The sequence below is a fragment of the Pseudomonas sp. SWRI18 genome (genome assembly GCF_014268345.1).
Lineage (GTDB): Bacteria > Pseudomonadota > Gammaproteobacteria > Pseudomonadales > Pseudomonadaceae > Aquipseudomonas > Aquipseudomonas cedrina.
The window spans coordinates 114,182-170,553 of record NZ_JACCQQ010000001.1; the positions used below are offsets into that span (position 1 = coordinate 114,182).

Annotated in this window: 53 protein-coding genes (2 of these 53 running past the window's edge); 32 read left to right on the forward strand and 21 right to left on the reverse strand. The window is 61.2% G+C overall.

What is annotated here, in order from left to right; genetic code table 11:
* Both H0Z09_RS00535 and H0Z09_RS00540 read right to left on the reverse strand, forming a co-directional pair.
* Positions 1–286, reverse strand: partial view of a FecR domain-containing protein gene (locus H0Z09_RS00535; RefSeq protein ID WP_186685967.1) — the start only. The gene continues 659 nt to the left of window position 1, outside the view; 286 of the gene's 945 nt are visible here — the first part of the coding sequence; its start codon is at positions 284–286; its stop codon lies beyond the left edge, outside the window.
* Positions 286–792 carry a sigma-70 family RNA polymerase sigma factor gene (locus H0Z09_RS00540; RefSeq protein WP_076952158.1) on the reverse strand — a complete coding sequence of 169 codons (507 nt, stop codon included), beginning with the start codon at positions 790–792 and terminating at the stop codon, positions 286–288. Before H0Z09_RS00540 ends, H0Z09_RS00535 begins: the two co-directional genes overlap by 1 nt.
* 564 nt (positions 793–1,356) lie before the next feature.
* Here H0Z09_RS00540 and mnmG point away from each other — a divergent pair.
* The 17 genes from mnmG (at position 1,357) to H0Z09_RS00625 (ending at position 17,601) form a co-directional block, all read left to right on the forward strand.
* Positions 1,357–3,249, forward strand: a complete 1,893-nt coding sequence (gene mnmG, locus H0Z09_RS00545; protein WP_186685969.1) for a tRNA uridine-5-carboxymethylaminomethyl(34) synthesis enzyme MnmG — start codon at positions 1,357–1,359, stop codon at positions 3,247–3,249.
* Complete coding sequence (gene rsmG, locus H0Z09_RS00550) at positions 3,246–3,890, forward strand: 16S rRNA (guanine(527)-N(7))-methyltransferase RsmG (protein WP_186685971.1); 645 nt, start codon at positions 3,246–3,248, stop codon at positions 3,888–3,890. The genes mnmG and rsmG overlap by 4 nt, the downstream gene beginning before the upstream one ends.
* An 18-nt stretch (positions 3,891–3,908) precedes the next feature.
* Positions 3,909–4,706 carry a ParA family protein gene (locus tag H0Z09_RS00555; protein WP_169375274.1) on the forward strand — a complete coding sequence of 266 codons (798 nt, stop codon included), beginning with the start codon at positions 3,909–3,911 and terminating at the stop codon, positions 4,704–4,706.
* A gap of 9 nt (positions 4,707–4,715) precedes the next feature.
* Positions 4,716–5,588, forward strand: coding sequence for a ParB/RepB/Spo0J family partition protein (locus H0Z09_RS00560; RefSeq protein WP_186685973.1), 873 nt, complete (start codon positions 4,716–4,718; stop codon positions 5,586–5,588).
* Between the two features lie 148 nt (positions 5,589–5,736).
* A complete protein-coding gene (locus H0Z09_RS00565) occupies positions 5,737–6,144 on the forward strand; it encodes a F0F1 ATP synthase subunit I (protein WP_003177069.1) in 408 nt (135 codons plus the stop codon).
* Between the two features lie 16 nt (positions 6,145–6,160).
* A complete protein-coding gene (atpB, locus tag H0Z09_RS00570; protein WP_057725770.1) occupies positions 6,161–7,030 on the forward strand; it encodes a F0F1 ATP synthase subunit A in 870 nt (289 codons plus the stop codon).
* A gap of 134 nt (positions 7,031–7,164) precedes the next feature.
* A complete protein-coding gene (atpE, locus tag H0Z09_RS00575) occupies positions 7,165–7,422 on the forward strand; it encodes a F0F1 ATP synthase subunit C (protein WP_002555987.1) in 258 nt (85 codons plus the stop codon).
* A 57-nt stretch (positions 7,423–7,479) separates the two neighbouring features.
* On the forward strand, positions 7,480–7,950 hold the full coding sequence (locus H0Z09_RS00580) for a F0F1 ATP synthase subunit B (RefSeq protein ID WP_015886647.1): 471 nt from the start codon (positions 7,480–7,482) through the stop codon (positions 7,948–7,950).
* A 12-nt stretch (positions 7,951–7,962) separates the two neighbouring features.
* On the forward strand, positions 7,963–8,499 hold the full coding sequence (locus H0Z09_RS00585) for a F0F1 ATP synthase subunit delta (protein ID WP_186685975.1): 537 nt from the start codon (positions 7,963–7,965) through the stop codon (positions 8,497–8,499).
* A 21-nt stretch (positions 8,500–8,520) separates the two neighbouring features.
* Positions 8,521–10,065 carry a F0F1 ATP synthase subunit alpha gene (gene atpA, locus H0Z09_RS00590; RefSeq protein ID WP_186685977.1) on the forward strand — a complete coding sequence of 515 codons (1,545 nt, stop codon included), beginning with the start codon at positions 8,521–8,523 and terminating at the stop codon, positions 10,063–10,065.
* 50 nt (positions 10,066–10,115) lie between these two features.
* Entirely contained in the window at positions 10,116–10,976 is an 861-nt protein-coding gene (atpG, locus tag H0Z09_RS00595; RefSeq protein ID WP_003195829.1) for a F0F1 ATP synthase subunit gamma, read from the forward strand.
* A gap of 27 nt (positions 10,977–11,003) precedes the next feature.
* A complete protein-coding gene (gene atpD / locus H0Z09_RS00600) occupies positions 11,004–12,380 on the forward strand; it encodes a F0F1 ATP synthase subunit beta (protein WP_057725772.1) in 1,377 nt (458 codons plus the stop codon).
* A 44-nt stretch (positions 12,381–12,424) separates the two neighbouring features.
* Entirely contained in the window at positions 12,425–12,841 is a 417-nt protein-coding gene (locus H0Z09_RS00605) for a F0F1 ATP synthase subunit epsilon (protein WP_003195825.1), read from the forward strand.
* A gap of 123 nt (positions 12,842–12,964) precedes the next feature.
* A complete protein-coding gene (gene glmU, locus H0Z09_RS00610) occupies positions 12,965–14,332 on the forward strand; it encodes a bifunctional UDP-N-acetylglucosamine diphosphorylase/glucosamine-1-phosphate N-acetyltransferase GlmU (protein WP_186685980.1) in 1,368 nt (455 codons plus the stop codon).
* 229 nt (positions 14,333–14,561) lie between these two features.
* A complete protein-coding gene (locus H0Z09_RS00615) occupies positions 14,562–15,329 on the forward strand; it encodes a DeoR family transcriptional regulator (RefSeq protein ID WP_076952153.1) in 768 nt (255 codons plus the stop codon).
* A gap of 10 nt (positions 15,330–15,339) precedes the next feature.
* A complete protein-coding gene (gene glmS / locus H0Z09_RS00620) occupies positions 15,340–17,172 on the forward strand; it encodes a glutamine--fructose-6-phosphate transaminase (isomerizing) (protein ID WP_186685983.1) in 1,833 nt (610 codons plus the stop codon).
* Positions 17,173–17,235: 63 nt separating this feature from the next.
* Positions 17,236–17,601, forward strand: a complete 366-nt coding sequence (locus H0Z09_RS00625; RefSeq protein ID WP_186685985.1) for a hypothetical protein — start codon at positions 17,236–17,238, stop codon at positions 17,599–17,601.
* Positions 17,602–17,604: 3 nt separating this feature from the next.
* On the opposite strand, the gene pbpC is transcribed toward H0Z09_RS00625, so the two are convergent.
* The 3 genes from pbpC to H0Z09_RS00640 all read right to left on the reverse strand — a co-directional run bounded on the left by pbpC (position 17,605) and on the right by H0Z09_RS00640 (position 26,394).
* Positions 17,605–19,902, reverse strand: a complete 2,298-nt coding sequence (gene pbpC / locus H0Z09_RS00630) for a penicillin-binding protein 1C (protein ID WP_186685987.1) — start codon at positions 19,900–19,902, stop codon at positions 17,605–17,607.
* Complete coding sequence (locus H0Z09_RS00635) at positions 19,883–25,687, reverse strand: alpha-2-macroglobulin (protein ID WP_186685989.1); 5,805 nt, start codon at positions 25,685–25,687, stop codon at positions 19,883–19,885. Before H0Z09_RS00635 ends, pbpC begins: the two co-directional genes overlap by 20 nt.
* Positions 25,688–25,764: 77 nt before the next feature.
* Positions 25,765–26,394: a LysE family transporter gene (locus tag H0Z09_RS00640; protein WP_186685991.1), complete on the reverse strand. Its 630-nt coding sequence runs from the start codon at positions 26,392–26,394 to the stop codon at positions 25,765–25,767.
* Positions 26,395–26,520: 126 nt separating this feature from the next.
* Between H0Z09_RS00640 and H0Z09_RS00645 the strand changes: the two genes are divergently transcribed.
* The gene (locus H0Z09_RS00645; protein ID WP_186685993.1) at positions 26,521–27,003 is read left to right on the forward strand and encodes an Lrp/AsnC family transcriptional regulator; all 483 of its coding nucleotides are present in this window, start codon (positions 26,521–26,523) and stop codon (positions 27,001–27,003) included.
* A gap of 158 nt (positions 27,004–27,161) precedes the next feature.
* Here H0Z09_RS00645 and H0Z09_RS00650 read toward each other — a convergent pair whose 3' ends face one another.
* From H0Z09_RS00650 to H0Z09_RS00680, 7 genes are all read right to left on the reverse strand, one after another.
* Positions 27,162–27,362 carry a DUF3077 domain-containing protein gene (locus tag H0Z09_RS00650; RefSeq protein ID WP_186685995.1) on the reverse strand — a complete coding sequence of 67 codons (201 nt, stop codon included), beginning with the start codon at positions 27,360–27,362 and terminating at the stop codon, positions 27,162–27,164.
* A gap of 498 nt (positions 27,363–27,860) precedes the next feature.
* On the reverse strand, positions 27,861–28,793 hold the full coding sequence (locus tag H0Z09_RS00655) for a phosphatidate cytidylyltransferase (RefSeq protein WP_076952145.1): 933 nt from the start codon (positions 28,791–28,793) through the stop codon (positions 27,861–27,863).
* Position 28,794: 1 nt separating this feature from the next.
* Positions 28,795–29,415 carry a lysophospholipid acyltransferase family protein gene (locus tag H0Z09_RS00660; protein ID WP_186685997.1) on the reverse strand — a complete coding sequence of 207 codons (621 nt, stop codon included), beginning with the start codon at positions 29,413–29,415 and terminating at the stop codon, positions 28,795–28,797.
* Positions 29,416–29,424: 9 nt separating this feature from the next.
* Entirely contained in the window at positions 29,425–29,868 is a 444-nt protein-coding gene (locus tag H0Z09_RS00665; protein ID WP_186686000.1) for a hypothetical protein, read from the reverse strand.
* Entirely contained in the window at positions 29,858–31,156 is a 1,299-nt protein-coding gene (locus H0Z09_RS00670; protein ID WP_186686003.1) for a phosphatase PAP2/dual specificity phosphatase family protein, read from the reverse strand. Before H0Z09_RS00670 ends, H0Z09_RS00665 begins: the two co-directional genes overlap by 11 nt.
* A 2-nt stretch (positions 31,157–31,158) precedes the next feature.
* The gene (locus H0Z09_RS00675; RefSeq protein ID WP_186686006.1) at positions 31,159–32,913 is read right to left on the reverse strand and encodes a bifunctional alpha/beta hydrolase/class I SAM-dependent methyltransferase; all 1,755 of its coding nucleotides are present in this window, start codon (positions 32,911–32,913) and stop codon (positions 31,159–31,161) included.
* A 10-nt stretch (positions 32,914–32,923) separates the two neighbouring features.
* Entirely contained in the window at positions 32,924–33,547 is a 624-nt protein-coding gene (locus tag H0Z09_RS00680; protein ID WP_186686009.1) for a CDP-alcohol phosphatidyltransferase family protein, read from the reverse strand.
* Between the two features lie 320 nt (positions 33,548–33,867).
* Here H0Z09_RS00680 and H0Z09_RS00685 point away from each other — a divergent pair, with 320 nt between their 5' ends.
* The 8 genes from H0Z09_RS00685 (at position 33,868) to cfaB (ending at position 43,009) form a co-directional block, all read left to right on the forward strand.
* Positions 33,868–35,772 carry a protease modulator HflK gene (locus H0Z09_RS00685; RefSeq protein ID WP_186686011.1) on the forward strand — a complete coding sequence of 635 codons (1,905 nt, stop codon included), beginning with the start codon at positions 33,868–33,870 and terminating at the stop codon, positions 35,770–35,772.
* 12 nt (positions 35,773–35,784) lie between these two features.
* Positions 35,785–36,765 (forward strand): protease modulator HflC, encoded by a 981-nt coding sequence (locus tag H0Z09_RS00690; RefSeq protein WP_186686013.1) that lies wholly within the window; start codon positions 35,785–35,787, stop codon positions 36,763–36,765.
* Entirely contained in the window at positions 36,762–37,796 is a 1,035-nt protein-coding gene (locus H0Z09_RS00695; RefSeq protein WP_186686016.1) for a protease modulator HflK, read from the forward strand. The genes H0Z09_RS00690 and H0Z09_RS00695 overlap by 4 nt, the downstream gene beginning before the upstream one ends.
* Complete coding sequence (locus H0Z09_RS00700) at positions 37,793–39,679, forward strand: cation-translocating P-type ATPase (RefSeq protein WP_186686019.1); 1,887 nt, start codon at positions 37,793–37,795, stop codon at positions 39,677–39,679. The genes H0Z09_RS00695 and H0Z09_RS00700 overlap by 4 nt, the downstream gene beginning before the upstream one ends.
* A 116-nt stretch (positions 39,680–39,795) precedes the next feature.
* Positions 39,796–40,047: a hypothetical protein gene (locus H0Z09_RS00705; RefSeq protein WP_071490868.1), complete on the forward strand. Its 252-nt coding sequence runs from the start codon at positions 39,796–39,798 to the stop codon at positions 40,045–40,047.
* A gap of 65 nt (positions 40,048–40,112) precedes the next feature.
* Positions 40,113–40,958, forward strand: a complete 846-nt coding sequence (locus H0Z09_RS00710) for a DUF692 domain-containing protein (protein WP_186686022.1) — start codon at positions 40,113–40,115, stop codon at positions 40,956–40,958.
* The gene (locus H0Z09_RS00715) at positions 40,949–41,737 is read left to right on the forward strand and encodes a DNA-binding domain-containing protein (RefSeq protein WP_186686035.1); all 789 of its coding nucleotides are present in this window, start codon (positions 40,949–40,951) and stop codon (positions 41,735–41,737) included. Before H0Z09_RS00710 ends, H0Z09_RS00715 begins: the two co-directional genes overlap by 10 nt.
* Positions 41,738–41,824: 87 nt before the next feature.
* On the forward strand, positions 41,825–43,009 hold the full coding sequence (cfaB, locus tag H0Z09_RS00720) for a C17 cyclopropane fatty acid synthase CfaB (protein ID WP_186686037.1): 1,185 nt from the start codon (positions 41,825–41,827) through the stop codon (positions 43,007–43,009).
* Between the two features lie 138 nt (positions 43,010–43,147).
* Here the strand turns inward: cfaB and cls are convergent, their stop codons facing one another.
* Entirely contained in the window at positions 43,148–44,587 is a 1,440-nt protein-coding gene (gene cls, locus H0Z09_RS00725) for a cardiolipin synthase (RefSeq protein ID WP_186686038.1), read from the reverse strand.
* Between the two features lie 131 nt (positions 44,588–44,718).
* On the opposite strand from cls, the gene H0Z09_RS00730 reads away from it, so the two are divergent.
* Positions 44,719–45,240: a DUF3617 domain-containing protein gene (locus H0Z09_RS00730; protein ID WP_076952131.1), complete on the forward strand. Its 522-nt coding sequence runs from the start codon at positions 44,719–44,721 to the stop codon at positions 45,238–45,240.
* Here H0Z09_RS00730 and H0Z09_RS00735 read toward each other — a convergent pair.
* Genes H0Z09_RS00735 through folE2 form a run of 6 tightly spaced genes read right to left on the reverse strand, consistent with a single transcriptional unit; the run spans position 45,237 to position 50,446 of the window.
* Positions 45,237–46,574: a dihydroorotase gene (locus H0Z09_RS00735; RefSeq protein ID WP_186686039.1), complete on the reverse strand. Its 1,338-nt coding sequence runs from the start codon at positions 46,572–46,574 to the stop codon at positions 45,237–45,239. The two genes, H0Z09_RS00730 and H0Z09_RS00735, sit on opposite strands and share 4 nt — an antisense overlap.
* 3 nt (positions 46,575–46,577) lie before the next feature.
* A complete protein-coding gene (locus H0Z09_RS00740) occupies positions 46,578–47,138 on the reverse strand; it encodes a DapH/DapD/GlmU-related protein (RefSeq protein ID WP_186686041.1) in 561 nt (186 codons plus the stop codon).
* On the reverse strand, positions 47,135–48,013 hold the full coding sequence (locus H0Z09_RS00745) for a metal ABC transporter substrate-binding protein (RefSeq protein ID WP_186686043.1): 879 nt from the start codon (positions 48,011–48,013) through the stop codon (positions 47,135–47,137). Before H0Z09_RS00745 ends, H0Z09_RS00740 begins: the two co-directional genes overlap by 4 nt.
* Before the next feature lie 11 nt (positions 48,014–48,024).
* A complete protein-coding gene (locus H0Z09_RS00750; protein ID WP_186686046.1) occupies positions 48,025–48,891 on the reverse strand; it encodes a metal ABC transporter permease in 867 nt (288 codons plus the stop codon).
* On the reverse strand, positions 48,891–49,559 hold the full coding sequence (locus tag H0Z09_RS00755; protein ID WP_186686058.1) for an ATP-binding cassette domain-containing protein: 669 nt from the start codon (positions 49,557–49,559) through the stop codon (positions 48,891–48,893). Before H0Z09_RS00755 ends, H0Z09_RS00750 begins: the two co-directional genes overlap by 1 nt.
* Complete coding sequence (gene folE2, locus H0Z09_RS00760; RefSeq protein ID WP_186686060.1) at positions 49,556–50,446, reverse strand: GTP cyclohydrolase FolE2; 891 nt, start codon at positions 50,444–50,446, stop codon at positions 49,556–49,558. The genes H0Z09_RS00755 and folE2 overlap by 4 nt, the downstream gene beginning before the upstream one ends.
* Before the next feature lie 128 nt (positions 50,447–50,574).
* Here folE2 and H0Z09_RS00765 point away from each other — a divergent pair, with 128 nt between their 5' ends.
* Entirely contained in the window at positions 50,575–51,777 is a 1,203-nt protein-coding gene (locus tag H0Z09_RS00765) for an N-acetylmuramoyl-L-alanine amidase (RefSeq protein ID WP_186686075.1), read from the forward strand.
* Here H0Z09_RS00765 and H0Z09_RS00770 read toward each other — a convergent pair.
* Entirely contained in the window at positions 51,774–52,145 is a 372-nt protein-coding gene (locus tag H0Z09_RS00770) for a glutamine synthetase (protein ID WP_186686973.1), read from the reverse strand. The genes H0Z09_RS00765 and H0Z09_RS00770 overlap by 4 nt on opposite strands.
* A 139-nt stretch (positions 52,146–52,284) precedes the next feature.
* On the opposite strand from H0Z09_RS00770, the gene zigA reads away from it, so the two are divergent.
* From zigA to H0Z09_RS00785, 3 genes are read left to right on the forward strand one after another with little or no spacing between them, the layout of a single operon-like run.
* Positions 52,285–53,490, forward strand: a complete 1,206-nt coding sequence (gene zigA, locus H0Z09_RS00775) for a zinc metallochaperone GTPase ZigA (protein ID WP_186686078.1) — start codon at positions 52,285–52,287, stop codon at positions 53,488–53,490.
* Positions 53,490–54,134, forward strand: a complete 645-nt coding sequence (locus H0Z09_RS00780; protein ID WP_186686081.1) for a DUF1826 domain-containing protein — start codon at positions 53,490–53,492, stop codon at positions 54,132–54,134. The genes zigA and H0Z09_RS00780 overlap by 1 nt, the downstream gene beginning before the upstream one ends.
* Positions 54,135–54,178: 44 nt before the next feature.
* A complete protein-coding gene (locus H0Z09_RS00785; protein ID WP_186686097.1) occupies positions 54,179–55,141 on the forward strand; it encodes a CobW family GTP-binding protein in 963 nt (320 codons plus the stop codon).
* On the opposite strand, the gene H0Z09_RS00790 is transcribed toward H0Z09_RS00785, so the two are convergent.
* The gene (locus tag H0Z09_RS00790) at positions 55,135–55,530 is read right to left on the reverse strand and encodes a DUF3301 domain-containing protein (RefSeq protein ID WP_076952119.1); all 396 of its coding nucleotides are present in this window, start codon (positions 55,528–55,530) and stop codon (positions 55,135–55,137) included. The two genes, H0Z09_RS00785 and H0Z09_RS00790, sit on opposite strands and share 7 nt — an antisense overlap.
* A gap of 118 nt (positions 55,531–55,648) precedes the next feature.
* Here H0Z09_RS00790 and pdxY point away from each other — a divergent pair, with 118 nt between their 5' ends.
* Positions 55,649–56,372: the 5' portion of a pyridoxal kinase PdxY gene (gene pdxY / locus H0Z09_RS00795; protein WP_186686100.1), read on the forward strand. Its footprint extends 149 nt past the window's final position; the window shows 724 of its 873 coding nt (coding positions 1–724); the start codon lies at positions 55,649–55,651; its stop codon lies beyond the right edge, outside the window.

Below are 56,372 nucleotides of genomic sequence, written 5' to 3' on the forward strand. Positions count from 1 at the left end.
GTTGAGCATTCCAACCCAGATACCCGGTACCGCCCAGCACCAGCATCCACTTCAGTACCTGCCGCCGTTGCTGCGTGGTCGATAACGCGCGGCGGGACAAATCCGGCGGCAGCGCACCGAGATTACGCTGCAACTGCTCCATCTGGTTCCATGCCGCCTGGTGCAAGGGATCACCATTGAGCCATTGCTGCCAGGCCTGACGTTCGGCCGCTGAGGGTGCCTGGGATTGAAACTGCACATACCAACTGGCGGCGGCTTCGAAGGTCTTGCGGTCAGGAATAGCCATTACAGGCTGGCCATGATCAGTGCGCACTCAGTCAATGCACGAATCATGTGCTTCTTCACCGTGGTCAGTGAAACCTGCAGTTGATCGGCGATCTGTTGATAAGTCAGCCCTTCGAGCTGCGACAGCATGAAGATGCGCCGGGCTCGCTCACCAAGCCCGCACAGGGCTTTATCCACAGCCACCAGCGTCTCGATAATGATGGCTTTGTCTTCTTCACTGATGGCGGTGGCTTCAGGACGTTCGGCCAAGGTCTGCGTATATGCCCGCTCAATGGCATGTCGGCGGTAACGATCAATCACCAAGCCTCTGGCGATTGTCGCCAGGTAATCCCTTGGCTCGATGATCTGCGCTGCATGCCGCCCACCCAGAATTCGCACGAACGTATCGTGCGCCACATCGGCCGCATCGCAGGCGTTATGCAGCTTTCCTTTGAGCCACCCATGCAACCAGGAATGATGTTGCTCGTAGATGTACTGGACCGCAGCTGTGTGTGAAGGAGGGGACATAAGGGCTGACAATGCGGGTTAATGATAATGGCTATTATTAACTGCGCCGGCCTTTTCTCACAATAGATCTCTTTTTGCCGCAGACACCGCAGAGTTTTTGGCCTCGGTCGGCCGTGCGATGGGAGAAATTTGCTCAGTTTCGGTGATTTCTGTGGAGTAAGCCCTGTGAATAACCGCCCCTGTGCCCAGTTGATAACAGGGCCTGAAACCCGAGTAAAAACCCGCCTGTGGATAACCACCTGTTTAATCCACAGGCTTAAAGCACTTATCCAAGGGCCTCATTGACACATGACCACAGACTTTTGAATCGCTGTACACATTGTAAATAGAGGCTTGTAGAGATCTATCCACAGAAATGATGCTCAGTAGAAATAAACATAAAAACAAAGATTTAATAAATTTCTCTCTTTTAATTTCTATTGTCTGTGATTCATCCACAGCTGGTTAAATTTTGTGCAAAGGGTTCTTTAGGAAGGCCTAAGTCCCTATACTTGCCGCCATTGCTCCAAAACTCTTTCAACAGACAATTCCTGATTACCTACATAAGCAGGCACGAGGTGCGTGGTGGATTTCCCTTCCCGTTTTGAAGTGATCGTCATCGGCGGCGGTCATGCCGGTACCGAGGCAGCACTGGCGTCAGCACGCATGGGCGTAAAAACCCTATTGCTGACGCACAACGTGGAAACCCTCGGTGCCATGAGTTGCAACCCCGCCATCGGTGGCATCGGCAAAAGCCATCTGGTCAAGGAAATCGATGCCCTGGGCGGTGTGATGGCCATGGCTACCGACAAAGGTGGTATCCAATTTCGCGTGCTCAACAGCCGTAAAGGCCCGGCGGTACGTGCTACACGGGCACAGGCCGACCGCATCCTGTACAAGGCCGCGGTACGCGAAACCTTGGAAAACCAGCCGAACCTGTGGATATTCCAACAAGCTGCGGATGATCTGATCGTCGAGCAGGACCAGGTACGCGGTGTTGTCACGCAAATGGGCCTGCGGTTCCACGCAGAGTCCGTGGTCTTGACCACCGGTACGTTCCTCGGCGGACTTATCCACATCGGTATGCAGAACTATTCCGGTGGCCGCGCCGGTGATCCGCCATCGATTGCCCTGGCAAAACGCCTGCGTGAACTGCCGCTGCGCGTTGGCCGCTTGAAAACCGGGACTCCGCCGCGTATCGACGGGCGTTCCGTGGATTTCTCGGTGATGACCGAACAGGCCGGCGATACGCCAATTCCGGTCATGTCGTTCATGGGGTCCAAAGCGCAGCACCCGAAACAGGTCAGTTGCTGGATCACCCATACCAATGCGCGCACTCACGAAATCATCGCAGCCAACCTCGACCGTTCACCGATGTATTCCGGTGTGATCGAAGGCATCGGCCCGCGTTATTGCCCGTCGATCGAAGACAAGATCCACCGCTTTGCCGACAAGGAAAGCCACCAGGTCTTCATCGAGCCCGAAGGCCTGACCACCCACGAGCTGTACCCGAACGGTATTTCCACTTCCCTGCCGTTCGACGTACAGATCCAGATCGTGCAATCGATTCGCGGCATGGAAAACGCGCACATCGTGCGTCCGGGTTACGCCATCGAGTACGACTACTTCGATCCACGTGACTTGAAATACAGCCTGGAAACCAAAGTGATCGGCGGTCTTTTCTTCGCCGGGCAAATCAACGGCACCACTGGTTACGAAGAAGCCGGCGCCCAAGGTTTGCTGGCCGGAACCAACGCCGCACTGCGTGCGCAGGGCAAAGACAGCTGGTGCCCGCGTCGCGACGAGGCGTATATCGGCGTATTGGTCGACGATCTGATTACCCTGGGCACCCAGGAACCGTACCGCATGTTCACGTCCCGGGCGGAATATCGCCTGATCCTGCGTGAAGACAACGCCGACTTGCGCCTGACCGAAAAAGGCCGCGAGCTGGGCCTGGTCGATGACGCGCGTTGGGAAGCCTTCTGCAAAAAACGCGAAAGCATTGCGTTGGAAGAACAGCGTCTGAAAAGCACGTGGGTTCGCCCAGGCACCCAGCAGGGCGATGCGATTGCCGAAAAATTCGGTACGCCGCTGACCCACGAATACAACTTGCTGAACCTGTTGTCGCGGCCGGAAATCGATTACGCCGGCCTGATCGAAGTGACCGGCCACGGCGCTGAAAACCCACAGGTCGCCGAGCAGGTCGAGATCAAGACCAAATACGCCGGATACATTGACCGTCAGCAGGACGAAATCGCCCGCCTGCGCGCCAGTGAAGACACCAGGCTGCCTGTGGATATCGACTACACCGGGATTTCCGGGTTGTCGAAAGAGATTCAAAGCAAGCTGGGGATAACCCGGCCGGAAACCCTGGGCCAGGCTTCACGTATCCCTGGCGTTACCCCGGCAGCGATTTCGCTGCTGATGATTCACTTAAAAAAACGCGGCGCGGGCCGTCAGTTGGAGCAAAGCGCTTGAGTTCGTTGGTTACCTCGCAACATGCCGAAGAGTTATCCACAGGGGCGCGCCAGCTGGGCGTTGAACTGACCGATGCCCAGCAGCAATTGCTGCTGGGTTACCTGGCCCTGTTGATCAAATGGAACAAGGCCTACAACCTGACGGCGGTGCGTGATCCAAACGAAATGGTTTCCCGGCACTTGCTCGACAGCCTGAGCGTCATGCCGTTCATCGAGAACGGCCGCTGGTTGGACGTCGGCAGCGGCGGCGGTATGCCCGGTATTCCTTTGGCCATCCTGTTTCCCGAGTCGCAAGTGACTTGCCTGGACAGCAATGGCAAGAAAACCCGCTTCCTGACCCAGGTCAAACTCGAACTCAAGTTGGACAACCTTCAGGTTATCCACAGCCGCGTTGAAACCTTCACGCCTGAACAGTCGTTCAACGGAATTGTTTCCCGAGCGTTCAGCAGCATGGAGAACTTCAGCAATTGGACTCGCCACCTGGGCGACCTCGACACCCGCTGGCTGGCAATGAAGGGCGTCCATCCAAGCGATGAGCTGTTAGCATTGCCGCCGGACTTCCACCTCGATAGCGAACACGCCTTGGCCGTACCCGGTTGCCAAGGCCAACGCCATCTGCTGATACTGCGCCGCACGGCATGATTGGGAACACAAGCAAGAATGGCTAAGGTATTCGCGATAGCGAACCAGAAGGGTGGCGTGGGCAAAACCACCACCTGCATCAACCTCGCAGCATCCCTGGTCGCGACCAAGCGTCGGGTGCTGCTGATCGATCTCGATCCACAGGGCAACGCCACCATGGGGAGCGGTGTGGATAAACACGGCCTGGAAAACTCGGTCTACGACTTGCTGATTGGCGAGTGCGACCTGGGCCAGGCCATGCATTTCTCCGAGCACGGCGGTTATCAACTGCTGCCGGCCAACCGCGATCTGACCGCGGCGGAAGTGGTGCTGCTGGAAATGCAGATGAAAGAGAGTCGTCTGCGCAGCGCCTTGGCGCCGATCCGTGACAACTACGATTACATTTTGATCGACTGCCCGCCGTCGCTGTCGATGCTTACGCTCAACGCCCTGGTGGCAGCCGATGGGGTGATCATCCCCATGCAGTGCGAGTATTTTGCCCTGGAAGGTTTGAGCGACCTTGTGGATAACATCAAGCGTATCGCCGAGCTGCTCAACCCGAACCTGCAGATCGAGGGCCTGCTGCGGACCATGTACGATCCGCGCCTGAGCCTGATGAACGATGTGTCGGCGCAGCTCAAGGAGCACTTCGGCGATCAGCTCTACGACACGGTGATTCCACGTAACATCCGCTTGGCCGAAGCGCCGAGCTACGGCATGCCCGCGCTGGCGTACGACAAGACTTCGCGCGGTGCCATCGCCTACCTGGCGCTGGCCGGCGAGATGGTCCGTCGTCAACGCCGCAATTCACGCACCCCAGCCGCCCAGCCAACTTAAGGAATCCCCATGGCCGTCAAGAAACGAGGTCTCGGACGTGGACTGGATGCACTGTTGAGTGGTCCGACCGTCACATCGCTTGAAGAACAAGCGGTGCAGGCCGATGAGCGCGAGCTGCAACACCTGCCGTTGGACCTGATCCAACGCGGCAAATACCAGCCGCGCCGGGACATGGATCCCCAGGCGCTGGAAGAACTGGCCAATTCGATCAAGGCCCAGGGCGTGATGCAGCCGATCGTGGTGCGCCCCATCGGGGACGGCCGCTTTGAAATCATCGCCGGCGAACGCCGCTGGCGCGCGAGCCAGCAGGCCGGCAAGGAAACCATCCCGGCCATGGTGCGCGATGTGCCGGATGAAACCGCCATCGCCATGGCACTGATCGAGAACATCCAGCGCGAAGACCTCAACCCTGTCGAAGAAGCGATCGCCTTGCAGCGTTTGCAGCAGGAATTCCAACTGACGCAGCAACAAGTGGCCGACGCCGTGGGTAAGTCCCGCGTGACGGTATCGAACCTGCTGCGCCTGATCGCACTGCCGGAAGTCATCAAGACCATGTTGTCCCATGGCGACCTGGAGATGGGCCACGCTCGAGCCTTGCTCGGTTTGCCGGAAAATCAACAGGTTGAAGGGGCGCGACACGTTGTCGCACGCGGTCTGACCGTTCGTCAGACAGAGGCCTTGGTTCGCCAGTGGCTGAGCGGTAAACCGGCTGCGGTCGAAGCCGCCAAACCTGATCCGGATATCGCCCGCCTCGAGCAGCGACTGGCCGAGCGCCTGGGCTCTGCGGTGCAAATTCGCCATGGCAAGAAAGGCAAAGGGCAATTGGTCATCGGGTATAACTCCCTCGATGAGCTTCAGGGCGTCCTTGCCCACATCCGCTGAAACATTTGCTTATGTAGCGCGTGATCGGAAATCACTACCCGGCAGTTGAATAGGGGCTGAACCGCCCCTATACTCTGCGCGCATTTTGTCGGCACAAATTATGCCAAGTTATTGATTTCCGGCAGCCGACCATTGAGGAGCAAGAGTGATGGAAACCCGCACGCCAAACACGTTGCCGTTCCATCGCTTGGCCGTTTTCCCGGTATTGCTGGCTCAGTTTGTCATCTTGCTGATCGCCGCTTTGGCGCTTTGGTACGGGCATGGAGTCGTAGCCGGGTATTCAGGACTTTGCGGAGGCCTGATAGCCTTGCTGCCCAATATGTATTTTGCTCACAGGGCCTTTCGGTTTTCCGGCGCCCGAGCAGCCCAGGCTATCGTCCGGTCTTTTTATGCCGGCGAGGCGGGGAAACTGATTTTGACGGCAGTGCTGTTTGCACTGACCTTTGCAGGTGTGAAGCCATTGGCGCCGCTGGCTGTATTCGGCGTCTTCGTGTTGACCCAACTGGTCAGCTGGTTCGCTCCCCTGCTGATGAAAACAAGACTTTCGAAACCTTAGGGCGTTTGAGGCAACCATGGCAGAAACAACCGCTTCGGGCTATATCCAGCACCACTTGCAGAACCTGACTTTCGGTCAGCTTCCCAACGGCGGCTGGGGCTTTGCCCACACCGCAGCAGAAGCCAAGGAAATGGGTTTCTGGGCTTTCCACCTGGATACTCTGGGTTGGTCGGTCGCATTGGGTCTGATCTTCGTCCTGATTTTCCGCATGGCGGCGAAGAAGGCGACTTCCGGTCAGCCAGGTGCGTTGCAGAACTTCGTTGAAGTACTGGTCGAATTCGTCGATGGCAGCGTGAAAGACAGCTTCCATGGCCGTAGCCCGGTCATCGCACCGCTGGCGCTGACCATCTTCGTCTGGGTGTTCCTGATGAACGCCGTCGACCTGATCCCGGTCGACTGGATTCCTCAGCTGGCCATCCTGATCTCCGGCGACGCGCACATTCCATTCCGTGCCGTATCGACCACTGACCCGAACGCTACCCTGGGCATGGCCCTGTCGGTGTTCGCGCTGATCATTTTCTACAGCATCAAGGTCAAGGGCATCGGCGGCTTCATCGGCGAACTGACCCTGCACCCGTTCGGCAGCAAGAACATCTTCGTTCAAGCCCTGCTGATCCCGGTCAACTTCCTGCTGGAATTCGTGACCCTGGTCGCCAAGCCTATTTCCCTGGCCCTGCGACTGTTCGGCAACATGTATGCCGGCGAGCTGGTGTTCATTCTGATCGCTGTGATGTTCGGCAGCGGCCTGCTCTGGCTTAGCGGCCTGGGCATTGTTCTGCAGTGGGCGTGGGCTGTGTTCCACATCCTGATCATCACCCTGCAGGCCTTTATCTTCATGATGCTGACCATCGTCTACCTGTCGATGGCGCACGAAGAGAACCATTAAGACCAGTCTCGACTAGTCTGATGTCCTTCCCGGTGAAACGGGAAGGTGGGCCCTACCGGGCTATGAAACGATTTGTTTTACCGCTTTAAAATCTAAAAAACCTAAACCATACGACGTAAAAGTCGGGAGGAAAGATGGAAACTGTAGTTGGTCTAACCGCTATCGCTGTTGCACTGTTGATCGGCCTGGGCGCCCTGGGTACTGCCATTGGTTTCGGCCTGCTGGGCGGCAAGTTCCTGGAAGGCGCAGCGCGTCAGCCAGAAATGGTCCCAATGCTGCAAGTTAAAATGTTCATCGTCGCCGGCCTGCTCGACGCCGTGACCATGATCGGCGTTGGTATCGCTCTGTTCTTCACCTTCGCGAACCCCTTCGTTGGTCAACTCGCTGGCTGATCACTCGAATTTTCGAGTTGATTGGGGTGATGGACAACGAATGAGCGAGGTGTTGGCGTGAACATTAATGCAACCCTGATTGGCCAATCCGTTGCGTTCTTCATTTTTGTAGTGTTTTGCATGAAGTTCGTGTGGCCTCCGGTCATCGCGGCTTTGCACGAACGTCAGAAGAAGATCGCGGATGGTTTGGACGCTGCCAGCCGTGCAGCTCGCGACCTGGAGTTGGCCCAAGAGAAAGTGGGTCATCAACTGCGCGATGCTAAAGCACAGGCAGCTGAAATCATTGAGCAAGCCAAGAAGCGCGGCAACCAGATCGTCGAAGAGGCTGTTGAAAAAGCCCGCGTCGAAGCTGACCGTGTGAAGGCTTCGGCTCATGCCGAGATCGAACAGGAACTGAACGGCGTCAAAGACGCGCTGCGTGCCCAACTGGGTGCTCTGGCGGTCGGCGGTGCCGAGAAGATCCTCGGTGCCACAATCGATCAAAACGCGCACGCGGAGCTGGTTAACAAACTGGCTGCTGAAATTTAAGCGAGGGCGATCATGGCAGAACTGACCACGTTGGCCCGACCTTACGCTAAGGCAGCCTTCGAGCACGCCCAGGCCCACCAGCAGCTGGCCTCTTGGTCAGCCATGCTCGGCCTGGCTGCAGCAGTGTCGCAAGACGACACCATGCAGCGCGTGCTCAAGGCCCCGCGCCTGACGAGCGCAGACAAGGCCGCCACTTTTATTGAAGTGTGCGGCGACAAGTTTGATGTAAAAGTGCAGAACTTCATCAATGTCGTTGCCGAAAACGACCGTCTCCCGCTTCTGCCGGAGATTGCCGCTCTGTTCGACCTGTACAAGGCCGAAGCAGAGAAATCGGTAGACGTTGAAGTGACCAGTGCTTTTGCATTGAACCAAGAACAGCAAGACAAACTCGCCAAGGTTCTCAGTGCACGACTCAATCGGGAAGTGCGCCTGCAAGCTACGGAGGACGCATCCCTGATTGGTGGTGTCGTTATCCGCGCCGGCGACCTGGTTATCGATGGCTCGATTCGCGGCAAAATCGCGAAACTTGCCGAAGCATTGAAATCTTGAGTTTGAAGGGGCAGCAGAGCAATGCAGCAACTCAATCCTTCCGAAATAAGTGAAATTATCAAGGGCCGCATCGACAAGCTCGATGTGACCTCCCAAGCCCGTAACGAAGGCACTGTCGTCAGCGTATCTGACGGCATCGTGCGGATTCACGGTCTGGCCGACGTCATGTACGGCGAGATGATCGAGTTTCCGGGCGGCGTCTACGGTATGGCCCTCAACCTGGAGCAAGACTCCGTGGGTGCCGTTGTATTGGGCGCGTACACCAGTCTGGCTGAAGGCATGAGCGCCAAGTGCACTGGCCGCATCCTGGAGGTTCCGGTTGGTAAGGAACTGCTGGGTCGCGTTGTCGATGCACTGGGTAACCCTGTTGACGGCAAAGGTCCACTGGGCAACACCGAGACCGACGCGGTCGAGAAAGTTGCTCCAGGCGTGATCTGGCGTAAGTCGGTAGACCAGCCTGTACAGACTGGCTACAAGGCTGTCGATGCCATGATTCCTGTCGGCCGTGGCCAGCGTGAGCTGATCATCGGTGACCGTCAGATCGGTAAAACCGCTCTGGCCATCGACGCGATCATCAACCAGAAGAACAGCGGCATTTTCTGCGTCTACGTAGCCATTGGTCAGAAGCAATCGACCATCGCCAACGTGGTTCGCAAGCTGGAAGAAAACGGCGCCCTGGCCAACACGATCATCGTGGCTGCCAGCGCTTCGGAATCTCCTGCGCTGCAATTCCTGGCACCGTACTCCGGTTGCACCATGGGTGAATTCTTCCGCGACCGCGGTGAAGACGCACTGATCGTTTATGACGATCTGTCCAAGCAAGCAGTGGCTTACCGCCAGATTTCCCTGCTGCTGCGCCGTCCACCAGGCCGTGAAGCTTACCCAGGCGACGTGTTCTATCTCCACTCCCGTCTGCTGGAGCGCGCATCCCGCGTTTCGGAAGAATACGTAGAGAAGTTCACCAACGGCGCAGTGACCGGCAAAACCGGTTCCCTGACCGCACTGCCGATCATCGAAACCCAGGCTGGCGACGTTTCCGCGTTCGTTCCGACCAACGTGATTTCCATCACCGACGGTCAGATCTTCCTGGAATCGGCCATGTTCAACTCAGGCATCCGCCCTGCAGTGAACGCCGGTGTTTCGGTATCCCGTGTGGGTGGTGCCGCTCAGACCAAGATCATCAAGAAGCTCTCCGGTGGTATCCGTACCGCTCTGGCTCAGTACCGTGAACTGGCGGCATTCGCCCAGTTCGCTTCTGACCTGGACGAAGCGACCCGTAAGCAACTTGAGCATGGTCAGCGCGTTACCGAGCTGATGAAGCAGAAGCAATACGCCCCTATGTCGATCGCTGACATGGCGTTGTCGCTGTATGCCGCTGAGCGTGGGTTCCTGACCGACGTTGAAATCGCCAAGGTCGGCAGCTTTGAACAAGCGCTGATTGCTTACTTCAACCGCGATCACGCCGAATTGATGGCGAAGATCAACGTGAAGGGTGACTTCAATGACGATATCGACACTGGCATGAAAGCCGGTATCGAGAAGTTCAAGGCCACCCAAACCTGGTAAGCCGCAGCGGGAGCCGCAAGGCTCCCGCTTGCTAACCTGATAGGTGTTACATGGCAGGCGCAAAAGAGATTCGCAGTAAGATTGCGAGCATCAAAAGCACGCAAAAGATTACCAGCGCCATGGAAAAAGTGGCGGTCAGCAAAATGCGCAAGGCACAAATGCGCATGGCTGCTAGCCGTCCTTATGCGGAGCGTATCCGTCAGGTAATTGGGCATCTGGCCAACGCCAACCCGGAATACCGCCACCCGTTCATGATCGAGCGCGCCGTCAAGCGCGTGGGTTATGTGGTAGTGAGCAGTGACCGTGGTTTGTGCGGTGGCCTGAATACCAACCTGTTCAAGGCCCTGGTCAAGGACATGGCGGTAAACCGCGAAAACGGCGTCGAGATCGATCTGTGTGTTGTGGGTAGCAAGGGTGCGGCCTTTTTCCGCAACTTCGGCGGTAACGTCGTTGCAGCTATCAGCCACCTGGGTGAAGAGCCGTCGATCAATGATTTGATCGGCAGTGTGAAGGTGATGCTGGATGCGTACCTGGAAGGCCGGATTGACCGCCTGTCCGTGGTATCCAACAAATTCATCAACACCATGACCCAGCAGCCAACCGTGGAGCAATTGATCCCACTGGTGGCGACTCCGGATCAGGAACTCAAGCACCACTGGGACTACCTCTACGAACCAGACGCCAAAGAGCTGCTTGACGGCTTGATGGTGCGCTACGTGGAATCGCAGGTGTACCAGGCGGTGGTCGAGAACAACGCAGCTGAACAAGCGGCGCGGATGATCGCGATGAAAAACGCTACCGATAACGCCGGTGATCTGATCAGCGATTTGCAGCTGATCTACAACAAGGCGCGTCAGGCTGCGATCACCCAAGAGATCTCGGAAATCGTCGGCGGCGCTGCCGCGGTTTAACGGTTCAAATATTCAGAGGATCCAGCTATGAGTAGCGGACGTATCGTTCAAATCATCGGCGCCGTTATCGACGTGGAATTCCCACGCGACAGCGTACCGAGCATCTACAACGCGCTGAAAGTACAAGGCGCGGACACTACTCTGGAAGTTCAGCAGCAGCTGGGCGACGGCGTAGTTCGTACCATTGCGATGGGTTCGACCGAAGGCTTGAAGCGCGGTCTGGACGTTATCGACTCTGGCGCAGCCATCTCCGTACCGGTCGGTAAAGCGACCCTGGGCCGGATCATGGACGTACTGGGCAACCCGATTGACGAAGCCGGTCCGATCGACACCGAAGAGCGTTGGGGCATTCACCGTCCAGCACCTTCGTTCGCCGAACAAGCGGGCGGCAACGACCTGCTGGAAACCGGCATCAAGGTTATCGACCTGGTCTGCCCGTTCGCCAAAGGCGGTAAAGTCGGTCTGTTCGGTGGTGCCGGTGTAGGCAAGACCGTAAACATGATGGAACTGATCCGTAACATCGCCATCGAGCACAGCGGTTATTCCGTGTTCGCCGGTGTGGGTGAGCGTACCCGTGAGGGTAACGACTTCTACCACGAGATGAAGGACTCCAACGTTCTGGACAAAGTGGCACTGGTTTACGGTCAGATGAACGAGCCGCCGGGCAACCGTCTGCGCGTGGCACTGACCGGCCTGACCATGGCCGAGAAGTTCCGTGACGAAGGTAACGACGTTCTGCTGTTCGTCGACAACATCTATCGTTACACCCTGGCCGGTACTGAAGTGTCCGCACTGCTGGGCCGTATGCCTTCGGCAGTAGGTTACCAGCCGACCCTGGCTGAAGAGATGGGCGTTCTGCAAGAACGTATCACTTCGACCAAGGAAGGTTCGATCACCTCGATCCAAGCGGTATACGTACCTGCGGATGACTTGACCGACCCGTCGCCAGCCACCACCTTCGCCCACTTGGACGCCACCGTCGTACTGTCCCGTGACATCGCATCCCTGGGTATCTACCCAGCGGTCGATCCACTCGACTCGACTTCGCGCCAGCTGGACCCGAACGTGATCGGCCAGGAGCACTACGACACCGCTCGCGGCGTTCAGTACGTGCTGCAGCGTTACAAAGAACTGAAGGACATCATTGCGATCCTGGGTATGGACGAGCTGTCGGAAGCCGACAAGCAGTTGGTAAACCGTGCTCGTAAGATCCAGCGTTTCTTGTCGCAGCCGTTCTTCGTGGCTGAAGTCTTCACCGGTGCCTCGGGTAAATACGTTTCCCTGAAAGACACCATTGCTGGCTTCAAAGGCATCCTCAACGGTGACTACGACCACCTGCCAGAACAAGCGTTCTACATGGTCGGCGGCATCGAAGAAGCGATCGAGAAAGCCAAGAAACTGTAATCCTGGCGCCCGGAAACGGGCGCTCATCAGGTTGAGGCAATCAGATGGCTATGACAGTCCATTGCGATATCGTCAGCGCGGAAGGGGAAATCTTCTCCGGTCTGGTCGAGTTTGTAACAGCGCACGGCGACCTGGGTGATCTTGGTATCGCCATGGGTCACGCCCCGCTGATTACCAGCTTGAAACCAGGTCCGATCACTCTGACCAAGCAAGGCGGGGAACGTGAGGTGTTTTACATCTCCGGTGGTTTCCTCGAGGTTCAGCCGAACATGGTCAAGGTACTTGCCGACACCGTGCAACGTGCTGGCGACCTGGATGAAGCCTCCGCTCAGGAAGCCGTCAAGGCTGCCGAGAAGGCCCTGAACGAAAAGGGTGCGGACTTCGACTACAGCGCTGCTGCTGTACGTCTGGCCGAGGCTGCAGCTCAGCTGCGCACGCTCCAGCAGATCCGCAAGAAGTAAACGGCGATGCCGCCATGCTTAATGCGCGATTGATTAAAAAGGGTAGCCTCGGCTACCCTTTTTCTTTTTTTGCAAAACACTTCTCTGGTCTGAAGCCGGACCGCCCAGGATTGGTAGCCATTCATGTCTCTTGAAATCGTTATTCTCGCCGCAGGCCAGGGCACCCGCATGCGTTCGGCCCTGCCCAAGGTGCTGCACCCGGTTGCCGGCAATTCCATGCTGGGTCACGTTATCCACAGCGCCCGGCAACTCGACCCACAACGCATCCATGTGGTGATCGGCCACGGTGCCGATGTGGTTCGTGAGCGCCTGGCCGCTGACGACCTGAATTTCGTTTTGCAGGACAAACAACTCGGTACCGGCCATGCCACCGCGCAGGCCGTGCCGTTCATTACCGCCGACACCGTGCTGATCCTCTACGGCGACGTACCGCTGATCGAAGTAGAAACCCTGCAACGCCTGCTCAAGCACGTGGTGCCTGGCCAGATGGGCCTGCTCACCGTCGAACTGGATGACCCTACCGGCTACGGACGTATCGTGCGTAACGCCGACGGCAAGGTCGCAGCCATTGTTGAGCACAAGGATGCAAGCGAAGCCCAGCGCGCGATCACCGAAGGCAACACCGGGATTCTGGCGGTGCCGGCCAATAAGCTCGCCGATTGGATGAGCCGCCTGTCCAACAACAACGCCCAGGGCGAGTACTACCTCACTGATGTCATCGAGATGGCTGTCAGCGATGGCCTGTTGGTCGCCACCGAGCAACCTCACGACCCGATGGAAGTGCAGGGCGCCAATGACCGCAAGCAGCTCGCGGAACTTGAACGCCATTACCAACTGCGCGAAGGTCGCCGCCTGATGGCCCAGGGCGTGACCCTGCGTGACCCGGCCCGCTTCGATGTGCGCGGTGAGGTCAGCGTTGGCCGCGACGTGCTGATCGACATCAACGTGATCCTCGAAGGCCGCGTGATCATCGAAGACGACGTGGTGATTGGCCCTAACTGCGTGATCAAGGACAGCACCTTGCGCAAAGGCGTAGTGGTCAAAGCCAATAGCCACATCGACGGTGCCGTGATGGGCGAGGGCAGTGATGCCGGCCCGTTCGCGCGGTTGCGTCCTGGCAGCGTGCTAGGGGCCAACGCGCACGTGGGCAATTTTGTTGAAATGAAAAACGCCAGGTTGGGTGACGAGGCCAAGGTCGGCCACCTGACTTACCTCGGCGATGCGACTGTGGGTGCGCGTACCAACATTGGTGCCGGCACCATCACGTGCAACTACGATGGCGCGAATAAGCACCACACCACCATTGGTGCGGACGTGTTCATCGGCTCCAATAATTCGCTGGTGGCCCCGGTCACCCTCGACGATGGCGCCAGCACCGCGGCAGGCTCGACCATCAACCAGCATGTGGATAAGTCACAACTGGCTGTGGCCCGCGCGCGCCAGCGCAACATCGACGGCTGGAAGCGCCCGGTCAAAATCAAGAAGACCTGAGTTATCCACAGTCTCCCTGGCAACAAATAATCAATGTGGGAGCGGGCTTGCTCGCGAAGGCGGTGTGTCAGTCGACAGATTCATTGACTGATCCACCACCTTCGCGAGCAAGCCCGCTCCCACATTTGATTTGTGGTGGCTTTAAAATTTAACACGCCCCGCTTGACGATCTTTCGCCAATAGGTTTTGATTGCCTTCGTTATCTTTCGAAACGAAACTTATCATCACCATGTCGAAACGAAATACACCCCAACGGCGCCACAACATCCTGACCTTGCTCAATGAACAGGGCGAAGTCAGCGTGGACGAATTGGCCAAGCGTTTCGAAACATCGGAAGTGACGATCCGCAAGGACCTGGCCGCCCTGGAAAGCAACGGCCTGTTGCTGCGTCGCTACGGCGGCGCAATCACCATGCCTCAGGAACTGGTGGGCGATGCCGCCCAACCCATCTCCGCCTATAAGCGCGCGATCGCCCGTGCCGCCGTGACGCGTCTTCGCGAGCACGCCCGCATCATCATCGACAGCGGCAGCACCACCGCCGCCATGATCCCCGAGCTGGGCCACCAGCCTGGCCTGGTGGTGATGACCAACTCCCTGAACGTCGCCCGTGCGTTGAGCGAGCTGGAACACGAGCCGGTGCTGTTGATGACCGGCGGTACCTGGGACCCGCATTCGGACTCGTTCCAGGGCCAGGTCGCCGAGCAAGTACTGCGCTCCTACGACTTTGATCAACTGTTCATAGGCGCCGACGGCATCGATCTGCAGCGCGGTACCACCACCTTCAACGAACTGCTGGGGCTCAGCCGAGTCATGGCCGAGGTCGCCCGTGAAGTGGTGGTGATGGTCGAATCCGACAAGATCGGCCGCAAGATTCCCAACCTGGAACTGCCCTGGAGCAGCGTCCATACCCTAATCACCGATGATCGCCTGCCGCTTGAGGCCCGCGACCAGATCCAAGCCCGCGGCATTACGCTGATATGCGCGGCAATCATCTAGGAGAAACACCATGTGTGGCATCGTAGGCGCAGTCGCTGAACGCAACATCACTCCCATCCTGCTCGAAGGCCTCAAGCGCCTGGAATATCGTGGTTACGACAGCGCCGGCGTGGCTGTCTTCAGCAATGCCGGCAAGCTCGAGCGCATGCGCCGTCCGGGCAAAGTCAGCGAATTGGAGCAGGCCCTGGCCGGTGAACCACTGGTAGGCCGTCTCGGTATCGCCCACACCCGCTGGGCCACCCACGGTGCGCCGTGCGAGCGCAACGCCCACCCGCATTTCTCCGGTGACCTGGCCGTGGTGCACAACGGCATCATCGAAAACCACGAAGTATTGCGTGAACAACTCAAGGGCCTTGGCTACGTCTTCACGTCGGACACCGACACCGAAGTCATCGCGCACCTGCTCAACCACAAGGTCAAGGACCACAACGACCTGACCACCGCCCTCAAGGCCACGGTCAAGGAACTGCATGGCGCCTATGGCCTGGCCGTGGTCAGCGCCAGCCAGCCCGACCGTGTGGTTGCCGCCCGCAGTGGTAGCCCATTGGTGATCGGCCTGGGCCTGGGTGAAAACTTCCTCGCCTCCGACCAACTGGCCCTGCGCCAGGTCACCGACCGCTTCATGTACCTGGAAGAAGGCGATATTGCCGACATCCGCCGTGAAAGCGTGGCGATCTGGGATGTGAACGGCAACTCCGTCGAGCGCGAAGCCGTGCAATACCGCGATGGTGCCGAAGCCGCCGACAAGGGCGAGTTCCGCCACTTCATGCTCAAGGAAATCCACGAGCAACCGTCCGTGGTACAACGCACTCTGGAAGGCCGCCTGAGCCAGCACCAAGTGCTGGTCAACGCGTTCGGCCCACAAGCGGCCGAACTGTTTGCCAAAGTGCGTAACGTGCAGATCGTCGCCTGTGGCACCAGCTACCACGCCGGCATGGTTGCCCGTTACTGGCTGGAAGAACTGGCCGGCATCCCGTGCCAGGTCGAAGTGGCCAGCGAGTTCCGCTACCGCAAAGTGGTGGTGCAACCCGACACCCTGTTCGTGACCATCTCACAGTCCGGCGAAACCGCCGACACCCTGGCCGCCCTGCGCAACGCCAAAGAGCTGGGTTTCCTGGCCAGCCTGGCCATCTGCAACGTCAGCATCAGCTCGTTGGTGCGTGAGTCCGACCTGACCCTGCTGACCCAGGCCGGTCGCGAAATCGGCGTGGCGTCCACCAAGGCCTTCACCACCCAGCTGGTTGGCTTGTTGTTGCTCACCCTGTCCCTCGGCCAGGTTCGCGGCACCCTCGCTGAAGGCGTCGAAGCGACACTGGTCGAAGAACTGCGTCGCCTGCCGACCCGCCTGGGTGAAGCCTTGGCGATGGACAGCGTCGTAGAAAAAGTCGCCGAACTGTTCGCCGACAAAAACCACACCCTGTTCCTCGGCCGCGGCGCCCAATACCCGGTCGCGATGGAAGGCGCGCTGAAGCTCAAGGAAATCTCCTACATCCACGCCGAAGCCTACCCGGCCGGCGAGCTCAAGCACGGCCCATTGGCCCTGGTGGATGACGACATGCCGGTCGTTACCGTAGCGCCGAACAACGAACTGCTGGAGAAGCTCAAATCCAACCTGCAGGAAGTCCGCGCCCGTGGCGGCCAACTGGTGGTATTCGCTGACGAAAAAGCCGGCATGACCAACGGTGAAGGCACCCACGTCATCAACATGCCGCACATCCACGACACCCTGTCGCCGATCCTCTACACCATCCCACTGCAGTTGCTGTCGTATTACGTGGCGGTGCTTAAGGGTACTGACGTCGACCAGCCGCGCAATTTGGCGAAGTCGGTGACGGTGGAGTAAACGCGCCGCATCCTGGAGGCCCGCCGGGTCTCCAGGAACGGTTCAACGCAAGGAAGCGCCCCCATGCAATCTCCCTCCTTCCAGATCAGCGAAAGATTGAACAACCGTCGGTTTGCGGTCGCGAACAATACTCAAGGCCTCTCTGGTGTGGACACGGTGTTTCATTACCAGGTCGATGGCGATGCCATCACCAGTACCTACCAAGGCGGTCGGATTCGCTTGGGTACGCAAGTCGGTCGTGTGACGGGTCCCGATAATATCGAGCTGCTTTTTCAATGCCTGACGCAAGACGGTGAGCTGCTCGCCGGCTGGTCGCGGGGCGTGGTAGGCGTCGATCAGGCCGGACGAATCACGCTCAGCTTTGTATGGGGTTGGACGTTGGGCGCATCCGGAGGTGGGGAATCCAGCTATGTTGAGATTGCCGCCTGATATTCACGGCACAAACTCCACCCTCAACCCCCGACTCGCACTGCGCCCCTGATCATCACTGACCCGCAACCGATACTCCCCCGACTTTCCCGGCCGCCAGTTCAGCGTGCTTTGCGGTGATCCCTGGCCGATCAAGGTTTGATCGGCAAACCAGTACAGCGTCGTCGCATCGCTGGCGGCGTTGGCGTTCAGCGGGATGCTTTCCTGTGGCTGGGACAGACGCAGTTGGTAGCTCACCTGGGTCAGCGGCGAGCGGATCTGCGGCGCTTCGCTCTGGTCGCTGATGCGGTTGGGCTGGCAGTTTTTCATCACGTTGGGCGGCGTGCGTCGGGGCAGGCCGGCGGCGCGGTAGAGGCGTTGCACGTCGCTGGGCCAGAATTCGAAGACTTCTTCGCGGGTGTACTGTGGGTCGAACGGCGGGCACGCGCCCTTGCCGGTGCGGGTGTCGATCAGTACCGGGCGGTGCAGGTTGGACACGCGAATCGGCGAAACGCCGGGGATGTACCAGGTCTTGCGGGTTTGCGGGCACCAGCGGTTGGGCAACTCGCCGGAGGCGGCGCAGACGTCGATGCGCACCAGACCGGCGGGAGGCTTATCCGGCTTGATCACCACATTGGGCAAGGCCAGGGGCAGTGCGTCGGCGATGCGGAAGAACAACGGCGCGGCGGTCTTGGCGCCGATAAATGCCGGGTTCGGCCGGCCATCGAAATTGCCTACCCACACCACCAGCACGTACGGACCGACCAGGCCGGCGCTCCAGGCATCGTGAAAACCCCAGGATGTGCCGGTTTTCCAGGCGGTGCGCCAGTGGCGGCTTGGCAGGCCATCCGGTCGTGGGTTGCGGCGCAGCATGTCGCGCACCATGAACGCGGCCTGAGGCGTCAGCAGTTGGGCGCCGGTGGTTTGGGGCTGTTCCTGCAAATAGCGCAAGGGTCGCAGATGCCCGTCGCCGGCGAGCATCACATACAGCCGCGCCAGTTCTTCCGGGGTCATCTCGCCGCCACCGAGGGCCAAGGCCAGGCCATAGTGGCTTTCATCGCGCAGGCCTTTGATCCCGGCGCGTTGCAGCAGCCCATACAAGGAAGGCGATTTGAGTTGGCTGGCCAGCCATACCGCCGGGATGTTGCGGCTACGGATCAACGCATCACGCGCGGTCAGCGGCCCGACAAAACTGCCGTCGAAATTTTCCGGCTGGAAGTAGCCGAAGTTACTCGGCAAATCCTTGAGGATACTCATGGGGTGGATCACCCCTTGGTCCAGCGCGAGCCCGTACAGGAAGGGCTTGAGCGTCGATCCTGGCGAGCGCCTCGACAGCACGCCATTGACCTGACCGTGAATGCCTGTGGATAAGTAGTCTGCCGAACCCACCAGCGCTTTGACGCTCTGGTCGCGGCTGTCCACCAGAATCGCCGTGGTGTTTTCCACGCCCGTGCTGCGCCGCTCGGCGATGAAACCGCTGATCAAGCGTTCAAGCAATTGCTGCAACGGCAGGTTAAGCGTGCTGTTCAACTCGTTGCCCGCCTGGGATGCCAGCAACTGCTCGCTCAGGTGCGGCGCCAGGAACGGGATCTGCTGACGGTTGCGTGCTTCCAGGGGCAAGTCCAGCAAACTGTCGTTGCGCGGGTCCTGTGGATAAGTCTTGCGCCAGTCAGCCATCAACCGCAGCCGCGCATTTTGCAGCGACGGCCCGAAGCGCGCACGCCGTCCCGGCTGTTGCGGAATCACCGCCAACGCCAGTGCCTCGGACAACGACACCTGCGCCGCCGACTTGCCGAAGTAGATGCGGCTTGCCGCTTCGGCACCTTCGATATTGCCGCCCATGGGCGCCAGGTTCAGGTAGGCCTCAAGGATGTCGTGCTTGCTGTAACGCGCCTCCAGCCACAGCGCCAAGGCCATCTGCTGCAACTTGCCCGGCACCTGGCGGGTGTTCAAATCCCACAAGCGCCGCGCCAATTGCATGCTCAAGGTCGAGCCGCCCTGGCGCAAGCCACCGCTGTAGGTGGCCATGGCCGCGCGCAGCAACGCCGGAGGATTGATCCCCGGGTGCCAGTAGAAATTGCGGTCCTCCTTGAGCAGTAAGGCTTCGACCAGTGATGGCGACATGCGCTCAAGTGGCAACCACAGGCGGTATTGGCCGTCAGCCGCCAATGTCATGCGTAGCAGCGAGCCGTCGTCGGCCAATACCACGCGCGACGAGGTCACTGCCTGTTCCAGCGGGGCATGGGGCCAAAGCCTCAGCCCAACCAGTACCGCTGCCGCTGCGAACAGCGGCGTGAGGCGTTTAAGGCTTGGTAATTTCAAGCTGGCCTACTTTGCCGCGCCCTTGCAGGGTGGTTTCGTACATGCCCTCGGCGTAGGCCGGTGGCGTATTGAAGGTCCCCGCGTTGGTAGCCCGTACGCGGTAGACGAACGTGCCTACATCACGCAGCGCGGTGCCATACAACACCACCCGATCATCACGTACGTCCACGTAGTCCGGCTGCCAGTCGCTCAGCTCGGTTTCGCCGATCGGTGCTTGCCAGGCCTGTTCTTCCTGGCTGTCCTCTTCCACATACTCCGACTCTTCGCCCTCGCTTTCCTCGCTGCTGGCGGCTTCCGGCTCCGGCGGCAAGTTATACACAGGCTCGACGCCGCCCGGCAGCAGGTCGACCACGGCCACTTGCTGCACCTGGTCGCGGTCGGTGGCACGCAGTCGCAGGCGCACCAGGAACTCGTCACCCACGGCCACTGTTTTTACCGGCTCGCCTTTGAGGTCGAGGTATTCGTGGATGATTTCCAGGCCATTGTTGATCGGCTTGAGCTTGGCGCCCTTGTCGAAACCGGCTTCGCTGAGCATGTAGAACGCGGCCGGGCCGTCGGATTTTTCCATCACCAGCTTTTGCGTGGTGCCTGGCACGGCGGCGCGCGGCGGCTGACCGGCCATCTCCAACAATTGCTGCTGCTTGTCACCCAGCCAGGCGGTCGCCTTGAGGGTCATGTCGGTTTGCGCACGCTGGCCATAGTTGTCCAGGGCGCGCAGCAGCAGGGCGGCTGACAACGAGTTGTAACGCTGCTCGTTGAGGCGCTTGCCAAGTTTATCCAACAGAGCGGCGGGCACGTCGTCCAGCAGCTCGGGGAAGTGGCGCGCCAGCAGGTGCAGGTGTTCGGCATCATGGACCAGCGGGTCGTAGTACAGCCCGTCGCTGTCCCACTTATCCACAAGGGCGCGCCACGGGATTTTGCGGAACAGCGTATCGGCCTGGCGATCTTGCTTGAGCAGTTTGTAGCTGGCCGCCAGGTAGGCAGCGCCCAGGTCGTTCTGCCAGGTGTCCTTGAAGTAGCGCTCGTAGCGCTCGCGGATATCGCTCAACGCGCCGCTCACCAGAATCCCCTGACGGCTCAGCAGGTAACTGGCGTAGGCACGGTTGCGCAATTCCGACAGGCCTTCGCTAGGACCGTTGGCCAGGTCTGTCAGATAGGCATTGGAGCGCACCAGCAGGTCTTCCGGCACCGGCAGTCCGCGCTCCTTGGCTTCGATCAGGAAATCGGTCGCGTACAGGCTGGCGTACGGTGCCACGTCGGGGTTGGCCGCCCACAATCCAAAGCCGCCGGCCTGGTTCTGGCGTTGGCGCAGCATGCGCACGGCGCTGCCGAAGGCTTGTTCGGCTTCAGGTGCGTTGCCGCCCCAGATCAAGGCCGGCATGGCTTTGGACACCAACTGCTCGGTGCAGGCGTAGCCGTAGTCATCCAGGTAATGCTTGAGGCCGTTGGCCCACACCAGCGGCGAGGCCGCTACGCCCAGTTGAACATCGCGCAACTGGCTGAACAGCTCGCGGGTGGGCTTGAGCTCTTTGCTGGCGCTGTCGAAGCGGCCCAGGCTCAAGGCCACGCGGTGTTCGCTGAGAGGGCGGATCGAGGTGGTTTCCGCCACCTGGATACGTTTGCCGTTGGGCAGCACCGCGACAAAACGCAGGTCCGCCGAACCGAGGGTTTCGCCGACCTTGATCTTGAATTCGGCGGTGCCCTCTTTGCGCGGTTGCAGCGACAGGGTGCTGCCCTTGTCGCCCTGCACCTTGAGGCCATCGCTGGTCTGCAGTTCAAACTTCACGTCTGCCGCTGCGTCGAGGTTGCTGAATACCCCGGCGCTGACATTGAACACGTCTCCAGGCGCCACAAAGGCCGGTACGTTAGGCGTGATCACGATCGGCCCGCGCACCTCGGTATTGGCTTCGCTGACACCGACGCTGTCGCTGTCCACCGCTACCGCGAACAGATGCAGCTTGCCGTTGAAGCTGTCCGGAACCTGGTAATGCAGCACGGTTTCGCCCGCCGGCAAGTCCACCAACCCGGACCACCAGGCCACCGGAGGCTGGTGTTTACGTTTGAATGGATTCAGGTGGTTGGCCAGGGCGCCGTCCGTATCGCCACCGGGCGCTGCGCCACTGAGCAGACGGCTGAATTCCGGCAGGATCAAGTCAAGGATCTGGCTGGTGCCGACCTCCAGCGCACGCTTCTGGAAGAAAAAGCCCAGCGGGTCCGGCGTCTGGTAGCGCGCCACCTGCAGGATGCCTTCATCTACCGCATACACCACGGCGCGGCCCGGGCGGTCGGCGGTGACCTTGATGTCGAGCATTTGCCCAGGCTCGATTTTCGCCGGGCCCTCGACCTTCAGCGCCATGCGCCGCGCATCCAGGTTGATGCTGAACGGCACCACGCCGTAGGACAGCGGGCTCATGTACACCTCGGACGAGCCCATATCGCGCACAAACTGCACGTTGACGTAGGCATTGCCTTCAAGCCCGGCAGGAACGCGGATATGTTGCACGCTGTTGGTGCTGTCGGCCTTGAACCACTGCTGGGTATACACCTTGTCGCGCTCGATGGTGATCAAGCCGGCACCGGTATACGGCGCGCGGATGCTGATAGCGATCTCATCACCGGTGGCGTAGCTGCGTTTATCCAGGCGCAGTTGCAGCTCGGCGTTGCGTTCCAGGGAGCGCGACGTGTTGCCTCGGCCGGCCACGCTGTAGTCGATCTGGTTGAGCAGGTTACCGTTGGCGTCCTTCAGTTGCAGGGTGAAATCCCCCGGCGTGCCAGTGTTCAGGGTCTGCTTGGCGCCTTCCTTGGTCATCACCAACGGTGACGCCGGCTGGCTGATGTTCTTGATGCGCGACTCGTACTTGTAGGTACCATTGGATTGCTTGACCAATACCGACACGTAGCGGTGTTCCACCACTTCGCTGGTCAGGCCGTCCACCGCGAGCGGCGTAAGGTCTGGCGCGACGGCCAGCCATTGCACCTGGCGTGGCGCGTCCTTGGCGACGTACGACAGCGAATCCTGACTTTTCACACCGACCAGGTAAGGCGCGGACGACACCAGCAATGCACTTTGCGCTGCCACATTGCGCCCGCCTTCGGCCTCGAACACTTGGGTCATCACCTGCAGGCGATACGTGCTGTTGGCGAAGCGTTGCAGGTTGAGGTCGAGCACGGCCTGGCCATTGTCGTCCACGGTGGTTTCGGCAAGGTCTTCGGTGCTGGCGTCTTCCAGGGAGTCGTTGAGGCGGAAGCGGTAATCGGGATAACGGTCAAACGCCGCGAGCGTTGGGCTCAGGGACATTTTAGCGGTCACGCGGCGGCCCGACGCCGGAGCGCCGAACAGGTGCATGGCGGTGACTTTGGCCACGACCTGGTCCGGTGGTATCCAGCCTTGCACGGGCGTGTCATGCAGGCTCAGGCTGACCTTCATGCGGTCCGGTTCGAAGTCGCGGACCTTGAAGCTCACGCTGCCCAGGTCGGTGCGGGTCTGCTTCTGGCCAATCAACTGCAAGGTCGCGGTGTAGTCCCCGGCGGGGGCGACTTCGCTGCTGGGGAAATCAAAGGTTTCAAACCCGCTGGCGGACAGTTTCAACGGCTGGCGAATCACTTCCAGGCCCCGCGGATCGGTGATTTGCAGCTCCACCGGCAGGCCTTGCAGTGCGCCTTTCCAGTTGCCGCTACGCACGATCATGCCCAGGTGCGCGGTTTCGCCGGGCCGGTACAGGCCACGGTCGGTAAACAGGTAAGCGCTGAGGCGATCAATCGCACCGTCCTCCTCCAGGCCACCGACGTCGAAACGCGACAAATCCAGCTGCTGCGACTGACGGGCGATGGGCAGGAAGGACTGGTCATTGCCGCGAGTGACTACATACATCAGCGGCGTTTTCTCACGGCGCAATTCATCCAGCTTGGCGAAATGCGCGTGGCCTTCGCCATCGGTGTGGCCACTGGCGACGGGCAAACCGTTGCGGCCGATGATGTCGACTTGCGCATCGGACACTGGCGATCCATTGCCGATGGACTGCACATACACGTCATGGCTGCCATCACTGGAGCGTTTGGCGATGATGCCAAGGTCGGTCACCACGATAAAACGCAGGTCGCTGGTGCTGGTGCGCTCGTATTCGAACGTGCGCTCGGCGGGTTCATCCTGCGGGCTGAGCTTGAGCACGAAGATGCCGCGACGGCCGCCGTTGGCAGTCAGGTAGTGGCTGAGGTCAACGTTGTCGTAAACGGTTTTCGCCGGGTCATTGGAGGACAGCGCAATGTCCAGCGACTGGCGCTCGACCATGCGATCGAAGTATTCGTTGCCGAAGTTCGGCCGGGCAAAGCTGCCGCTGCTCTGATCCACCAGATGTTGCAACTGGTTAGGCAACAGGCGCGCGATTTCCACATGGGCGCCGGGTACGCCTCGGGCCATGAAGCCCAGGCGTTTTTCGCCGGTGAGGCTGAGCAAGGCGCCGTCAGACAGGAACTGCAACGTGCGAGGGTACGCAGGCATGCTGATCAGCGACGCTGTAGGATTCTTGGCCAGATAGCCGCCGATGGCTTCCAGGTTGGCGGGCACACGCACATACACGGCGCGACCGGCCGGGGCCTTGAATTTGAAGGCGTGCAGGGTGTTCAACGGTTCGACGCTGGGCACATGGGCCAGGTTGAGCTTGGTGCTGCGGGCGAGCAGGGCGTCGTCGATGTCATTGTTGTTGTAGGGACGCGTATCGTCCTGGGCTTTTTCCGGCAACAGCCAAGCCTGAACCTTACCGGCGATGGTGTCATCGGCCACGGCGCTGGAGCTGCTGAACATCAGCACCGGCTCCGGCTCGCCGCGCTCGTTGTCCACAAAGCTCACTTCGGCCGCGGTAAAGGTCAGGCGATAGCGGCCCGGTACGGTCACTTCCGCCACCAGCGCCGCGTTAGTGGCGTTGCCGCCGTCGCGCGCCTTGATGCCTTCGTCGAGCTTGGCGCTCACAGGCGTGCTTTCCAACGGCGTGGCCAGGGCGGCGGAGCGCACGTAGGCGTTGAGTTTTTTCTCGTCGAAGGTGATTTCCGGGCGGTTGGGCAACTGGGCGTCGCGGTAGGCCAGGCCTTTGCCCAAGGTGACCGCTACCCGTTTGCGAAGGTTGTCTTCATCCACTGGATGGGTAAAACGGAAGGTCGCCACCAGCTGTTTCAGCGTCGGGTTGGACGGGTCTTGGTACAGCTCGTTTTGCGCCAGGGTGGCGCGGAATGGTTGGGTGGAAAACTGCGTGCTGTATTGGTCCAGCAGCACGCCGTCCGCCAGCAGGTCGCGCTTGGCCAGGTCGAGAGTGAAATGAGCGTCGATGGGCCAGTCTTTTTCAGGTGTGAACTGCAAGGTGCGGTCGTCGGACCAGCGCCAGGTGCCGGCGACGCTCGGTTTGAGCGTAATGCCCTCGGTAACCGGCTTGCCGATGGCCGCCAGCGGAGCCACGGATTCGCCGAACCGCACCTGCAAGTTATCCACAACCGGGGTTTGCTGGGTGTAATCGGTGAGGTTCGGTTTGTGCAGCGAGTAGCTCGCGGTATGCGGCTGCGGCAGGTTGGAATACCAGTGCCAGCCGTAGAACCCGGCGGCGGCGAGCAAGACCAGGCCCAACACCCCCGCACCGGTCTGACGCGGGTAAGCGCGAGCCTTGTCGCCAAGGTTGCCCAGCCCACGGCCGATCGCACGTAGCCAGAACGGCGGATGCCATTGGCCAAGGACGGCACCCACCACACTGGATAACGCGCCGGCAATACGGCGGCTGAGCGCTTTGAACGAATCGAACATGGTGGGCATCCCTGGCTAAGTGCGGCGTATCTTACACGCGTCTTTGCTCCAAAAGATGACGGCAATACGCCGTACCGCTAGGTGTTTTGCACAAAAGTGAGGCGCACCGCAAAACCGATCAGAAGACTGCCGAATAACCACTGCTGTACACGCTGTGCCGAGCGATTGCGTGCCAGCCATTGGCCGATGCGCGCGCCGGCCAGGGCGTAGCAACAGTCGAAGACGAAACCGACCGCAACCAGGAGCGCGCCCAGCAATGCGAATTGCGCCGCCACTGGCCCAGCCTGCGGGTTGACGAACTGTGGCAGCAGGACCGAGCAGAACAACAGGGCCTTGGGATTGAGCAGGTTTGTCAGCAGGCCGCGTTGCAGTGCGGCACGCCACGCATGGGTTGTCAGCGTGGCGTTTGCCGTATCGAGGGCGGGCAACAGAGTGCTTCGCAAACACTGCACCCCCAGCCACAACAAATAGGCCGCGCCACCCAGGCGCACTGCGTCAAAGGTCCACGGCGCCACCTTGAACAAGGTCGCCAGCCCCATGCCCGCCAGCGCCACATGGCACGCCCGAGCGATCCCCAGGCCAATCGCCGTGGTCAGTGCCAAGGCCTTGCCCTGGCGGGCGCCGGTTTGCAGTAACAGAATCATGTCCGGCCCAGGCAATAGAAACGCCACTGCAAGAGCCGCTAGAAATAACCAGAGTTGCGCCACGTTTCACCCCCTTGTATGTCGGCCAATTCTAGGGCCGGGGGGCGGGGTAGGTGCTTGCGTATTCAGCATGAAAGTCGTCTAGTATTGGCACTATCTGCCACTGATAAAGTTAACGGCCATTCACTTATGCCAAATCTTAAACTTGACGCGTTTGACCGCAAGATTCTCGAAGCCCTGCAACGCGACGGCCGCCTGAGCAATGTGCAACTGGCCGACGAGATCGGGTTGTCCGCTTCGCCCTGCCTGCGGCGCGTTCGGCTGTTGGAAGAAGCCGGCGTGATTCGCGGTTACCAGGCCACCCTCGACCGCGATGAAGTGGGCCTGGGGATGATGGTGTTTGTCGGTGTGAAGGTGGAACGGCATAACGACACCGAGGCTAACGCCTTTCGTGAGGCGGTCACGGCGTTGCCGGAGGTGATTTCGGCGTTTTTGGTGTCGGGGGAATCGGACTTTCTGTTGCAAGTGGTGGTGCCGGATTTGCGCGGGTATGAACGGTTTGTCACCGGCAGCTTGTTGAAGCTGCCGGGGGTGAGGGACATTCGCAGCAACTTCGCCATCCAGACCGTGAAACCTCAAGGGTCTTTGCCGCTGGGGCATTTGCCCGGATAGAACGCTTGTAGTGAGCGGGCTTGTCGAATCGTCGCACCGCCCGCGCTGGGTGGCGAAGCCGCCCCAATCGGACCGCTGCGGTGCGCCAGGTACGACCGGGTCGACTGGTTTGGGGCGGCTTCGCCACCCAGCGCGGGACAAGCCCGCTCACTACAAGGTTACGTTGGACTCATGCAGTCCAGTGAACGGTCCACCATGACCTTGGCCATTTCCATCAAGTAGCTGGCGGCTTTGGGCGAATCGCTTAACCCTTCGGCACAGTGGAGCAGGTCCGAGGCGTAGGCCAGGGCATCTTCGAGGCTGAGATCGGGATGGGTGGTGAAAAAGTGGTGGGGCGGGTTGGGTTTTACTTTGCTCATTTCGGTAATTCCAATGTAGGTGATTGGAGCTGCCACAAATCGCGACTAAACGATGGGGTGGCAGCTGTACGCAGGTTAGTCGACCGGAACATTGGGAACCCGGCGCACCCGAAGATGCCCTGCGCACAGCCACCAAAAAGCGTTGGCGAAAAAAACGCCAGGCTTGAGATGGCGCTTGTGCGCCCAATGTAAATCTTTCCCGAGCGACTAAACCCGGTCACTGAATTGGCAGTGACGAACGCAGACTAGTCATCGAAAAGGCGGGGCACAAGCGGCCAGGATTCTCTCGGAAATGTCCTGCGAAAGAAAGGGACGGGGAAGGTAGGACTGCTTCTTTCAGACATTACCTCGGATCAAAGGCGTAGGCGTTTACAGATTGGGCCTGGCAGGTTTTGTACGCCTATAGGCTTACAAAAATCAGATTCTCGTATGCCTATAAGCATATAAATGTTGGGGAAGCATCCACAATTTGATCTTCATCAGTCTGGGAGCGGGGAGTCAGGTCCACCAGTACCGCACCAGATGAAAGAAAATCGGCGCCGCAAAACACACCGAATCCAGCCGATCCAGCATCCCGCCGTGCCCTTCGATCATATGCCCCCAATCCTTTACGCCTCGGTCGCGTTTGATCGCCGACATCACAATCCCGCCGGCGAACCCAAGCAGGTTGATCAGCAGCGCAATCAAGAATGACTGCCACGGGTTGAACGGCGTGGTCCACCACAGCGCGGCGCCGATCAGGGATGAGAGCAGAATCCCGCCGACAAACCCTTCCACCGTCTTGGACGGTGACAGGTTGGGGGCGATCTTGTGTTTGCCGAACAGCTTGCCGCACACGTACTGCAGCACGTCGGACAGTTGCACCACGATCACCAGGTAGGCAATCAGCAGCAGGTTGCGGCCTTCGTAGCCGGGGATGTCCAACGTCAGCAACGCCGGGACGAAGGATACGCAGAACACGGCGATCATCAGGCCCCATTGCACCTTCGAGGCGCGTTCCAGGAAATGCGTGCTGTCGCCGCCCAGGGAGGCAAGGATCGGCAGCAGCAGGAACACGTACACCGGGATGAAGATCGAGAACAGCCCGTACCAGTCCGAATAAATCAGCAGGTATTGCAGCGGCAGTGCCAGGTAGAACGCGGCGACCAGCGCCGGGTAGTCGCTGCGGCGGGTGGGCGTAAGGGTGAGGAATTCGCGCAGGGCGTAGAACGACACCGCGTAGAACAACAGGATCACCGCGCCGGTGCCCAGCCAGAAGGCGATGCCGATCACCACCACCATCACCCACCAGGCGTTGATGCGCGCGTTGAGGTTGTCGATCACCGCGTTTTGCGTGCCGCGTGTGCGCAGTTTGAGAATCAGGCCGATCAACGAGGCGAGCACCAGGATCGCGCCGATGCCGCCGAACAACATCAGGGTTTGGCTATCCATGTCAGAAATGCTCCGGGGCGAGGGCGAGCAGGGCGTCGCGGGTACGGGCGAGAAAGGCGGCCTTGTCTTCGCCTTCTTCCAATTGCAACGGCGCGCCGAAGCTGGTGGTGCACAACAGTGGCAGCGGCAGCACGCGGCCTTTTGGCATGACCCGGTTGAGGTTGGCGATCCACACCGGGACGAGTTCGGCCTGTGGGTAACTTTTCGCCAAGTGGTACAGGCCGCTTTTGAACGGCAGCAGGCCGTCCTCCAGGTTGCGCGTACCTTCGGGGAAGATGATCAGCGAGTCGCCGCCTTCCAGCGCGTTGAGCATGGGCTGCAACGGGTTATCCACAGGGTCCTTGCGTTCACGGTCAATCAACACGCCGTTGAACACCCGGTTGATGATGTAGCGGCGCAAGGCGCTTTTGTTCCAGTAGTCGCTGCCGGCCACCGGGCGCGTGAATTTGCGCAGGTTCTGCGGCAAGGAGGCCCACAACAGGACAAAGTCGCCGTGGCTGCTGTGGTTGGCGAAGTAGATGCGTTGCACCGGCACTGGCGCGCAACCCAGCCACAGGCTGCGCGCGCCAGTGACGGTGCGGGCCATGGAGGTAATCAGCGTGGCGACCACAGGTTCGAACATGGGGGTTCCTTATCCGGCGAAAGGCAGCCAGGGGCTGGCGAGAATGACGCCCAGGGTCAGCAGCGCTTGCGCGGCCAGCAGCCAGGCTTGTTTGCGCAGCAATTTGAGGGCACCGCGACGACGCTCGGTCCAAGGCCGGCCGGCACGCTTGGGCGATTGCAGGCCAAGGGTTTGCAAGGTCTGGTCAAGGTCCGCGGTGCGGTCAATATCGCGGGCCAGCAGGGCGAACAGGTCGGCATCGAAGGCGACGCGCAACGCCCAGTACTTTTGCAGCAGCCCGAGGATAATCATCCACAGGCTGAGCAGCAGGCAGATCGGCGCAATGCTGGCCATCAGCAGTTGGGCGAGGCCAAACACGATACCGACCAGCGTCAGGCCTGTGGATAACTGATCCAGCGAACGGCCACGGCGCAGCAGGCTAGCGACAACCTGAAGTTCCATATCAGCGGGCATGGGGCAAACCCTCCAAGGCTTCACGGTGTGCGGGGTGCAGGACCACATCGGCCCGCGCTGTACGAATGATAGCCAGCGCATCCTCTATCGTCGCGGCGCGTGCGGTATGCAGCAGCCAGGCGGCGACGGCGGTGGCGCTACGTGAGTAGCCGAGGGCACAGCACACCAGCAGCGGGCCATTGCAGCGCATGCGCTCGATGGCTTGCGCGGCTTGCAGGCATTCGGCGGGTGTCGGGGCGATCAAGTCCAGCACCGGGATGGATTGATAGGCGCGGCCCTGTGGATTAATCGGCAATTCGGCGCACATATCGACGATGGCCTTGAAGGACTCCTGCTCGCTTGCTGTAGGAATGCGCCCAAGCCAGACGTTATCCACAATCAGGTCAGGCTGTGGATGCTTGCGGGTCCACAGGCGCGAATTGACCCACGCGGCCGCCAGATAGGGTGCGTACAGCCAGCGCGCAGCAGGTGTCAGCCGACCATCGGCACGCTTCTGGAAACCCGCGGCCCCCAGCAGCAGATAATTCGCCATGACCAAGCCCAGGGAAACCGCTGGCCACAGTAGCCATAACCCACCACCGCCTACGGCAAAGGCAAGGATCGCCAACACCAACGCGCCCAGGCCGTAACGCAGACCCAACCGCCAACGCTTGGGATCCCGTGTAAATCGGGCCTTAAACAGCGGGCTCGGATGCTCCACCGGCCACAGCCACACGCACAGCCAACCCGCGAGCGCGCCTGTGGGTAAGTCGATAAAATGGTGTTGATAAGTGGTCAGCACCGAAATACCGATCAACGCGAACCAGCCATGCACCAGCCAACGCCACACGCCTTGGGCATGGCGCTGATACATGACCCAGAGGATCACCAGCAGTGCGATATGCAGCGAGGGCGCCTGGTTGAACGGCTTGTCGAACCCGGCCAGCACCGCGAACAGCCAGCCGAACACGCCGTCTAGCTCCGGGCGCTCGAAGGTAAAGCGCAGCGGCCAGATCAGGAAGCAGCTCACCGCAATCAGCTGCGCACTCAACAGGCGCAATGCGTGTTGTTTCAACTCATGCCGGGTAGTGGGCAACAGCAGGGAGAACCCATAGAGCAGGTCGATGGTCCAGTAGGGCACGATGGTCCAGGCCCAGAACGGCATATGGGTTTCCCAGCCGAACACCAGCGTACCGACGTCACTGCGCTGGCTGGTGACCCAGGTTGCAAAGCCGTAGGTGCTGAAAAACAGCGGCGCCAACAGCAGCAGCCACAGCAACGCGGGTTTGAATAAACCGGGTTCGCGCATGCTCAGATCTTCTGCGCCAGGGACACGGTAAAGATGCCCCACTCATCCACACGCTGGGTGATCTTGCGGAAACCGGCGGCCTCCACCAGTTGATCCATCTCCGCCTGGCTGCGTCGACGCATCACCCAGGCCTGGCCCTGGCGGTGGCTGGTCAACGCGCGGGCGATCAGTTCCAACTGTGGGTGCCACGGTTGGCCGGTGTAGACCAGATAACCGCCGGGCTCCACCGCTTCGGCCAGGCCGGCCAGTGAGCCGCCGACCATGGCGTTATCGGCAAACAATTCATACAACCCGGACACCACCGCCAGGGTCGGCTTGGGCTCCAACGCGGCCAGATCCAGGCGGTCGAACGCATCGCCTTTGACGAACTGCGCGATATCGCCCAGGCCCTTCTCGCGAATCAACGCGCCACCGTCGCGCACGTTGATGTCGCTGTAGTCGCGCAGCAGGATCGATTCCGGCAGCGGCGACACGCCCTGCAAGGCTTCGAGAATGTAGCGGCCGTGGCCGGCGGCAATATCCACGATGCGCACTTCGCGAGCATCGGCGCGCAACTTGGCCATGGCCAGGCGCAGCAGCTCCTCGACGTTCAACTTGCGCTGACGAATGCCGCGCCAGCCAATGGAGTTGAGGTAGTTGGTGTCGATCATCCGGCCCAGCCCGCCCTTGCCGGTGGGTTGGTTGCGGTACACGTAGTCCAGGGTGCTGCCGGAGTCGAAGCCGGTGTCGAAGCCCAGCTTTACGCCTTCCGACAGGTTCTTGCCCAGGCCCATGCTGGCGCGGGTCATGCGCCAGTACAGGTCGCGCAGGGAGTTGCGCGGCAGCGGCGCGGCGAGGGCTTCGGATTCGGCGCAGGTGGCGCCCAATTTGTCGGCATCGAGCAGCGAGGCGCGGTCCAGCGGGTATTCGAAGTTCTGCAGGATAAAGCGCCTGGCGCTGTTCACGGCCGTGGCTCGGTCGCGTTCGCCCAGGGTGTCATGGAAAAACCCGGGCAGGACATGCAGTTCTTTTTTCAGGCTGCCCAGGCGGTCGAAAAACTGCTGCTGGGGTTTGCGGTGCACCACGAAGTCGGAGCCGGAGACCAGCAGTTGAGTCGGCACCTGGATCGCCTGGGCGTCGGCGACCACTCGGTCGGCGGCTTCGTACAGGCCCAGTAGCACATTCACCGAAATAGCCTTGGTGATCAGCGGGTCAGTGTCGTAGGACGCCACGCGTTCCGGGTCGTGGCTGAGGAACTTGGCCTTGACGTAACTGTTGACGAAAAAATTGCCGCGCAACTTGCGCATCAACGCCAGCCCCGGCCGGGCGAACGGTACGTAGAGCTTCACCTTGAACGCCGGGGAAGCGAGCACCAGCGCGCGGATCCTGGGCGCGTAATCATGCACCCAAGTCGCGGCAATCACCGCGCCGACGCTTTGGGCGATGACGGCGAGGTTCTCTTCCTCGATGTGATACGTGGCGCCGATGTGATTGCAGAAGGTCTGCACATCGCGCGCGCTGGTGGCGAAGCTCGGGCTGTCACCGCGCTCGCCGGGGGACTGGCCATGGCCGCGTGCATCCCAGGCGAAGAAGTCGAATTGCGGCAGGTTCAGCTCATCCACCAGATGGGCGATACGCCCCGAATGCTCATGGCCGCGATGGAACAGCACAATTGCCTTGCGCACCTGGCCATCCGCGGGAGCGGTGGCCGGCCAGTGCCGGTAGAAAAGCTCAACGCCATCATGGGTACCGAAGGTGTGCTCTTGCTGTGTGCGCATCGCAAAATCCTTATGCAGAAGGGGAAGTTTCTGGTTGTTCTTTGAGGCCTTGGCGTACGCGATTGACCAGGGTGTAGGCGAGCAGGGCGGCCACCAGCCACATCACCGCGTCGACCCAAGCCGCGCCGAGCCAGCCCAGCGCCACGCCGGTGGCCAGCACGCCCAATACAAACGCCCGATCGCTCTTGCCCATCGGCCCGTCATAGCGGCGCGACGCGCCCACCATTGGCCCCAGCACGCCGGCGTATTCGCTGAACACCGCCAGCAGCGCCACCAGCAGCACTGGCGCCAGGCTCACGCCGGGGATCAGCGCGAAGGGCAGGATCAGTGCGCTGTCGGCGATCACGTCGCACAGCTCATTGAGGTAGGCGCCCAGGCGCGACTGCTGACCGAATTCCCGCGCGAGCATGCCGTCGATGGCGTTGAGGGCCATGCGCAGGATCATCCACAGCGGGATCAGCGCAAACAGCCACAGGTGTTGGGCAAAGCTGGCAATCAGCAGGCCGACCAGCAGCGAAACCACGCCGGCCAGCACGGTGATCTGGTTGGCGGTGGTGCCGTTGTCGTAGAGGCGCTGCACGAGCGGGCGCAGCAAGTTCTGAAAACGCGGCTTGAGCTGGTAGATCGAAATCATGAGGGGTAACGCATCCTTGTCCGTGGACCCGCGAAAAAGTGTCTGGAGTGTGCCGATTAATCGCGGCCCGCACCAGTGATGGCGCGTGTTTATGGGGGTTTAGTCACGGTCTGGAGCTCAATGATGTACTCCTGTGGGAGCGGGCTTGCTCGCGAATGCGGTCTGTCAGTGGGCACAGAGGTGACTGACCCACCGCTTTCGCGAGCAAGCCCGCTCCCACAGGGGGTTAGGGTTGTATTTCGAAAGCGGTGTTTAACGAACAAAAATTTCACGCTCCGTGTTATATCGTAACGAATTATGTACGAGCGGACGTTGAGTGGATGCAAGTGGATCTGGAAGCTGACGGCGCTTCGGTGGAAGGCCTCCCGCGTTTTCAACAGGGTGTGTTCCATGCCCGTCGCCTGCGCCAGGCCGGTATTGGCCTGACGGGTTTGGCCGTCGCCGGTTGGGTACTGGCACTGTTTGTCGCGCTGTTTGCGCCGCTGTCGATCTGGCCGGTGGTGTTGATCAACTGTGCGTCGGCGTTGTTGCTGCTGGTGGCCGGGTTGCAATCGGCGTGGTGGGTGGCCGATTGGCGCGCCCAGGCGTTGGAAGAGCACACCGTTGAAGCGCTGGCTGAAGAAACGGGTTGGTACGCGCGCCTTGTCGCGCGCTTCGTCAGTCAGATTGGCACGCCGGTGTTATGGCTGTGCGGCTGGTCGCTGCTGGCGCTGGTCAGCGTTATTGAATTCTGGAACCTGGCGCTGCCCGCAGTCCCGGTCGGGCAATCGGCAAGCATCGGTGCCGCGCTGGCGTTGGCCTTGGCGTTTGGCCTGTTGGTATTTGAACGTCGGCTGGCCCAGGAAACCGTCGCGCAGTGGCCTGAAGCCTCGCAACTGGCGCAACTGAACCGGGTAGCGATTATCTGCCTGCTGATCAGTGCAATTTGCCTGCTGTTTGCCGGGGCTGAGTCCGTCTGGCCGTTACGGTTGGCCGTGTTGATCGGCCTGCTGCCGGCGCTGGTCGCGCTGGAGTTTCTGCTAAGGGCGGTGCTGTCACTGTTCAGCCCCCGTCAGCCCCGCCTCGAGCCGCGCCTGATGGCGCACAGTTTTATCGCGGGTTTGCTGCGTTGGCCGCCCCAACCGTTGATCGCGTTACAACACGAATTGCACAACCGCTTCGGCATCGACCTGCGTCAGATCTGGGCGTTTACCTACATGCGCAGGGCGTTTTTCCCGGTGCTGCTTGTAGTGCTGGCGGTAGGCTGGGCACTCACTGGCGTGCACGAAGTGCCCCTGCAAGGCCGTGGTATTTACGAGCGCTTCGGTAAACCGGTGCAGGTCTTCGGCCCTGGCTTGCATGCCGGGCTGCCCTGGCCGCTGGGCCGCGTGATCAGTGTCGAAAACGGCGTGGTGCACGAGCTGGCCACCAGCGTCAGTGAAGCCGCCACGCCAGAACTGGCGCCCGCCGAAGGGCCGGCTCCGCTGATCGCCAATCGGTTATGGGACGCCAGCCATGTCAATGATAAATCCCAAGTGATCGCCAGCAGCAGCGGTGACAAGCAGAGCTTCCAGATCGTGAATATGGATGTGCGTTTCGTCTACCGCATTGGCCTCACCGACCAGGCCGCGCTCGCCGCCACCTATAACAGCGCGGATGTACCGAAGCTGATTCGCAGCACCGCCAGCCGCATCCTGTTGCATGACTTTGCCTCACGCACCCTCGATGAATTGCTCGGCGAGCAACGCACCCTCCTGGCCGACGAAATCGGCCGCGCCGTGCAAGCGGACCTGCAAAAGCTCGACAGCGGCGTGGAAATCCTCGCCACGGTCGTCGAGGCGATCCACCCGCCGTCCGGTGCCGCCAACGCCTACCACGGCGTGCAGGCCGCACAGATCGGCGCCCAGGCCTTGATCTCCCGCGAGCGCGGCGCCGCCAGCGAGCAAACCAACCAGGCCTTGCTGCTGGCCAGCACCGCCCGCGACCAGGCCCGGGCCACCGCGCGTGAAGTGAACGCGGGCGCCCAAGCTGCCGGCCTGCGTTTTGCCGCCGAACAAAAGGCCTACGCCACGGCCGGCCAGGCGTTCGTGCTCGAACACTACCTCGGCCAACTCAGCCAGGGCCTGGCCCACGCCAAGCTGCTTATTCTGGATCACCGCCTGGGCGCCGATGGCGCGCCGACGATCGATCTGCGTTCTTTTACCTTACCGGCCGACCCTTCGGCGCCGCGTAAAGCCGTTCAATAAGGAGTCTGTCTGTTGAGCGCTCATTCCCACGATCATCATCACGGCCATCACCACCATCATCACGGCGATGAGCAGGCGGCGGGCCCGTTTCCCTGGCGGCGCATGGCCTGGGCGTTGTTGCTGGTGCTGTTTGCGGTAGCCGCCGCCAGCCTGGTGCAGGTGCGCTCCGGCGAGGCCACCGTGATTACCCGCTTCGGCAACCCGTCGCGCGTGCTGCTGGAGCCGGGCCTGGGCTGGCGCTGGCCGGCGCCGTTCGAAGCGGCGATTCCGGTGGACCTGCGCCTGCGCACCACGTCCAGCGGCTTGCAGGATGTGGGCACCCGCGATGGCCTGCGGATTATCGTGCAGGCCTATGTGGCGTGGCAGGTGCAGGGCGATGCCGACAATGTGCAGCGCTTCATGCGCGCGGTACAGAACCAGCCGGATGAAGCGGCGCGGCAGATTCGCACCTTTGTCGGTTCGGCGCTGGAAACCACGGCGGCTAGCTTCGACCTGTCGAGCCTGATCAACACCGACGCCAGCCAGGTGCGCATTGCCGATTTTGAAGCGCAATTGCGCCAGCAGATTGATCAACAATTGCTCACCACGTATGGCGTGCGTGTGGCCCAGGTGGGGATCGAACGGCTGACCCTGCCGTCGGTGACGCTCACCGCCACGGTCGACCGCATGCGCGCCGAACGGGAAACCATCGCCACCGAACGCACCGCCGTGGGCAAGCGCGAGGCGGCGCAGATCCGTTCCGCCGCCGAGCGCGATGCGCGCATTGTGCAAGCCGATGCCACGGTGAAAGCCGCCGATATCGAAGCGCAATCGCGGGTTGAAGCGGCGCAGATTTATGGCCGGGCCTACGCCGGTAATCCGCAGCTGTATAACCTGCTGCGTTCCCTCGACACCTTGGGCACCGTAGTCACGCCGGGCACCAAGATCATCTTGCGCACCGACGCTGCACCGTTCCGTGCATTGGTGGACGGGCCGAAGGATGTCCAGCAATGACCGAGCGTGACAGCCCGGACAGCCCGTGGATCCAGGCCGGGCGCCTGACATTCATGGCGCTGTACGCGGTGACGGTGCTGGCGGCGTTGGCCTGGGCGTTTTCCAATGTGCGCCAGATCGACCCGCAGAACCGCGCCGTAGTGTTGCACTTCGGCGCCCTCGACCGTATCCAGAATGCCGGGTTGTTGCTGGCCTGGCCGCAGCCGTTCGAACAGGTGGTGCTGTTGCCGGCTGCCGACCGGGTGATCGAGCGTCGGGTGGAGAACCTGCTGCGCTCCGACGCGGCGATCCAGGCCGACCGCGTGGCCAGCTTCGCCACGCCGTTGAGTGATGCGCTGGCCGGTTCCGGTTACCTGCTGACCGGCGATGCCGGTGTTGTGCAGCTGGATGTGCGGGTGTTCTACAAAGTCACCGAGCCTTACGCCTTTGTGTTGCAGGGCGCGCATGTGCTGCCGGCCCTGGACCGCTTGGTGACGCGCAGCGCCGTGGCGCTGACGGCGGCGCGCGACCTGGACACGATCCTGGTGGCGCGCCCCGAGCTGATCGGCACCGACAACGGCGCCGCCGAACGCCGTGAGCGGCTGCGCGGTGACTTGGTGCAAGGCATCAATAAACGCCTCACCGAACTGGCGTCCACGGGCCTGGGGTTGGGCATCGCCGTCACCCGCGTCGACGTGCAATCGAGCCTGCCGGGCCCGGCGGTGAATGCTTTCAATGCGGTCCTCACCGCCAGCCAGCAAGCCGATAAGGCGGTGGCCAACGCGCGTACCGACGCTGAAAAGCTCACCCAGAATGCGGCCCAACAGGCCGATCGCCTGGTGCAAGTGGCGCACGCCCAGGCCAGCGAACGCCTGGCCAATGCCCAGGCGCAAACCGCGACCGTCGCCAGCCTGGCCCAGGTGAAAGACCCAGGTCTGCTGCTGCGCCTGTACCGCGAGCGCCTGCCGAAGATTCTCGGCCAGGCCGGTTCCGTGACCACGGTCGATCCGAAAGACGACGCCCGCTTGATCATCCAGGGAGCCGAACAATGAGCGCACCCATGCTGACCTCTGCCGAGCAGCGCAGCGCTGCCCGGCAATTGACCCTGGCCATGCTGGCCTTGGGCTTGCTGGTACTGGGCCTGGTGTGGCGCTGGCTGGCGCCGGACCAGAGCGGTGTCAGCCAGTTGCTGCTGGGCGTGGCGTCCCTGCTGGTGGCCGTGCCGGTGATGCGTTCGGCCTGGTACAGCCTGCGGTTCCCCAGCTTGCATGGCATTACCGACCAACTCATCGCCCTGGCCATGCTCGGTGCCTGGGCCACCGGCGATCTGCTGACGGCGGCGTTGCTGCCGATCATCATGATCTTCGGCCACGTGCTGGAAGAGCGCAGCGTGATCGGCTCCCAAGAGGCGATCCATGCCCTGGGCAAGCTGACCCGCAGCCATGCGCGGTTGGTGCAGGCTGACGGCAGCATCGTGGAAGTGGACAACGGCACGCTGAAAACGGGCGACGTGGTGGAAGTGCGCGCGGGCGACCGAGTGCCGGCCGATGGTGTGGTGCTGTCGGGCCAGGCGAGCCTGGATACGGCGCCGATTACCGGTGAGTCGGTGCCGTTGGAAGCCAGCGTCGGCGTGCAGGTGTTTGGCGGCGCGATCAACCTCGACGGCGTGTTGCGTCTTGAGGTGACCCGCACCGGCAATGAATCCACCCTGGGCAAAGTCATTGCGCTGATGCAGAACGCCGAGCGCTCCAAACCGCCGATCACACGGCTGCTGGAACGTTATGCCGGCAGCTATATGGTGCTGGTGTTGTTGCTGGCGGCGGTCACTTGGTTTGCGACCAATGACGCCCAGGCGATGCTTGCCGTGCTGGTGGCGGCGTGTCCCTGCGCGTTGGTGTTGTCGGCGCCGGCCACGGCGATCGCCGGTATCGCGGTGGCGGCGCGGCACGGGATTCTGATTCGCAGCTCGGCGTTTCTGGAGGAGTTGGCAGACCTGACCTCCTTGGTGGTCGACAAGACCGGCACCCTGACCTTTGGCACCTTGCGTCTGCAATCCCTCGAAACCGCTGAGCCGGATCGGCAAACCGTCTTGAACCTGGCGGCCAGCCTGGGCTCGGCCAGCAGCCATCCGGTCAGCCGGGCGCTGGCGGTGCTGGCGACGCAGGAACACAGGCTGGCGCTGACCGATATCCGCGAGCGCCAAGGCCTTGGCGTAGTGGCGCAAACCGATCAGGGCGAAGCGGCGCTGGGCCGGCCAGAGCTATTCGAGCAATTGGGTATCGTCACTACAGCCGTACCGATTCACGATGGCCCCATCGCCGGGCTGGCGCTGAACGGGCAATTCCTGGCCTGGCTGCTGCTGGCCGATAGCGTCAAACCGGAAGCCCGCCAAGCCTTGCAAGAGCTGCGTGACCTGGGCCTGGGTCGCCAACTGCTGCTGACCGGCGACCGTCAAAGTGTGGCCGACAGCCTCGCGCTGGAGGTGGGCATCAGCGACGTCCAAGCCCAGGCGTTGCCGGAGGACAAGCTCAACCGCGTCCTGAGTGAAATCGGCAGCGGCTTTCGCCCGATGGTGGTGGGCGACGGCATCAACGATTCCCTGGCGCTCAAGGCCGGAGTGGTCGGGGTGGCCATGGGCGCGGGCGGGGCGGATATCGCCCTGGCGTCGGCGGATGTGGTGCTGATCGGCAGCGACCTGCGGCGCCTGGGCACGTGCGTGCGCTTGAGCCGCCAGTGCCGGCAGACGTTGCAGGTCAACGTGATCATCGGCCTGGGTTGGACCTTGGCCATCGTCGTGTTTGCCGCGTTTGGCTGGCTTGGGGCGGCAGGCGCGATGATTGCGGCGGTGCTGCATAACCTCAGTACCTTGCTGGTACTGGGCAATGCCGGGCGTTTGCTGCGCTTCCAGGAGCCGCTGTTGAAGCTTGAAGACTGATTTTCCGTTTTTTTGGAGAGGGCTGTAACGCCCGCAGTGCACCTCACTCTAGTGGTGTGTCGAGACTGAGCAATCCGTTCAGGCCGACCTACCTACTGATCGATGAGGACTACACAATGAACATCAAGAACGCCGTTTCCGGTGCTGCCCTGGCTATCGCTGCCGCCACGATGTTTGCCGGTGTCGCCACCCAGGCACAGGCCGCCGACGCTACCGTTCATTGCTACGGTGTGACTTCCTGCAAAGGCATGAACGACTGCAAGACCGCTGAAAACGCCTGCAAGGGCCAGGCTGTCTGCAAGGGCCACGGTTTCAAGGCCATGACCAAGGCGGCCTGCGACGCTGCCGGCGGCAAAGTCGGCGAGTAATCGCAAAACCGGGTGCACCGCAGCGGGTCTCCAAGCCGCTGCGGACACTTTTCCAGGAGTCCTTGATGGCCACGTCTCTTCCCTTCCTGGGTTACGGCCTGGGTTTACGCAACGAATATTACGAGCAGATTCTTGAGCAATCACCGCCGGTGGATTGGTTCGAAGTGATCTCCGAGAATTATCTGGTCCAGGGCGGCAAAGCCTTGTACTACCTGGATGCGATTGCCGAACGCTATCCCCTGGTGATGCATGGCGTGTCCCTGTCCATCGGCGGCCCCCACGCCCTCGATACCGAGTACCTCAAGCACATCAAGCAGCTTGCCGAGCGTATCCAGCCCGCGTGGATTTCGGATCACCTGTGCTGGAGCCGCGGCAGTGCCCACCAGTTGCATGACTTGCTGCCACTGCCGTACACCGAAGAAAGCCTCTACCACGTGGCCGCCCGCGTGCGCCAAGTGCAGGACGTGTTGCAACGCCCCCTGGTGCTGGAAAACGTCTCCAGTTATGTGCGCTCCAGGGCGGACGAATTTACCGAGTGGGAATTCCTCAATGCCTTGGCTCACCTGTCGGGGTGCCAGTTGTTGCTGGACGTCAACAACGTGTATGTGAGCTCGCGCAACCATGGGTTCGACGCGTGGACCTTTATCCGCAACCTGCCGCCGGGGAGCATCCGCCAGCTGCATCTGGCGGGGCATATGGACTATGGCGACTATGTGGTCGATACCCATGACCATCCTGTCTGTGATCCGGTTTGGGCGCTCTATCAACAGACGCTTGAGCACCTGGGGCCTGTCTCGACGCTGCTGGAACGGGACGATCATTTCCCGCCTTTCGAGGACCTGCTTGCCGAGTTGAGCAAAGCCCGCCAATTGGGCGCGATGGCCCTGGCCAGGAGACAGTCATGCGCCTGACCGATTGGCAGTTGGCCTTTGAAGACTACCTTTCAGCCCAAAAGCCGAACGCCAGCAGTGGCTTCGCCGCCACCTTGCTGGGCGGCCCGACGCTGGATGTGGACATGGGCCTGGCGATTTACCACAACGCCTATCTCTCGCGGCTGCAGGACGTTTTGCGGCATGACTTCAGCGCGGTTCTTTACTGGCTGGGCGACGATGAATTCGCGGCGCTGACCGCGGCCTATGTGCGCCGTTACCCATCGGCCCATTACAGCCTGCGTTGGCTGGGCGAGCGTTTTCCCACATTTATCCTCGAGCACCTGGTGGCGGAGCAAAGTGCGCCGCTGGCGGAACTGGCGCGGTTGGAGTGGGCGTTTACCCTGGCGTTTGATGCGCCGCCGGGCGAACTACTGACGCTCAACGACATGGCATTGTTGCCTCCCCAAGCTTGGCCGGTGTTGCAGGTGAGCCTGGCGCCGTCGGTGCAACGGGTGCCCTGCCATTTCAACAGCGTTGCGCTCTGGCGTGCCAGCAAGGACGAGTCCGGATTCCCTGGGAGCCAGGCCTTGGACTCGGCGCAGACTTGCCTGGTATGGCGCCATCAGCGTGTGTGCCATTACCGCAGCCTGGAACCCGCCGAGGCCAGCGCTCTGGCGGGGATGGCGACCACCGGCTGGAACTTTGCCGAACTGTGCGCCGAGTTGGCAGTCACTTACGCAGAGGGTGCGCCATTGCAGGCGGTCACGTGGCTGAAACAGTGGATTCAGGAAGGCCTGCTCGAGCGCCGAGCTGCATAGAAGAGGGCTATCAAATCGATAGCCTCCTACTTTGTCTGCGGATGGTCTACCCTCATTCAGACGTCTGAAACAAGGGGGGGACTACTCATGCTCGCGCAACTTCCACCGGCCTTACAGAATCTTCAGCTACCACTGCGTCTTCGACTCTGGGACGGCCATGAATTCAACCTGGGCCCCGAGCCCATTGTGACCATCGTGGTGAAGGACCCCACGGTCGTGACCAGGCTGACCCATCCAACGCTCGACTCGCTGGGCGAAGCCTTCGTCGAGGGCAAGCTGGAGCTGGAAGGCTCTATCTCCGAAGTGATCCGCGTATGTGATGAATTGAGTCACGCCTTGGTCGAAGACGACGAGGGCAGCCGCCCGGTACGCTCGCTCCACGATAAGGCCACCGACGCAGCGGCCATTTCCTATCACTACGACTTGTCCAACGAGTTCTACCAGCTGTGGCTGGACCAGGACATGGCGTACTCCTGCGGTTATTTCGAAACTGGCAGCGAATCCATCGACCAGGCCCAACAAGACAAATTTCGCCATCTGTGCCGCAAATTGCGGTTGCAGCCGGGCGAGTATCTGCTCGACGTCGGCTGTGGCTGGGGTGGGTTGGCGCGTTTTGCCGCGCGGGAATTCGGGGTGAAAGTGTTCGGTATCACCCTGAGCAAGGAACAGCTGGCACTGGCCCGGGAACGGGTTAAAGCTGAAGGCCTGGAAGACCAGGTGGACCTGCAGTTGCTCGACTACCGCGACCTGCCGCAAGACGGCCGTTTCGACAAAGTGGTCAGCGTGGGCATGTTCGAGCACGTCGGCCACGCCAACCTGGCGCAGTACTGCCAGACCCTGTTCGGCGCGGTGCGCGAAGGCGGCCTGGTGATGAACCATGGCATTACCGCCAAGCACACCGACGGCCGCCCTGTAGGCCGTGGCGCCGGTGAATTCATCGAGCGTTATGTGTTCCCCAATGGCGAGCTGCCGCACCTGGCAATGATGACCGCTGAAATCAGCGAAGTCGGGCTGGAAGTGGTTGACGTCGAAAGCCTGCGCCTGCACTACGCACGCACCCTGGACCATTGGAGCGAGCGTCTGGAAGACAACCTGGACGCGGCAGCGAAAATGGTGCCGCAGCAGGCATTGCGGATCTGGCGCCTGTACCTGGCCGGGTGCGCCTATGCGTTTGCGCGTGGCTGGATCAACCTGCACCAGATTCTGGCGGTGAAGCCCCATGCCGATGGCAGCCATGAACTGCCGTGGACGCGGGAGGATATCTATCGCTGAGCCGCTATGTCGAAAACACTGAAGGACAACCTGTGGGAGCGGGCTTGCTCGCGAATGCGTAGTGTCAGTCAGCACATCTGACACAGATACACCGTATTCGCGAGCAAGCCCGCTCCCACATTGGTTTTGTGTTGATTGTCAGAGAATCGGTGAAATAAGCCGCGCCACTCGCATGCCCAGTTGCTGAAGGCGGCGGGTCTCGCGGCTTTCTTTATGGCTGACTTCATGGGCGTGCGCGAAGTCGTCCAGCAGCATCTGCTCCACCTCTTTGGCGAAGGCGACATCGACCGTCAACAACATCACTTCGAAATTCAGCCGGAACGAACGGTTGTCCATGTTCGCGCTGCCGATGGCGCTGATTTCGCTGTCCACCAGCACCACCTTCTGATGCAGAAAGCCCGGCGTATAGCGGAACACCCGCACGCCAGCCCGCACCGCTTCGATGGCGTAAAGGCTGGAGGCGGCGTAGACGATGCGGTGGTCCGGGCGCGACGGCAGCAGCAGGCGCACATCGACGCCGCGCAGGACCGCCAGGCGCAGCGCGGCGAATACGGCTTCGTCAGGGATGAAATACGGGCTGGTGATCCATACGCGTTCGGTCGCCGCGTGAATGGCTTCGACGAAAAACAGCGAGCACGTTTCATACGGGTCGGCCGGGCCGCTGGCAAGCAACTGGCAGAGCACGCCGTCCTCGGGGTAGGCGTCCGGCAGGATCAGCGGCGGCAACTCGCGCGCGGCCCAGAACCAGTCTTCGGCAAACGACTCCTGCAAGCACGCCACCACAGGGCCGGCGACCTGCACGTGGGTATCGCGCCATGGCGCCAGTGGCGGCTTTTTGCCCAGGTATTCATCGCCGACGTTATGCCCGCCGACAAACCCGGTGATGCCATCCACCACCACGATCTTGCGGTGGTTGCGGAAGTTGACCTGGAAGCGATTGAGCCAGCCGCTGCGGGTGGCAAATGCCTTGATATGCACGCCGGCTTCACGTAACGACTGCACATAGCGATGGGGCAGGGCGTGGCTGCCGATACGGTCGTACAGCACGTAGATGGCGACGCCTTGGGCGGCTTTTTCCTTCAGCAGGGCGTGCAGTTGCCGGCCGAGTTCGTCGTCATGAATGATAAAGAACTGGAAGAGTACGGCGGTCCTGGCGCTGCGAATGGCGCCGAAGATCGCGCTGAAGGTGGCCTCGCCGTTGATCAACAGGCGCACTTCATTGTTCGCCAGGCACGGCATGCGGCCCAGTTTGGGCATGGCACGCAGGGAGGCGTAGGCGTTGGAGTTTCGCGCGGCGAGCGCTTCCTCGACCCACGGGCGCCAGTTCAATGCGGTGATCGCCTTGTGCATCTCCTGATTGGCCTGGCGACGCGCCTGGATGTAGGCGTCGAACGTGCTGCGGCCGAAGATCAAGTAGGGGATTAGGGTGAGGTAAGGCATGAACATCAGTGACAAGGCCCAGGCGATCGAGCCTTGGGCGGTCCTGACGGTCAGCACCGCGTGAATCGCGGCGAGGGTCCCCAGAAAGTGCAGCGTGGCGATGAAGTAGGCGAGCAGGTGCGGGCCAAAGAAATCCATGGACGACGGTACTCCAGGCAATCCAGTGCCTAACAGACCATGTCTGGTGAGGAATGTCGCTATTTTATTTGCCGTGCAACACTGGCGCCTTTGCAGCGTCTAACGCCCAACAATTACCCAGGAGTTACCCGATGAATGCTCGTCTGCTGTCTTTAGCCATGGTTATTGGTTTGTCGCTGCCGGTGGCGGCGCAGGCGCAGATGCTGGCGCCGGGCTTGTGGGAATTGACCACCAGTAATATGAAAGTCGATAACCAGGACCTACCGGACCTGTCGCTGATCCTCGGTCAGCTCAAGCAACAAATGACCCCCGAACAGCGCGCCATGCTGGAAAAACAAGGCATCACCATGGCCGGTAAAGGCGTGCAGGTGTGCCTCACCCCGGCGCAGGTCGCCTCGGATTCTATCCCCCTGACCGACCCGCAATCGGGCTGCAAACAGGAGGTCACCGACAAGACCGGCAATCAATGGAAATTCCGCTTCAGTTGCCCCAAAGCCCAGGGCACCGGCGTCGCTACATTCCAGAGCCAAAAGGAATTCACCACCACCGTCAACGGCACCTTCAATGCCACCGGCATCCAGCAGAAGGGCAGCCTGGACACCCACGCCCAATGGCTGGGCAACGATTGCGGTACGGTCAAGCCGCGCGCTTAACGCAGGAAATGCAGGGGCAGGCCCTGGCAACTGTCGACCACCTGGCCGTTGTGCCAAGCCAGGTGGCCGGAGACCAGCGTGGTGCTGACGCTATGGCGAAAGCTGCGCTCGGCGAAAGGCGTCCAGCCGCAGCGGGCGAGGATCGCTTCGCCGCTGACCGGTTTGCCTGCGGGCTCCGCTTTGATCAACACCAGATCGGCCCAATAACCTTCGCGTAGATAACCCCGATCGGGGATGGCGAACAGGTCAGCCACACGGTGACTGGTTTTCGCCACCAGGGTGGTCAACGGCAGCAGCCCGTCGGCGACTAATTCCAGCAGCGCCGGCAGGGCGTGTTGCACCAGGGGCAAGCCCGAGGGCGCCTCACGATACCCCTTCTGTTTTTGCGCCCAGGTATGAGGCGCATGGTCCGTGCCAATCACATCCAGACGATCACCCAGCAAGGCCAGGCGCAGCGCGTCGCGGTCGGCGCGGGTCTTGATCGCCGGGTTGCATTTGATCTGGTGGCCGAGGCGGTGGTAGTCGCGGTCATCGAACAACAAGTGATGCACGCAGACTTCCGCGGTGATGCGTTTTTGCGCCAGTGGCTTGTCCTCGAACAGGCTCAATTCTCGCGCGCTGGTGAGGTGCAGCACGTGCAGACGTGTGCCGTGGCGCTTGGCCAATTCCACCGCGAGGGACGACGAGCGATAGCACGCCTCGGCATCGCGGATCAGTGGGTGTGCCACGGCGGGAATGTGCTCGCCGAAGCGCTCGCGCAGGCGCAGTTCGTTGGCCTGGATGCTCGGCGTGTGTTCGCAGTGGGCCAGCAGAATGGTCGGGACTTGCGCGAACAGGCGCTCCAGGATGCGCGGGTCGTCCACCAGCAAGTTGCCGGTGGAGGCGCCCATGAACACTTTGACCCCGGCCACCTCTCGCGGGTCGAGCGCGGCGACGGTGTCGAGGTTGTCGTTGCTCACGCCGAAGTGAAAACCATAGTTGGCCACCGAATGCAGGGCGGCGCGGCGTTTTTTATCGGCCAGGGCTTCCAGGGTCAGCGTGGCCGGCTGGGTGTTGGGCATGTCCATGAAACTGGTGATGCCACCGGCCACCGCCGCGCGCGATTCGCTGTAGAAACTGCCTTTGTCCGGCGCGCCAGGGTCGCGAAAGTGCACCTGGTCGTCGATCATGCCCGGCAGCAGCCATTGGCCCTGGGCGTCGATAGCGACGGGCGCAGCGCAGCCTTCGATGCTGCCGGCAATCTTCTCGATGCGACCGTGGGCGATCAGTACATCGGCGTCGAATTCCTGGCCTTCATTCACCAGACGGGCGTTGCGGATCAGCAGGCGGCTCATGATTCAAAACTCGTTTTGCAGGGCTTTGTAGCCGCGCACCAGATCGACGTTGGTGCGTGCCACGTCTTCAGAAAACTCCGAGGCGCTGACGCTCACGGGCGGGAATTGCGACAGGTCGGTGTTGGGCCCGATGCGGGTGGTGGAGGGCACATAGAACGCGGCGGGCAAGTCGCGCCCGTCGACCACCGAGTTATGGCGCACCACGCAGCCGTCGCCCACTACGCAGTTGAACAGCACGCTGTTGAAGCCAATGAACACGCGGTCGCCGACGCTGCATGGCCCGTGGACAATGGAACGGTGGGCGATGGAGGTGAACTCTCCGATCGCCACCGCCGCGCCGGATTTGGAGTGGATGACCACGCCGTCCTGGATGTTGGAGTTGGCGCCGATGGTGATCGGGTCCATGGCGCCGCTGGCATTGACTTCGTCGGCGCGGATCACCGCGTAGGGGCCGACAAAAACATTCTCGCCGATGATCACTTTGCCGCAGATGATCGCAGTCTTGTCGACGTAGGCCGACTCGGCAATCACCGGCAGATCGCCGGAGGGGTTCTTGCGGATCATGGCTTGGCCAACGCTGCGCACAAGGTATTGAGGTTGTATTCGAACAAGCCGGTGAAAGTGCTGGCCGGGCCTTCTGCGGCGAGGGCGTCCGAGTAGAGCGTGCCGCCGATCTGCGCGCCGCTTTCGTCAGCGATCTGCTTGAGCAGGCGCGAGTCCTTGATGTTTTCCATGAACACGGCTTTGACTTTGTCTTTGCGGATCTGCGTGATCAGCTCGGCCACTTCGGCGGCGGACGGCTCACGTTCGGTGGACAGGCCTTGGGGCGCGAGAAACTCGATGCCATAGGCCTGGCCCAGGTAACCAAAGGCGTCATGGGAGGTGACGATGCGACGATTGCCGGGTGGCAATGCAGCGAACTTGGTCTTGGCTTCGGCGAGCAGGCGGTAGATCTGTTTCAGGTAAGTCTGGCTGTTGTGCTGGTAGTCGGCGGTGTTGGCCGGGTCGGCAGCGATCAACGCCTTGGTGATGTTGTTGACGTAGATTTGCGCGTTGGCCAGGTTATGCCAGGCGTGCGGGTCGGGAATGGCCTCGCCGTCTTCATCCATGGTGTGGGAGATCACGCCTTTGCTGGCGGTGACCACGGTGGCTTTGGTTTCGGTGCTGGCCACCAGGCGATCCAGCCAGGGCTCGAAACCCAGGCCGTTCTTGATGATCACGTTGGCCTTGAGCAGGGCTTTGGCGTCGTCCGGCGTTGGCTCGTAGGTGTGGGCGTCGGCATCGGGACCGACCATGTTGCTGATCTGGATGTGATCGCCACCGATCTGGTGAGTGATGTCATCAAGAATACTGAAGCTGGTGACCACCTGGAGCTTGTCTGCGGCCTGAGCCGTCGATAAAGACAGGACGAGACTGAACAGCACGAGTAGAGCGCGCATCGGGAAACACCTCATTGGGATGTAAGCAAGGGCGGGCGGCGCAGCAAGCCATGCACCGGACCGAAGACCACGGACAGCAGATACCCGGCGCCAGCCACCAGCACGATGGCCGGGCCGCTGGGCAACGAGTAGTAGAACGACAGCAACAAACCCAGCCACACCGACAGGCATCCCAGCACCGCCGATACCGCGATCAACACCGGCAGGCGTCGGCTCCAGAAGCGTGAAGCGATGGCCGGCAACATCATCAACCCCACCACCATCAAGGCGCCGATCGCTTGGAAGCCGATCACCAGGTTCAGCACCACCAGCGTCAGGAACAGCCCATGGGCTAACGGGCCGAGTCGGCTGACGGTTCGCAGGAACAGGGGGTCGAGTGTGTCCAGCAGCAGCGGTTTGTAGATCGCGGCCATGACGATCAGGCTGAACCCGCACACCCAGAGCATACCGGTGAGGGTGGCTTCGTCCACGGCCAGGGCGGAGCCGAACAACAGATGCAGCAGGTCCAGGCGTTTGCCGGCGATGCCGAGGATCAGCACGCCAGCGGCGAGGGAGATGGGGTAAATGGCCGCCAGGCTGGCGTCTTCGCGCAGCCCGGTGCGGCGGGTGATCCAGGCCGACAGGCCGGCCATGCTCAAACCGGCGCCGAGGCCGCCAATGGTCAGCGCGGGCAAACTCAGGCCGGCGAACCAGAACCCCAGGGCGGCGCCGGGCAGGATGCCATGGGCCACGGCGTCACCGATCAGGCTCATGCGCCGCAGGATCAGAAACACGCCCAGCGGCGCGGTGCTGCAGGCGAGTACCAGGCCGCCGATCAACGCGCGGCGCATGAAGACGAAGTCGAGGAAGGGCATCCACAGTTGGGCGGCGAAGTGCATCAGGCTACCTGCATCTGAGGTTGCGGGCGGATCAGCGCTTTGCTCGGGCCGAATACGCAGCCGGTGCTTTTGATCTGTACCACGTGCTGCGTGTGGTGGCGCACGGATGCGAGGTCATGGCAGACAACGACCACTGTGCGGCCCTGCGCATGCCAGGCGTGAATGTGTTGCCAGCACAGCGCCTGGCCTTCTTCGTCGAGGGCGGCGTGAGGCTCGTCGAGCAGCAGCACCGGCGTTTCGGCCAGGCTCATGCGGGCCAGCAGGGCGCGTTGCAATTGGCCACCGGACAACGCCATTAATGGGCGCTGTTCCAGACCGACGAGGCACCAGTCCTCCAGCACCGCTTCAAGGCGCCGGGCGCGTTGCGGCGGGCTGAGTTGAGTGCCCCAGAAACCGGCGGCGACCAGCTCTTGCAGGCTGATGGGGAATTGGCGATCCAGGTGTTGCTGCTGCGGCAGGAACGACAGGCCGCCACGGCGTGGAACATCGACGCTGACATGGCCGGTCAGGGGTTTTTGCAGGCCGGCGATGACCTTGAGCAGGCTACTTTTGCCCGTGCCGTTGGCGCCGATTACGCCGGTGAGGCTGCCTTGTTCCAGCTTGAGATCGATCGGTGGTGTCAGCGGTTGGCCGGGGGCGCCCCAGCGCAAAGCGGTGCAGGTGATCATGCGGGGTTTCTCGTCCAGCGGCTTTCAGCCACGGCATCGTGCGCGTGCAGGCTTTCGGCGTGGATCACTTTCAGGTGGAAGGCTTTGATGGCATCCGAGCGTTTCAAGGCGAGGTTGAGGCGGCGGGCGGCGTCTTCGCAGAACATCAGGTTCTGACCGTTGGCCAGGGCGAAGGCTTGTTCGTCCGCGCGTTTTACGGCGGTTTGAACGGCCGTGCCGAGGGCGGCTTCGACGTTATCGATCAATTCTGTAAGCGGCAGGCGCTCGCCTTGCAATTGGATATGCAGCTGCGCGCTGCTGCGCTGGCTGTGGGGCGTGGCGACGATGCCGCCAGCGCTGCCGAGCCAGGTCAACACGTCTTCATGCTGCAACGGCATGTTGGCGAAATCATCGATAAATTGCTGTTGAATCAATTGCCGGGCTAGCGCAGCGGAGCAGGGGCAGGTTGAGGAGTAGGTAACGTCAATTTTTAGTTCCACGTGGAACATCTGGTTTTCAAGGCGCGCTTCGACGCTCACCGGGTAGCTTTTCCAGCCAGCCAACGGACTGACCAACGCCGCACGTCTGAGCAGCAGGTCGGTGTGAATCCGCAGGTACGCGTTCTTAGATAAACCTTCATGACTGTCGAGAAAACGCTGCAGTACATTACGTAGAAGTGCAGGCGTAAGCGGCTGTTGGTCGAGCAGCTCCAGTGCCAGGTACAGGCGTGACATATGAATGCCACGGGCGGTGCCATCGTCCAGGCTCACGCCGGCATCGGCGGTGGCAGCCAGGCGCTGGCCATCAATCAGGATCGGCAGGGCGATGCCGCACATGCCAACCCAATCCAGTGGCAAGGCTTGGCGTGAAGCCTGCGCGGCGATATCCGGCAGAGTCAGCGCATTCATAGGCAGGTCCATCGTTGGCAATAATTAGACATGTTATAGTATAACAATACGGTCGACGATGAATATTCTGCTCCAGCCTTTTTTCAGTCATGTCGAGTAGGGAAGCTCCTTCACTTGCGGTATTTGTCATGCACAGACGTCAGCTCCTTAACCTGCTCCTGGCCAGCCCTCTATTCACCTTGCCTTTCGCGGCGTCGGCCACGCAGATTCGCAACGCTCGCCTGTGGCGCTCGGACGACAAGCTGCGATTGGTGTTCGACCTCAGCGGGCCGGTGCAATACAAGACCTTTACCCTGAGCGCGCCGGAGCGCCTGATCATCGACCTGAGTGGCGCCGGGCTAAGTGGTGATTTCTCGCAGCTGACGTTGACGAACAGCGGCATCACTTCGATCCGCTCGGGGCATTTCGGCAAAGGCGATACGCGCATCGTGCTGGACCTGGCCGCGCCGATGCAGCTCAACAGCTTTCTACTGCCACCCCAGGATGGCCAGGGCCACCGCCTGGTGCTCGACCTGACCAGCGCCACCCAGGCGCCTCGTCAGATTGCCGCCCAACCTGCGCCGTTGGTGGATAAGGCGCATCCTAAGCGCGACATTATTGTGGTGGTCGATCCTGGTCACGGCGGCAAGGACCCAGGCGCCGTCGGCTCCAAGGGCCAGCGCGAAAAAGACGTAGTGCTTTCAATCGCCCAACTGTTGGCCAAACGCTTGAAGCGCGAGAAGGGCTTTGACGTGAAATTGGTGCGCAACGATGACTTCTTCGTCCCCCTGCGCAAGCGTGTCGAGATTGCGCACAAGTACAACGCCGATATGTTCATCTCGGTGCATGCGGATGCGGCACCGCGCATCACCGCCTCGGGCGCTTCGGTGTATGCCTTGTCCGAAGGCGGTGCGACGTCCGCCACCGCGCGGTTCATGGCGCAACGGGAAAACGGCGCGGATTTGCTTGGCGCCACCAGTCTGCTCAATCTGAAGGACAAGGACCCGATGCTGGCGGGCGTCATTCTGGACATGTCGATGAACGCCACCATCGCCTCCAGCCTGCAACTGGGCAGCTCGATCCTCGGCAGCCTCGAAGGCATCACCAGCCTGCATCAGAAACGTGTGGAACAGGCCGGGTTTGCGGTGCTCAAGTCACCTGATGTGCCATCGATCCTGGTGGAAACCGGGTTTATCTCCAATGCACGAGACAGCGCACGCCTGGTTACCGCGCGTCATCAACAGGCGGTTGCCGACGGCCTGTTCGAAGGTTTGAAAAAGTATTTCCAGAAGAACCCACCGATGAACAGCTACGTGGCGTGGGTGCAGGAACAGAAGAACGTCCAGGTCTAACAGCCCGTCACGCGGCTGCAGGTGAACTTGGCGCTGGCGCCACCCGAACTGGAAAACCGGTTGAGGGTGGTCCAGCCCACCCGCCGTGTGTAGCCGACCCACGCCTCACCATCCGACGCCAGCCCGGTAAAGAACGTCAGTTGCCCGTAGCGGCTGTTGGTCTGAGCCCAGTAGCGTTTGCCGATCACCTCGTATCCGCGCAAGTACGTGGTGCTGCCAACGGTTGCCACGCTGTAGGCATTACCCAACGGATCAACGCAGGCCAGCAGGTTGGCGCTGCGTGTGCACTTGGCCAGCAGGCTGGGTGCCTGGGCGCAGGCAGTGCCTGCGGTTGCCAATAGGAGTAGGGCGCACACCAGGTATTTCATGGGGTTACTCAACGCCGGGAGGGTGCGCAAGCATTGCGCTCTTTGTCGTGACGAACAAGAGGGTTGGCTAATTTGCGTTGTTATACTATAACATAAATGCACAGCCTGGCCCGACCGGCGACCTGATGAGAATGACCTGATGCCCAATCGTCTCCCCGTTACTGTGTTATCCGGCTTTCTCGGCGCCGGTAAAAGCACGCTGCTCAACTACGTCCTGCGCAACCGCGAAAACCTGCGGGTGGCGGTGATCGTCAACGACATGAGCGAAATCAACATCGACGGCGGCGAAGTTCAGCGCGACGTCACCCTCAACCGCGCCGAAGAAAAGCTGGTGGAGATGAGCAACGGCTGCATCTGCTGCACCTTGCGCGAGGACTTGCTGGAAGAAGTCGCAAAACTCGCCAAGGAAGGCCGCTTCGATTACCTGCTGATCGAGTCCACCGGCATTTCCGAACCCTTGCCGGTGGCCGAAACGTTCACCTTTCGTGATGAAAACGACCAAAGCCTGGCCGATATCGCGCGCCTGGACACTATGGTCACCGTGGTCGACGGCATGAACTTCCTGCTCGACTACCAGGCTGCGGACAGCCTGGCCTCACGCGGCGAAACCCTCGGCGAAGAAGACGAACGTTCCATCACCGACCTGCTGATCGAGCAGATCGAATTCGCCGATGTGATCCTCATCAGCAAGATCGACCTGATCAGCAGCCGCGAACGCGAAGAGCTGACCGCGATCCTTGAGCGCCTGAATGCCCAGGCACAGATCATCCCGATGGTCATGGGCGAAGTGCCGCTGGACCAGATCCTCAACACCGGGCGTTTCGACTTTGAACGCGCCGCCCAGGCCCCAGGCTGGTTGCAGGAATTGCGCGGCGAACATGTGCCGGAAACCGAGGAATACGGCATTGCTTCCACCGCTTACCGTGCTCGGCGTCCCTTTCATCCCCAGCGTTTTTTCGATTTCATCGACCGGCCTTGGGTCAACGGCAAACTGCTGCGCTCCAAGGGCTTTTTCTGGCTGGCCAGCAAGCACCAGGACGCGGGCAGTTGGTCCCAGGCCGGAGGCTTGATGCGCCATGGGTTTGCCGGGCGCTGGTGGCGCTTTGTACCGAAAAGCCAGTGGCCCCAGGACGAGGAAAGCGTCGCGGCGATCATGGGCAATTGGCAATTGAGCACCGGCGACTGCCGCCAGGAACTGGTATTTATCGGCCAAAACATCGACTTCACGCAGATGCGTGCCGAGTTGGACGCCTGCTTGCTCAGCGATGAAGAAATGGCCCTGGGCGTCGAAGGCTGGCGCCTGCTGGCCGATCCCTTTGGCCCTTGGTTTGAAGAGGCAGCCTGATGCTTGCCCCGGTGATTACCCTGCGCCCCGTGATTCGCCAGACGCGTGGGGAAACTCCGCTGGCGCTGTCCGATATCCTCGAAGACGGCGTCAACCTGGCGTTGTGGCAGCGCCAATTACCACTGCATATCGCTGAGTTTGGCGCCTTGCTGGTGGCGCTCAATGAGCCGTTGGCCGATTCAATGGTCATCGAACTTGACCGCGAAGACGCAGTGCCCGACTTGCAGGGTTTGGCGCGTCATTGTCGCGATCTTGAAGGCTACGAGGGGTTTATCGCCGATGTGTCGTGGCTGGTCAGCGCGTTTGCCTGCTTGCTGGGTGCCAAGCGTATCGGCGTGCGCCTGCGGCTGCTGGATAAGGCCATGTGCCCGCGTTTTCACGTCGACCACGTGCCGGTGCGGCTGATCACCACCTATGCCGGAATCGGCAGCCAATGGTTGCGTGAGGGCGTCATGGACCGTCGCACGCTCGGACAGCCGGACGCCGAGCCCACCGACCGTATCGAGCAGATCCAGTGCGGCGAAGTCGCCCTGCTCAAGGGCACCAAATGGCATGGCAACGAAGGCCACGGTCTGATTCACCGCTCGCCAGCCCTCAAGGCGGCTGAACGCCGCTTGATCCTGACACTGGATTGGCTCGCATAACCGCGTAGGATCAAACGCTCTACACGGCCTGAATGATGCTCCCCATGCTGCAGAACATTCCCACCCACGTGATCGCCGGCCCCTTGGGCGCCGGCAAGACCAGCCTCATCAAGCACCTGCTCGCCCAGCGTCCGGCAGACGAGCGCTGGGCCGTGCTGATCAACGAGTTCGGGCAGATCGGCCTGGATGCCGCCTTGCTCACTCAAGATGACGACGGCATTGCCCTGGGTGAAGTCGCTGGCGGTTGCCTGTGCTGTGTGAATGGCGCACCGTTCCAGGTGGGACTTGGACGGTTGTTGCGTAAGGCCAAGCCCGACCGGCTGTTTATCGAACCGTCGGGGCTGGGCCATCCGGCACAGTTGCTCAGGCAGTTGCGGGAGACGCCGTGGCAGACCGTGCTGGCCGTGCAACCTTGCGTGATGGTGCTGGATGCGCAAGCCCTGGCAGCCGGCAAACCTTTACCGCAAGCCCAACAGCAAGCGCTGGCAAGTGCGGGTCTATTGGTATTGAACAAGGATGAAGCGCTGGACGCGGCACAGCGCCAGGCCATCGACCGGCAATTACCCGATTGTCCACTGTACTGGACGCGCCAGGCCCAGTTGCCGCTGGAGCAGTTGCCTGGCTTGAACGCACAGGCACGCACGGCTGTGGATAACTTCGTTGTGCCCAACGGGCTCGCGCAAATGCCGGCGATCTGGAGCGATCCGTCGCGGCCTATTTGCTTGAACCAGGCCCAGGAAGGCGGCTGGAGTATCGGCTGGCGCTGGCACCCGAGCCAGCAGTTCGATACTCCACGCCTGCGTCACTGGCTGGCAAGCCTTGACTGGCGCCGCGCCAAACTGGTTATCCACAGCGCCGAAGGTTGGATCAGCGCCAACGCCGTGGATAACGACGTGCCCACCTGGCAGCCCAGCGAATGGCGCCGCGATTCACGCATCGAATTGATCTTCAGCACCCCACAGGACGTGGGCGCCTTGCAGGCCGCGCTGGCGGCCTGCCGTTACTGACGTTTCTTGGTGCCGTGGTCCTGGCGCCACTGGCTCAGCTCGATCACGTCGGCGCTGGGCAGCGGCGTCTTGATCTCGAACGGGTAGGGCGCCAGTTCAATCTGCGCACTGTGGGCGCCGAACTGGGTGATGGTCCCCGCATGACGGGCTTCGCCGGTCACGGTGAACTCGAAGTTGTAGATGCGCGCCAGGCGCCGCCGGCCATTGGCGTCCTTCACAAAGCCGATGCGCTTGAGTGCGACCGCGCCGTCCAGCAGTTCGATGTCGAGCTTGGCGCAGTGCTGCTTGACCCGCTCCAGCGCCCGCTCGCGCAGGCCGTGGTTGTGCCATACCCACGCGGCGCCGGTCGCCAGCAGCATCAACACGAACATGTTTCCCAGGGTCAGCATGCGAAAAGACTCCAACAAAGTGAGAGCAGCTTAACTGTGTCGCCGGTCTGTCGTACAGGCTGCGTTTAGTCGCATACTGCGCGGCCAGAATTTCAACGGCTTTACGGAAATCTCCTGCATGAAACGCACACCTCATCTGCTTGCGATCCAATCTCATGTGGTTTTTGGCCACGCGGGAAATAGCGCCGCCGTGTTCCCCATGCAGCGGGTCGGGGTGAACGTCTGGCCGTTGAACACGGTGCAGTTCTCCAACCACACCCAGTATGGTCAATGGGCAGGCGAAGTGTTGGCGCCGCAGCAAATTCCGGCGCTGGTGGAAGGCATTGCCGCAATCGGCGAGCTGGGTAACTGCGACGCCGTGCTCTCCGGCTACCTGGGCAGTGCGGCCCAGGGCCGGGCCATTTTGATCGGAGTGGCGCGCATCAAGGCCATCAACCCCAGGGCGCTTTACCTGTGCGACCCGGTGATGGGCCACCCGGAAAAAGGCTGCATCGTGCCCCAGGACGTCAGCGATTTCCTGCTGGATGAAGCCGCGGCCATGGCTGATTTCCTGTGCCCTAACCAATTGGAACTGGACAGTTTTGCCGGGCGCAAGCCGCAATCGCTGTTCGACTGCCTGGCCATGGCCAAGGCGTTGCTGGCGCGCGGGCCTAAGGCCGTGCTGGTTAAACATCTGGATTACCCCGGCAAGCTGCCGGACGGTTTCGAGATGCTGCTGGTGACAGCCGAAGGCAGCTGGCACCTGCGCCGCCCGCTGCTGGCATTTGCGCGCCAGCCGGTGGGCGTGGGCGACCTGACGTCGGGCCTGTTCCTGGCACGCGTACTCTTGGGTGATAGTCTGC

Coding starts and splice junctions, on each gene's coding strand:
- H0Z09_RS00540 (WP_076952158.1), bottom strand. CDS start 792: ATGTCCCCTCCTTCACACACAGCTGCGGTCCAGTACATCTACGAGCAA.
- H0Z09_RS00555 (WP_169375274.1), top strand. CDS start 3,909: ATGGCTAAGGTATTCGCGATAGCGAACCAGAAGGGTGGCGTGGGCAAA.
- H0Z09_RS00560 (WP_186685973.1), top strand. CDS start 4,716: ATGGCCGTCAAGAAACGAGGTCTCGGACGTGGACTGGATGCACTGTTG.
- H0Z09_RS00565 (WP_003177069.1), top strand. CDS start 5,737: ATGGAAACCCGCACGCCAAACACGTTGCCGTTCCATCGCTTGGCCGTT.
- atpB (WP_057725770.1), top strand. CDS start 6,161: ATGGCAGAAACAACCGCTTCGGGCTATATCCAGCACCACTTGCAGAAC.
- atpE (WP_002555987.1), top strand. CDS start 7,165: ATGGAAACTGTAGTTGGTCTAACCGCTATCGCTGTTGCACTGTTGATC.
- H0Z09_RS00585 (WP_186685975.1), top strand. CDS start 7,963: ATGGCAGAACTGACCACGTTGGCCCGACCTTACGCTAAGGCAGCCTTC.
- atpA (WP_186685977.1), top strand. CDS start 8,521: ATGCAGCAACTCAATCCTTCCGAAATAAGTGAAATTATCAAGGGCCGC.
- atpG (WP_003195829.1), top strand. CDS start 10,116: ATGGCAGGCGCAAAAGAGATTCGCAGTAAGATTGCGAGCATCAAAAGC.
- atpD (WP_057725772.1), top strand. CDS start 11,004: ATGAGTAGCGGACGTATCGTTCAAATCATCGGCGCCGTTATCGACGTG.
- H0Z09_RS00605 (WP_003195825.1), top strand. CDS start 12,425: ATGGCTATGACAGTCCATTGCGATATCGTCAGCGCGGAAGGGGAAATC.
- glmU (WP_186685980.1), top strand. CDS start 12,965: ATGTCTCTTGAAATCGTTATTCTCGCCGCAGGCCAGGGCACCCGCATG.
- H0Z09_RS00615 (WP_076952153.1), top strand. CDS start 14,562: ATGTCGAAACGAAATACACCCCAACGGCGCCACAACATCCTGACCTTG.
- glmS (WP_186685983.1), top strand. CDS start 15,340: ATGTGTGGCATCGTAGGCGCAGTCGCTGAACGCAACATCACTCCCATC.
- H0Z09_RS00625 (WP_186685985.1), top strand. CDS start 17,236: ATGCAATCTCCCTCCTTCCAGATCAGCGAAAGATTGAACAACCGTCGG.
- H0Z09_RS00635 (WP_186685989.1), bottom strand. CDS start 25,687: ATGTTCGATTCGTTCAAAGCGCTCAGCCGCCGTATTGCCGGCGCGTTA.
- H0Z09_RS00645 (WP_186685993.1), top strand. CDS start 26,521: ATGCCAAATCTTAAACTTGACGCGTTTGACCGCAAGATTCTCGAAGCC.
- H0Z09_RS00650 (WP_186685995.1), bottom strand. CDS start 27,362: ATGAGCAAAGTAAAACCCAACCCGCCCCACCACTTTTTCACCACCCAT.
- H0Z09_RS00655 (WP_076952145.1), bottom strand. CDS start 28,793: ATGGATAGCCAAACCCTGATGTTGTTCGGCGGCATCGGCGCGATCCTG.
- H0Z09_RS00660 (WP_186685997.1), bottom strand. CDS start 29,415: ATGTTCGAACCTGTGGTCGCCACGCTGATTACCTCCATGGCCCGCACC.
- H0Z09_RS00665 (WP_186686000.1), bottom strand. CDS start 29,868: ATGCCCGCTGATATGGAACTTCAGGTTGTCGCTAGCCTGCTGCGCCGT.
- H0Z09_RS00670 (WP_186686003.1), bottom strand. CDS start 31,156: ATGCGCGAACCCGGTTTATTCAAACCCGCGTTGCTGTGGCTGCTGCTG.
- H0Z09_RS00675 (WP_186686006.1), bottom strand. CDS start 32,913: ATGCGCACACAGCAAGAGCACACCTTCGGTACCCATGATGGCGTTGAG.
- H0Z09_RS00680 (WP_186686009.1), bottom strand. CDS start 33,547: ATGATTTCGATCTACCAGCTCAAGCCGCGTTTTCAGAACTTGCTGCGC.
- H0Z09_RS00685 (WP_186686011.1), top strand. CDS start 33,868: ATGCAAGTGGATCTGGAAGCTGACGGCGCTTCGGTGGAAGGCCTCCCG.
- H0Z09_RS00695 (WP_186686016.1), top strand. CDS start 36,762: ATGACCGAGCGTGACAGCCCGGACAGCCCGTGGATCCAGGCCGGGCGC.
- H0Z09_RS00700 (WP_186686019.1), top strand. CDS start 37,793: ATGAGCGCACCCATGCTGACCTCTGCCGAGCAGCGCAGCGCTGCCCGG.
- H0Z09_RS00705 (WP_071490868.1), top strand. CDS start 39,796: ATGAACATCAAGAACGCCGTTTCCGGTGCTGCCCTGGCTATCGCTGCC.
- H0Z09_RS00710 (WP_186686022.1), top strand. CDS start 40,113: ATGGCCACGTCTCTTCCCTTCCTGGGTTACGGCCTGGGTTTACGCAAC.
- H0Z09_RS00715 (WP_186686035.1), top strand. CDS start 40,949: ATGCGCCTGACCGATTGGCAGTTGGCCTTTGAAGACTACCTTTCAGCC.
- cfaB (WP_186686037.1), top strand. CDS start 41,825: ATGCTCGCGCAACTTCCACCGGCCTTACAGAATCTTCAGCTACCACTG.
- cls (WP_186686038.1), bottom strand. CDS start 44,587: ATGGATTTCTTTGGCCCGCACCTGCTCGCCTACTTCATCGCCACGCTG.
- H0Z09_RS00730 (WP_076952131.1), top strand. CDS start 44,719: ATGAATGCTCGTCTGCTGTCTTTAGCCATGGTTATTGGTTTGTCGCTG.
- H0Z09_RS00735 (WP_186686039.1), bottom strand. CDS start 46,574: ATGAGCCGCCTGCTGATCCGCAACGCCCGTCTGGTGAATGAAGGCCAG.
- H0Z09_RS00740 (WP_186686041.1), bottom strand. CDS start 47,138: ATGATCCGCAAGAACCCCTCCGGCGATCTGCCGGTGATTGCCGAGTCG.
- H0Z09_RS00745 (WP_186686043.1), bottom strand. CDS start 48,013: ATGCGCGCTCTACTCGTGCTGTTCAGTCTCGTCCTGTCTTTATCGACG.
- H0Z09_RS00750 (WP_186686046.1), bottom strand. CDS start 48,891: ATGCACTTCGCCGCCCAACTGTGGATGCCCTTCCTCGACTTCGTCTTC.
- H0Z09_RS00755 (WP_186686058.1), bottom strand. CDS start 49,559: ATGATCACCTGCACCGCTTTGCGCTGGGGCGCCCCCGGCCAACCGCTG.
- folE2 (WP_186686060.1), bottom strand. CDS start 50,446: ATGAATGCGCTGACTCTGCCGGATATCGCCGCGCAGGCTTCACGCCAA.
- H0Z09_RS00765 (WP_186686075.1), top strand. CDS start 50,575: ATGCACAGACGTCAGCTCCTTAACCTGCTCCTGGCCAGCCCTCTATTC.
- H0Z09_RS00770 (WP_186686973.1), bottom strand. CDS start 52,145: ATGAAATACCTGGTGTGCGCCCTACTCCTATTGGCAACCGCAGGCACT.
- zigA (WP_186686078.1), top strand. CDS start 52,285: ATGCCCAATCGTCTCCCCGTTACTGTGTTATCCGGCTTTCTCGGCGCC.
- H0Z09_RS00780 (WP_186686081.1), top strand. CDS start 53,490: ATGCTTGCCCCGGTGATTACCCTGCGCCCCGTGATTCGCCAGACGCGT.
- H0Z09_RS00785 (WP_186686097.1), top strand. CDS start 54,179: ATGCTGCAGAACATTCCCACCCACGTGATCGCCGGCCCCTTGGGCGCC.
- H0Z09_RS00790 (WP_076952119.1), bottom strand. CDS start 55,530: ATGCTGACCCTGGGAAACATGTTCGTGTTGATGCTGCTGGCGACCGGC.